Origin of the sequence: Pseudomonas sp. PDM15, assembly GCF_014851565.1 — a bacterium.
Classification (GTDB): Bacteria; Pseudomonadota; Gammaproteobacteria; order Pseudomonadales; family Pseudomonadaceae; genus Aquipseudomonas.
Genome location: NZ_JACVAA010000004.1, coordinates 449132 through 505672, shown reverse-complemented (window position 1 = coordinate 505672; position 56541 = coordinate 449132). Strand labels below are relative to the sequence as shown.

Annotated in this window: 49 protein-coding genes, 3 pseudogenes and 1 riboswitch (2 of these 53 only partly in view); of the genes and pseudogenes, 20 read left to right on the top strand and 32 right to left on the bottom strand. The window is 66.0% G+C overall.

Annotation, left to right across the window (positions count from 1 at the left end; translation table 11 throughout):
- The 4 genes from IB232_RS13765 to IB232_RS13750 form a co-directional block, all read left to right on the top strand.
- On the top strand, positions 1-407 hold the 3' portion of the coding sequence (locus IB232_RS13765) for a GNAT family N-acetyltransferase (protein ID WP_192399355.1). It extends 52 nt beyond the left edge of the window; only the last 407 of its 459 coding nucleotides appear in the window; the start codon falls outside the window, past its left edge; the stop codon is at positions 405-407.
- A 48-nt stretch (positions 408-455) separates the two neighbouring features.
- Positions 456-1403 carry a DMT family transporter gene (locus IB232_RS13760; protein ID WP_192399187.1) on the top strand — a complete coding sequence of 316 codons (948 nt, stop codon included), beginning with the start codon at positions 456-458 and terminating at the stop codon, positions 1401-1403.
- Positions 1404-1487: 84 nt separating this feature from the next.
- Positions 1488-2336 carry a hypothetical protein gene (locus tag IB232_RS13755; RefSeq protein WP_192399186.1) on the top strand — a complete coding sequence of 283 codons (849 nt, stop codon included), beginning with the start codon at positions 1488-1490 and terminating at the stop codon, positions 2334-2336.
- Between the two features lie 90 nt (positions 2337-2426).
- Complete coding sequence (locus tag IB232_RS13750; protein WP_192399185.1) at positions 2427-2897, top strand: transcription elongation factor GreAB; 471 nt, start codon at positions 2427-2429, stop codon at positions 2895-2897.
- A gap of 6 nt (positions 2898-2903) precedes the next feature.
- Here IB232_RS13750 and IB232_RS13745 read toward each other — a convergent pair whose 3' ends face one another.
- The 6 genes and pseudogenes from IB232_RS13745 to IB232_RS23960 all read right to left on the bottom strand — a co-directional run.
- Entirely contained in the window at positions 2904-3662 is a 759-nt protein-coding gene (locus IB232_RS13745) for a substrate-binding periplasmic protein (RefSeq protein ID WP_192399184.1), read from the bottom strand.
- Between the two features lie 15 nt (positions 3663-3677).
- Positions 3678-4730 (bottom strand): cyclic nucleotide-binding domain-containing protein, encoded by a 1053-nt coding sequence (locus IB232_RS13740; RefSeq protein ID WP_192399183.1) that lies wholly within the window; start codon positions 4728-4730, stop codon positions 3678-3680.
- Positions 4731-4916: 186 nt separating this feature from the next.
- On the bottom strand, positions 4917-5348 hold the full coding sequence (locus IB232_RS13735) for a hypothetical protein (RefSeq protein WP_192399182.1): 432 nt from the start codon (positions 5346-5348) through the stop codon (positions 4917-4919).
- 16 nt (positions 5349-5364) lie between these two features.
- Positions 5365-5862, bottom strand: a complete 498-nt coding sequence (locus tag IB232_RS13730; protein WP_192399181.1) for a M48 family metallopeptidase — start codon at positions 5860-5862, stop codon at positions 5365-5367.
- Between the two features lie 54 nt (positions 5863-5916).
- Positions 5917-6762, bottom strand: a complete 846-nt coding sequence (locus tag IB232_RS23965; RefSeq protein ID WP_371920145.1) for a methyl-accepting chemotaxis protein — start codon at positions 6760-6762, stop codon at positions 5917-5919.
- 15 nt (positions 6763-6777) lie between these two features.
- Positions 6778-7911, bottom strand: a pseudogene (locus IB232_RS23960) (cache domain-containing protein); the annotation flags it as partial.
- A 304-nt stretch (positions 7912-8215) separates the two neighbouring features.
- On the opposite strand from IB232_RS23960, the gene IB232_RS13720 reads away from it, so the two are divergent.
- Both IB232_RS13720 and IB232_RS13715 read left to right on the top strand, forming a co-directional pair.
- Positions 8216-9505 (top strand): PAAR domain-containing protein, encoded by a 1290-nt coding sequence (locus tag IB232_RS13720; protein ID WP_192399179.1) that lies wholly within the window; start codon positions 8216-8218, stop codon positions 9503-9505.
- Positions 9506-9518: 13 nt separating this feature from the next.
- Positions 9519-9914: a hypothetical protein gene (locus tag IB232_RS13715; protein ID WP_192399178.1), complete on the top strand. Its 396-nt coding sequence runs from the start codon at positions 9519-9521 to the stop codon at positions 9912-9914.
- A gap of 221 nt (positions 9915-10135) precedes the next feature.
- Here the strand turns inward: IB232_RS13715 and IB232_RS13710 are convergent, their stop codons facing one another.
- The 10 genes from IB232_RS13710 to IB232_RS13665 all read right to left on the bottom strand — a co-directional run bounded on the left by IB232_RS13710 (position 10136) and on the right by IB232_RS13665 (position 19218).
- Positions 10136-10597, bottom strand: a complete 462-nt coding sequence (locus IB232_RS13710) for a hypothetical protein (protein ID WP_192399177.1) — start codon at positions 10595-10597, stop codon at positions 10136-10138.
- A 40-nt stretch (positions 10598-10637) separates the two neighbouring features.
- Positions 10638-11168 carry a hypothetical protein gene (locus IB232_RS13705; RefSeq protein ID WP_192399176.1) on the bottom strand — a complete coding sequence of 177 codons (531 nt, stop codon included), beginning with the start codon at positions 11166-11168 and terminating at the stop codon, positions 10638-10640.
- Positions 11169-11238: 70 nt separating this feature from the next.
- Complete coding sequence (locus IB232_RS13700; protein WP_192399175.1) at positions 11239-11745, bottom strand: hypothetical protein; 507 nt, start codon at positions 11743-11745, stop codon at positions 11239-11241.
- A 60-nt stretch (positions 11746-11805) separates the two neighbouring features.
- On the bottom strand, positions 11806-12870 hold the full coding sequence (gene fba / locus IB232_RS13695) for a class II fructose-bisphosphate aldolase (protein ID WP_192399174.1): 1065 nt from the start codon (positions 12868-12870) through the stop codon (positions 11806-11808).
- Positions 12871-13062: 192 nt separating this feature from the next.
- Complete coding sequence (locus IB232_RS13690) at positions 13063-13374, bottom strand: MliC family protein (RefSeq protein ID WP_192399173.1); 312 nt, start codon at positions 13372-13374, stop codon at positions 13063-13065.
- A 13-nt stretch (positions 13375-13387) separates the two neighbouring features.
- Positions 13388-13579, bottom strand: coding sequence for a hypothetical protein (locus tag IB232_RS13685; RefSeq protein ID WP_192399172.1), 192 nt, complete (start codon positions 13577-13579; stop codon positions 13388-13390).
- A 72-nt stretch (positions 13580-13651) separates the two neighbouring features.
- Positions 13652-14812 (bottom strand): phosphoglycerate kinase, encoded by a 1161-nt coding sequence (locus tag IB232_RS13680; RefSeq protein WP_192399171.1) that lies wholly within the window; start codon positions 14810-14812, stop codon positions 13652-13654.
- A 24-nt stretch (positions 14813-14836) separates the two neighbouring features.
- Positions 14837-15883 (bottom strand): erythrose-4-phosphate dehydrogenase, encoded by a 1047-nt coding sequence (epd, locus tag IB232_RS13675; protein ID WP_192399170.1) that lies wholly within the window; start codon positions 15881-15883, stop codon positions 14837-14839.
- A 44-nt stretch (positions 15884-15927) separates the two neighbouring features.
- Positions 15928-17928, bottom strand: coding sequence for a transketolase (gene tkt, locus IB232_RS13670; RefSeq protein ID WP_192399169.1), 2001 nt, complete (start codon positions 17926-17928; stop codon positions 15928-15930).
- Positions 17929-18069: 141 nt separating this feature from the next.
- Positions 18070-19218, bottom strand: a complete 1149-nt coding sequence (locus tag IB232_RS13665; protein ID WP_192399168.1) for a TDT family transporter — start codon at positions 19216-19218, stop codon at positions 18070-18072.
- Between the two features lie 109 nt (positions 19219-19327).
- Between IB232_RS13665 and IB232_RS13660 the strand changes: the two genes are divergently transcribed.
- From IB232_RS13660 to ligB, 4 genes are all read left to right on the top strand, one after another.
- A complete protein-coding gene (locus tag IB232_RS13660) occupies positions 19328-20218 on the top strand; it encodes a LysR family transcriptional regulator (RefSeq protein ID WP_192399167.1) in 891 nt (296 codons plus the stop codon).
- A gap of 46 nt (positions 20219-20264) precedes the next feature.
- Entirely contained in the window at positions 20265-21260 is a 996-nt protein-coding gene (locus IB232_RS13655; RefSeq protein ID WP_192399166.1) for an ArsR/SmtB family transcription factor, read from the top strand.
- Positions 21261-21273: 13 nt separating this feature from the next.
- The gene (gene metK / locus IB232_RS13650; protein WP_192399165.1) at positions 21274-22464 is read left to right on the top strand and encodes a methionine adenosyltransferase; all 1191 of its coding nucleotides are present in this window, start codon (positions 21274-21276) and stop codon (positions 22462-22464) included.
- A gap of 156 nt (positions 22465-22620) precedes the next feature.
- On the top strand, positions 22621-24282 hold the full coding sequence (gene ligB, locus IB232_RS13645; RefSeq protein ID WP_192399164.1) for an NAD-dependent DNA ligase LigB: 1662 nt from the start codon (positions 22621-22623) through the stop codon (positions 24280-24282).
- Here the strand turns inward: ligB and IB232_RS13640 are convergent.
- From IB232_RS13640 to IB232_RS23950, 4 genes and pseudogenes are all read right to left on the bottom strand, one after another.
- Complete coding sequence (locus IB232_RS13640) at positions 24279-24728, bottom strand: c-type cytochrome (protein WP_192399163.1); 450 nt, start codon at positions 24726-24728, stop codon at positions 24279-24281. The genes ligB and IB232_RS13640 overlap by 4 nt on opposite strands.
- A gap of 62 nt (positions 24729-24790) precedes the next feature.
- Positions 24791-25195: an acyl-CoA thioesterase gene (locus IB232_RS13635; RefSeq protein WP_192399162.1), complete on the bottom strand. Its 405-nt coding sequence runs from the start codon at positions 25193-25195 to the stop codon at positions 24791-24793.
- 241 nt (positions 25196-25436) lie between these two features.
- Positions 25437-26033, bottom strand: a pseudogene (locus IB232_RS23955) (methyl-accepting chemotaxis protein); the annotation flags it as partial.
- Between the two features lie 261 nt (positions 26034-26294).
- Positions 26295-26891 (bottom strand): annotated as a pseudogene (locus IB232_RS23950) (type IV pili methyl-accepting chemotaxis transducer N-terminal domain-containing protein); the annotation flags it as partial.
- A 374-nt stretch (positions 26892-27265) separates the two neighbouring features.
- Positions 27266-27365: riboswitch (S-adenosyl-L-homocysteine riboswitch) on the top strand.
- Positions 27366-27388: 23 nt separating this feature from the next.
- Here IB232_RS23950 and ahcY point away from each other — a divergent pair.
- From ahcY to IB232_RS13600, 5 genes are all read left to right on the top strand, one after another.
- The gene (ahcY, locus tag IB232_RS13620) at positions 27389-28777 is read left to right on the top strand and encodes an adenosylhomocysteinase (RefSeq protein ID WP_225592289.1); all 1389 of its coding nucleotides are present in this window, start codon (positions 27389-27391) and stop codon (positions 28775-28777) included.
- Between the two features lie 60 nt (positions 28778-28837).
- Positions 28838-29683, top strand: a complete 846-nt coding sequence (metF, locus tag IB232_RS13615) for a methylenetetrahydrofolate reductase [NAD(P)H] (protein WP_192399159.1) — start codon at positions 28838-28840, stop codon at positions 29681-29683.
- 108 nt (positions 29684-29791) lie between these two features.
- On the top strand, positions 29792-31168 hold the full coding sequence (ppnN, locus tag IB232_RS13610; RefSeq protein WP_192399158.1) for a nucleotide 5'-monophosphate nucleosidase PpnN: 1377 nt from the start codon (positions 29792-29794) through the stop codon (positions 31166-31168).
- Between the two features lie 59 nt (positions 31169-31227).
- A complete protein-coding gene (locus tag IB232_RS13605) occupies positions 31228-31998 on the top strand; it encodes a substrate-binding periplasmic protein (protein WP_192399157.1) in 771 nt (256 codons plus the stop codon).
- A gap of 199 nt (positions 31999-32197) precedes the next feature.
- Positions 32198-34084, top strand: coding sequence for a DEAD/DEAH box helicase (locus IB232_RS13600; protein ID WP_192399156.1), 1887 nt, complete (start codon positions 32198-32200; stop codon positions 34082-34084).
- Positions 34085-34192: 108 nt separating this feature from the next.
- Here the strand turns inward: IB232_RS13600 and IB232_RS13595 are convergent, their stop codons facing one another.
- The gene (locus IB232_RS13595) at positions 34193-34768 is read right to left on the bottom strand and encodes a YceI family protein (protein ID WP_192399155.1); all 576 of its coding nucleotides are present in this window, start codon (positions 34766-34768) and stop codon (positions 34193-34195) included.
- A gap of 18 nt (positions 34769-34786) precedes the next feature.
- Positions 34787-35341 (bottom strand): cytochrome b, encoded by a 555-nt coding sequence (locus tag IB232_RS13590; RefSeq protein WP_192399154.1) that lies wholly within the window; start codon positions 35339-35341, stop codon positions 34787-34789.
- A gap of 242 nt (positions 35342-35583) precedes the next feature.
- Here IB232_RS13590 and IB232_RS13585 point away from each other — a divergent pair, with 242 nt between their 5' ends.
- The 3 genes from IB232_RS13585 to IB232_RS13575 all read left to right on the top strand — a co-directional run bounded on the left by IB232_RS13585 (position 35584) and on the right by IB232_RS13575 (position 39544).
- The gene (locus tag IB232_RS13585) at positions 35584-36990 is read left to right on the top strand and encodes an adenosylmethionine--8-amino-7-oxononanoate transaminase (protein WP_192399153.1); all 1407 of its coding nucleotides are present in this window, start codon (positions 35584-35586) and stop codon (positions 36988-36990) included.
- A 119-nt stretch (positions 36991-37109) separates the two neighbouring features.
- Positions 37110-37829, top strand: coding sequence for a 16S rRNA (uracil(1498)-N(3))-methyltransferase (locus IB232_RS13580; RefSeq protein WP_192399152.1), 720 nt, complete (start codon positions 37110-37112; stop codon positions 37827-37829).
- A gap of 221 nt (positions 37830-38050) precedes the next feature.
- Entirely contained in the window at positions 38051-39544 is a 1494-nt protein-coding gene (locus IB232_RS13575) for an alanine/glycine:cation symporter family protein (protein WP_192399151.1), read from the top strand.
- Positions 39545-39602: 58 nt separating this feature from the next.
- Here IB232_RS13575 and IB232_RS13570 read toward each other — a convergent pair whose 3' ends face one another.
- From IB232_RS13570 to pilG, 10 genes are all read right to left on the bottom strand, one after another.
- Entirely contained in the window at positions 39603-40211 is a 609-nt protein-coding gene (locus IB232_RS13570) for a LysE family translocator (protein ID WP_192399150.1), read from the bottom strand.
- A gap of 78 nt (positions 40212-40289) precedes the next feature.
- On the bottom strand, positions 40290-41081 hold the full coding sequence (locus tag IB232_RS13565) for an AraC family transcriptional regulator (RefSeq protein WP_192399149.1): 792 nt from the start codon (positions 41079-41081) through the stop codon (positions 40290-40292).
- 144 nt (positions 41082-41225) lie between these two features.
- Positions 41226-41699 (bottom strand): chemotaxis protein CheW, encoded by a 474-nt coding sequence (locus IB232_RS13560; protein WP_192399148.1) that lies wholly within the window; start codon positions 41697-41699, stop codon positions 41226-41228.
- A 29-nt stretch (positions 41700-41728) separates the two neighbouring features.
- The gene (locus IB232_RS13555; protein WP_192399147.1) at positions 41729-42748 is read right to left on the bottom strand and encodes a chemotaxis protein CheB; all 1020 of its coding nucleotides are present in this window, start codon (positions 42746-42748) and stop codon (positions 41729-41731) included.
- Positions 42741-50546 carry an Hpt domain-containing protein gene (locus tag IB232_RS13550; protein WP_192399146.1) on the bottom strand — a complete coding sequence of 2602 codons (7806 nt, stop codon included), beginning with the start codon at positions 50544-50546 and terminating at the stop codon, positions 42741-42743. The genes IB232_RS13555 and IB232_RS13550 overlap by 8 nt, the downstream gene beginning before the upstream one ends.
- A gap of 24 nt (positions 50547-50570) precedes the next feature.
- A complete protein-coding gene (locus tag IB232_RS13545) occupies positions 50571-51434 on the bottom strand; it encodes a CheR family methyltransferase (protein ID WP_192399353.1) in 864 nt (287 codons plus the stop codon).
- Between the two features lie 68 nt (positions 51435-51502).
- The gene (locus IB232_RS13540; protein WP_192399145.1) at positions 51503-53545 is read right to left on the bottom strand and encodes a methyl-accepting chemotaxis protein; all 2043 of its coding nucleotides are present in this window, start codon (positions 53543-53545) and stop codon (positions 51503-51505) included.
- 86 nt (positions 53546-53631) lie between these two features.
- Entirely contained in the window at positions 53632-54168 is a 537-nt protein-coding gene (locus tag IB232_RS13535; protein WP_192399144.1) for a chemotaxis protein CheW, read from the bottom strand.
- A 47-nt stretch (positions 54169-54215) separates the two neighbouring features.
- On the bottom strand, positions 54216-54581 hold the full coding sequence (pilH, locus tag IB232_RS13530; RefSeq protein WP_043216118.1) for a twitching motility response regulator PilH: 366 nt from the start codon (positions 54579-54581) through the stop codon (positions 54216-54218).
- A 45-nt stretch (positions 54582-54626) separates the two neighbouring features.
- Positions 54627-55034, bottom strand: coding sequence for a twitching motility response regulator PilG (gene pilG, locus IB232_RS13525; protein WP_021698994.1), 408 nt, complete (start codon positions 55032-55034; stop codon positions 54627-54629).
- Between the two features lie 225 nt (positions 55035-55259).
- On the opposite strand from pilG, the gene gshB reads away from it, so the two are divergent.
- On the top strand, positions 55260-56219 hold the full coding sequence (gshB, locus tag IB232_RS13520) for a glutathione synthase (RefSeq protein WP_192399143.1): 960 nt from the start codon (positions 55260-55262) through the stop codon (positions 56217-56219).
- An 87-nt stretch (positions 56220-56306) separates the two neighbouring features.
- On the top strand, positions 56307-56541 hold the beginning of the coding sequence (locus IB232_RS13515; protein ID WP_192399142.1) for an energy transducer TonB. It continues 668 nt past the right edge of the window; only the first 235 of its 903 coding nucleotides appear in the window; it begins with the start codon at positions 56307-56309; the stop codon falls past the right edge of the window.

Sequence of the window (56541 nt, the reverse complement as noted above, 5' to 3'; positions counted from 1 at the left end):
TGTACGCCCTGCTCGAGCTGCGCTCCCGCGTATTCGTGGTCGAGCAGAACTGTCCTTACCAGGACGTGGATGGCCAGGACCTGCTCGCCGACACCCACCATCTGCTGGCCTGGCAGGACCAGCGACTGGTGGCCTACCTGCGCCTGCTCGATCCGTCGACCCAGGATGGCGACGTGGTGATCGGCCGCGTGGTGATTGCCCCGGAGGCGCGCGGCAGCGGCCTCGGCCACCAGTTGATGGAGCGCGCGGTCGCGGCCTGCCTCGAACGCTGGCCTGGGCTGCCGATCTACCTCTCGGCCCAGGCCCACCTGCAGGGTTACTACGGTCGCTACGGCTTCGTCGCGGTGACCGAGCCCTACCTGGAAGATGACATCCCGCATATCGGCATGCGCCGCCAGCCCCAGTAGATTCAATTCCGCCGCCCATGACCGGCGGCGCTTTCGAGGTTCGCGTCGATGTGGATGGGTACGCTGTTCGCCCTGATCGCCGGGATGATGTGGGGCCTGGTGTTCGTCGGTCCGCTGCTGCTGCCGGAATACTCGGCCGCCCTGCTCTCGGCCGGGCGCTACCTGGCCTTCGGCCTGATCGCCCTGCCGCTGGCCTGGCTCGACCGCGCGCGCCTGCGCCAGCTGTCGCGCAGCGACTGGCTGGAGGCGCTCAAGCTGTCGGCGGTGGGCAACCTGCTCTACTACCTGTGCCTGGCCAGCGCCATCCAGCGCGCCAGCGGACCGCTGCCGACCATGATCATCGGCACCCTGCCGGTGGTCATCGCCATCGCCGCCAACCTGCGCAATGCCAAGCGCGACGGCCGCTTGCCCTGGGCCAAGCTGCTGCCCTCGCTGGCGCTTATCGCGGCCGGCATCGCCTGCGTCAACCATGCCGAACTGCACGCCCTGCAGGCCGCCGGGGAGACGGACTGGGGGCGCTATGCCAGCGGCGCGCTGCTGGCGGTGATCGCCGTGGCCTGCTGGACCTGGTACCCGCTGCGCAACGCCGACTGGCTGCGCGACCACCCCGGGCGCAGCCCGCGCACCTGGGCCACCGCCCAGGGCCTGGTGACGCTGCCCATGGCGCTGCTCGGCTACGCCCTGCTGTGGCTGGGCATGACGCTTGGCGGCAGCCCGTTCGCCATGCCGCTGGGCCCGCGTCCGGAGTTCTTCATCGCCCTGATGGTGACCATAGCCCTGCTCTCGTCCTGGGTCGGCACCCTGTGCTGGAACGAAGCCAGCCAGCGCCTGCCCACCTCGGTGGCCGGCCAACTGATCGTGTTCGAGACCCTGGCGGCGCTGACCTACGCCTTCATCCTGCGCGGCGAGTGGCCGGCGCCGCTGACCCTGGCCGGCATCGTCCTGCTGATCGTCGGTGTACTCTGGGCGGTACGGGTCAAGCCGCAGCACGACTGAGTCCCGCCAAATCTCCACATTGCCTCCGCACGCGCTCCACGCGGCGACTGCAAACTGCTCCCGACTGAACGAGGGAGAAGGGTCATGCTGTTTCTGCTGGGTTTCCTGCTGCTGGTGCTGTTCTGCCTGACGGTGCTGGTGCGCGCACTGCTGCTGCTCCCCCTGCGCGGCCTGCGCCAGGGCTGGGAGCCGGCGCTGCGCCGCTATGGCCTGAGCCTGCTGCTGTGCGCCGGCGTGGTGCTGTGGGAGCTGGGCGCCCTGTACGGCTTCAGCTGGCAGCAGCTGGGCAAGGCGGACCGCCGACAGATGATCGACGCCGCCGTGGCCTACGCCTACCCCGAGGCCTATGGCAGCCTGGCCGAACTGCGTCGCGACTACGCGTATTTTCGCCCCGAGGTGAGCTACTGGGACAACTGGGAATACGAGGGCAGCAGCGATGTGCTGGACAAGCTGCTGGGCGACACCCATTACCAGATTCGCCTGCCCGATCTGGTGGTGGTCGCCGATGTGCATGGTCAGCCGCTGCGCTACTTCGCACTGGATCAAGAGCAGCAGCCGGTGGCACCCGATCGCCCCGAGCTGGGCCTGGTCGGCGATGTGCAGGACGAACGTGAGGCCAAGTCCGTGGGCGATCAGCTGCGGCTGCGCTGGTCACAGCCAAAGCGCGGCGAGGCCGAGGTGCACGGCGACTGCTTCAGCGCCTACAGCAGCCAGGCACGCAACCTGACACTGGAGCTCGACGCGCTCGGTGCGGTACCAGTGCAGCTCGCGCAGCCGCCAGGCTTCTACCGGGTGCAGGCCCAACTGGTGCCACAGGACGGCTACCGCCTCAGCGATGCGCAGCATCAGCGCATCACCCGCGCCGAATTCATGCGCCTGCGCCAGCAGTGCCGGGAAAGCGCCGCCGAGACAGCCAGGGCGCAATTGAACTGACCAGCCATGCAGCCCGTGGCGGCGGCCGGCACCTGCAAGCCGCCGGCGAGGCTGTTACCCTGCACCTCCCGCCATAATCGACTCCGCTCCATGGACAAGCTTCTCCTGCAGCAACAGGTCTGCCAGCGCCTCGAGGCCGACCTGGCGATGCTACTCGCCGCCGCCGACCTAGCCCGCCAGGCCGCTACCCACGAGGAGAGCAAGGCGGAGAACAAGTACGACACCCGCGGCCTGGAGGCCTCGTATCTGGCCGCCGGGCAGTCGCGCCGCGCCGAGGACATCCGCCGCGCGCTGGCCGCCTGGCGCGCCCTGCAGATGCGCGCCTACGACGATGCCAGCGGCATCCAGCTCGGCGCGCTGATCTGCCTGGTCGATGCCGCCGAACGCCAGCAGTGGCTGCTGCTGGGCCCCGACGGGGCCGGGCTCAAGCTGGAGCATCTGGGCGTGGAAATCATGCTGATCACCGCCCAGGCGCCACTCGGCCAGCAGCTACTCGGCCGCGGCCCCGGCGACGAAGTGCAGGCCGGTGCGGCAGCCTGGCAGATAGTCAGCGTCGAGTGACTGCCTTCAGGGCACGCTGACCCCGAGCGGCTCCGCCAGCCGCGCCAACTGGCCGGATTGCACCAGCCGCGCGAAGGCGTGATCGAAGCGCCGACGCAATTCGGCGTGGGTGCTGTCCTGGGGAAAGGCGAAGTAGCCGCGCTGCACGTCGATCAGCGGCCCCACCTCGCCGACCCGCTCCTGCAGCCTCAGTTCGAGCAGATGGGGCTGGGTGTTGCGCTGGTTGCTGGCGAGCAGGTCGATGCGCCCGGCCTCGAGCATGCGCAGGCCGTTGTGTACCGACTCCACCGTGATCGGCTGCAGGCTGGCGCGCACCGCCTCGAACTGGCTGCCGTAGATCCAGCCCCGCACCACCGCGACCCGCTCGCCGCGCAGGCTGGTGTAGTCGCCGTTCCAGGCTGCCGCCTGACTGCGCCGGGCATAGAAGACGATACGGTCCTGATAGAAGGGTTCGGCAGCGAAGGCGAAGCGCGCCTCGCGCTCGGCCGTGCGGTAGGGCCCGACCAGGATGTCCGCCTGTCCCAGCTCGACCATGCGCTGGGCGCGCACCCAGGGATACAGCTCGAAACGCAGCTCCTCGCCCAGCTCGGCGGCCAGTTGGCGCAGCACCGCCGGAGCCAGGCCGGTGAAGTCACCGGCGGCGTTCTGCTCGTAGACCTGCGGAAAGCTGGTGCCCACCACCAGCCACTCGCGCGCCTGCGCCAGCGAGCCGAACAGGCTGGCACAGAGGCCGAGCAGACACGCGCACAACGCTGTCCGACACATGGGCGACTACGGCACTCAGGCCGCCTCGGTGGAGGAGTCGCCCAGCAGGTAGGCGTCGAAGCCCAGCTGGTTGAGCAGGTGCACGGCAAGCTCGCTGCGGATGCCGCCCTCAGGCGTGACCACGTAGCAGGTCGCCCGGTCCAGGCTGTCGGCATGGGTGCGCAGGTTGGCCACCGGCAGGTTGAAGCTCTCCGGCAGGTGCGCCAGGCGGTACTCGGCGGCCAGGCGCACATCGAGCAGCAGATGCTTGCGGCTGCCCTGGTGGGTCATGCGCTGCAGATCCTGGCTGTTGATGCGCGGGATCAGGCTCGGCCGCACCAGTTCGACGAACAGGTCGCGATGTAGGCGGGCCAGCTCGCCGTCCTCCAGCATGATCACGCTGGCCGAGCGTACGGCGCCGCTGACCAGGGCCTCCTCGCCGAAGAAGTCGCCACTCTCCAGCACCTGGGTCGGCTGTTCGCGGTAGGCCTGCGGCAGGCTGATGCGCGCGCGCCCGTGCTTGATCACGTAGAAGTGCTCGCCGGGCTCGCCATAGGTGACCACGCTGTCGCCGGCCCGCGCCTGCAGGTATTCGAAGCGCGCCAGCAGGGCGTGCAGGTGCGAGGGCGGCAGGCGACCGAACAGCGGCGTACTGAGCAGGCGCGCCAACCAGTCGTCCTCGTCGTGCTCCTCGACCATGCCATCGCCGCCGAGGCTGTTGACCTGGTAGGCGGCGTCCTGGCTCCAGCCGAGCAGGCGCTCCAGCAACTGGTGCTCGACCGCGAACAGGCGCACGTCGGTGATCGCCTTGATGCTGTTCGGATTGAGCTGGCCGGGGTTGAGCGGCAGATGCGCCTGTGGCGAGCCGCCCTCGATGGTCTGCCGACCGGGCCCGGCGTCCACCGCCACCTTGCCTTCCAGCAGGTAGTACTGGGCGAGGGCGCGCTCGCCTTTCTGCAACAACTGGGTGCCGGCCGGGCGCTGCAGGTACTTGAGGCTGGCGTGCAGCTGCTGGCGGTAGGCCGGGGTGAGGAAGTCCATCGGACTGAAGCTACTGAGCTGTTCAGGGGTGAGCGGGGCACTGCTCATGGCGGGCTCTCCTGCAAGTGATACAACCACTATGGCACCGGCTGCCAGTGGCTCCCAGTCCTTTGGTCGCGCCGAAAAAAGCACTTCTCAATCAGAGGGTTGTGCACAGAGGCCGGGGATGACTCTGTGGATAAGCCGGTGATGACTGCGGCCGGACCACGGCTGGCGCGGGCTGGCCGGCAGTGCCTATTTCTTGCCCAGGCGCCAGTGAAAGTAAAGGCCGGCAAGCCAGGACAGCAGATTGCTGCCAGCTACGAACAGAATGAAGCCCCACTCAAAGCCCTCCTTGGTACTTGCCCGCTCGAAGCCAAACGTCGTCAGCAATAGCGAGCCCAGCAGGTGCAGAGAAATCCAGGCATAGAACAGACGCCGCCAGCGAGCCGCCACCAGTAAATAGCTGATCAAGGGCGCGAGGATGATCAGCATCGCTACCAGCGTGACCACCGACAGATCGAGGCCATGTCGCGCTGCAATGGCAAGTCCCATGGCGATGAACAGCAGCCCATAGATAAGGCTGCACCACTTGTACCAGCCGTATCCCCGCGGTCTCCCAGGCATTGCCGAGGCATCGCTGTGCAGGCTACTGCCCGGCGTGGCATAGGGATTGATCTCGTCCATGAGTATTTCCTTCCAGTCAGTCCGCCAGCTCGCGCCAGGTCAGATATAGGCGCAGATCGAATTCCAGCTGGTGATAGTCGGGCAGCATGTACTGGCACAGCTTGTAGAAGGCCTTGTTGTGCTCGGCCTCCTTCAGGTGCGCCAGCTCGTGCACCACGATCATGTTGAGGAACTCCGGCGCTGCTTCGCGGAACAGCGCGGCTACGCGGATTTCCTTTTTCGCCTTGAGCTTGCCGCCCTGCACCCGCGAGATGGCCGTGTGCAGGCCGAGGGCGCGGTGGGTCAGGTCGAGGCGGTTGTCGTACAGCACCTTGTCGATGCTCGGGGCGCTGCGCAGGTATTCCTGCTTCAGCTCCAGGGTGTAGCCGTACAGCGCCTTGTCGCTCTGCACCTGGTGGCGGTTGGGGTAGCGCTTGGCCAGGTAGTCGCCCAGGCGATCCTCGGCGACCATCTGCATCACCTGCTGCTGCAGGTGCGGCGGGTAGCCCTGGAGATATTTGAAGGGGGTGCTCATTGCGCCAGTGTAACCGCCGACGGCCGCCTTCCGGCAGCCGTCGGCGGCGAACGGTCAACGCACCTTGAAGCGATTGACCAGCTCGACCAGGCGGCGGTTGGAGGCCAGCAGCGCGTCGGTGCTGCGGTCCGCCTGCTGCCCACCGGCGACCAGATCGTCGACCATGTGGCGGATGGCGACCATGTTCTGGTTGATCTCCTCGGTCACCGCGCTCTGTTCCTCGGCGGCAGTGGCGATCTGCGCGCTGAGGTCGTGGATGCGGCTGACGGACGAGGCCATGTCGTCGAGGCCGACGTTGACCCGCGAGGTACGATCCGCCGTGGCCTGGCAGCTGGCCTTGGTCTGCTCCATGGCCTGTACAGCGGAGCTCACGCCCTGCTGCAGCTTGGCCAGCATCTCGTTGATCTCCGAGGTGCTTTGCTGGGTACGGCCGGCCAGGGCGCGAACCTCGTCAGCCACCACGGCGAAGCCACGGCCCTGCTCACCGGCACGCGCCGCCTCGATGGCCGCGTTGAGCGCCAGCAGGTTGGTCTGCCCGGCGATCTCGCCGATCACCCCGAGCACGTCGTTGATGCGCTGGGCGTCCTGCTGCATGGCCAGTACCCGCGCGGTGGCGCTCTCCACCTCGCCGACCAGGGCCAGTACGCTGGCCGAAGCCTCGGCCACCACCTGTTTGGATTGCTCGGCGTTGTCGTTGGCGTTGCGGGTGAAGGCCGCCGTCTCGGTAGCGCTCTGCGCCACGGTATCGGCGGTGGAGCTCATCTCGGTGATGGCGGTCACCGCCTGGTCGGTCTCGTTGGCGTGACGGGTCAGCACCTCATTGGTGTGCCGCGACTGCTGCTGCAGCTGGGCCAGCTCCTCGGCGATCAGCGCCGAGGCCTGGGTGACGTCGGCGATCATGTTCTGCAGGTAGGCGACGAAGCGGTTGACCGACTCGCCCACCGCGTCCATCTCGTCCTCGCCCTTCAGGGCGATGCGCCGGGTCAGATCGGCATCGCCGGCCGACAGCGAGTCGATGTTGCCGCGCAGCACATGCAGGCGCTGCATCAGCTGGCGGATGGCGAACAGCATGGTAGCCAGCAGCAGGATCACCAGCGGCACCTGGATGTAGGCCAGGATGCTCAGCACCTCGGAGCTGTTCTCGGTCAGCAGATGGGTCGGCAGCGCCGCCGCCAGCAGCCAGGGCGTGCCTTCAATCGGCTGCAGGTAGAAGGTCCAGGCCTCGCCGTCGTTATCGAACTCATGCTTGTACAGGCTCTCGCGGCCGATCTTGCCCAGGCCCTCCTGAATCTCACTGACGAACGCCGACTGGCGGGCCAGCTCGGAGACATTCTTCAGCACGATTTCGCCGCCGATGCGCGTCTGGTTGCTGAGGATCTTGCCGTCCGGCTCGACGATCATCACCTCGCCCTGGATCTCCTTCTCCTTCTCCGCCACCAGATTGTTGAAGAAGCCCAGCGTCACGTCGATGGTGGACACGCCGAACGGCGCGCCGTCCTTCATGATGGCCATGGCGCAATTGGTGCGCGGCTGGGCACTGGCATCGTCCTTGTAGGCCGCGGCCCAGGCGCACTGCCCGCGCGGCGCCTGCATGCCGGCGCGGTGCCAGGGCTGCTCGTAGTACTTCAGCGACTCGGCGGAGTTCCAGTAGGTGTTCACCGTCATCTTGCCGCTGGCGTCGCGGTGGAAGAAGGTGCTGTGCTTGTCCTGTTCGGAACGCTTCTGCGGCAGCGGCCAGATACCACCGCCGAAGACCTTGGGATCGCCATACTGGTCGACCAGGCCGGGCACCACGACATCAATGGTGTCGCTGTCGAGCAGCGGAATGGTCTGGGTGATGCTGCGCGACTGTGCCTCGACCTTGGCCAGCTCGAAGAGGATGGTCTCGGAGATGGTGCCGACCCGCCCCAGTACAAGCTGCTCCTCGGAGGCCTTGAGCTTGGGCGTGACGAAGTGGCGGATACCCTCTTCGGTGAGCAGAAATACCACCGCGATGAAGGCAATGAAAATGAGGGTGTAACGGGCCTGGATTGTTTTTATTGAGCCCATGGTTGCTCCTGCTCTCTGACTGCCGGTGCTCCCGCGCTGCACTGCGCCGCGGGAAAGGCCCGGGATGAGCCTGTTGTCAGCATATCCCGGTTATCGGTAGCGCGGCGCAAGGCTTGATTGCAAAACTTCGACAGCACTTGCGCAGCCGACGAACGTGATGCACGACCGTGCCAGTGCGCAACATGTTGCGCAGCCACCAACAAAGCAGTGAGCGAGCGCATAAAACCGGGCGCCGATGCTGGCAGCGGACGGCGCCCTGGGGCACTGTCTGCACTTTTCGCGCACGCCGATAAGGAGATTGGCCATGGGCAAACCCGCCGCCCGCGTATCCGACACCGATGCCTGCCCGATTCCGGGCCACGGCCCCAACCCGGTCAGCGCCGGATCACCCAACGTCCTGATCAACAACCTGCCCAGCGCCCGGGTTGGCGATCCGACCGCCTGCGGCGACGCCATCGCGGTCGGCATTCCCACCATTCTGGTCAACGGCAAACCGATCGCCCATCTGGGCAGCTCCACCGCCCACGGCGGCGTGATCGTCACCGGCTCGGGCAATGTGCTGCTCGGCAACTCCGGTGGCGGCGCGGCAATGAGCCCGGTGAGCCCACTGCAGCTAACGGGCTCCGCCGCCGTGACAGCAACTGCGATGACCACTCCTGCAAAAGCAGCAGCACCTTCCAACGCAGTGCCACCACCATCAGGTGCAGCAACTCAGAGTCCTTTGGACGCAGCCTCAAAGATTCTGAGCGACTTTCAGAAGGCCTCCAATACAGACAGAGTTTTCAATGACGTCGCCCACCCCATGGGCACGCCCGCCGATCCATTCGAGAAAGAGAAAGTTCTGGAGCAACTCAGAGTACGGGTGGCACGTGCACATGGACAAAATCTGGCGAGCACGATGCGAGTTTCCTCTTTCCCACAGCAAGACGAAGCATCACTCTGCGGTCCCGCCGCGTTCTTCTACGCATTACTTATGGATAGGCCTGACTTGTACAGCCAGGCAATCATTGAGTTGTGGGAGAAAGGCGAAACAAACATCGGGCAGCTGCACATCAAACCCAGCCACGACTGTCGCAACCCCAAGAACTTCAGCAGGCATGCCGGCGGAGATCGGATCATCGCTATCGACTGGATATCTCTTGCCAGCTTATGTGATAGCGAAAACACATTTCTCGACTACGACTCTCCCGACGATCAAGCAGCAGGCATCACCTTACCCGGCACACTTGAGTCTTGGTTTGTGCGCGCCGGAGCCAGCCTTGTGTTCGACAACATACAGCTGGGTAGTATCGGACAAACTCAACTTCTGGATCTTTTTAGCTTCCTGGATCAACAGCACCATGTCGTTTCGCTGGTCAGTGCCTCTATGGTCGAAGGCGGCATGGGAATAGGGAAGAACCATTGGATTGTCTGGGAGGGTCCTCCGAAAACTTCTGCAGGTGAAGTCACAGCAACGACCAATCTAGAAGAAGAAATTACTGGATCAAATCTTTTCTCCTGGGGCTCGCTCAGCCATCAGATCACTCGCGGCTTCACATTGAAAAAGCTGCTTGGCGATATGTTCGGCGGCAAAGTGTTCAGCAGAATTCCCTGATGGAGACGCAAAGATGAAATTCAGGATTTTTTCTATTGCAGCACTATCGCTAACACTGGGGGGCTGTGAGGCATGGATGACTGGCAATGTGCTTGCTAGCTGCGCCATGAGGGCCACACCAGAGATACTGCCAAGAGCACTACCCCTCGGCAAAGTAGGTGCGCCTTACAGTGCCCGCATCGACGTGATCAATACCAGCGCCCCGGTGGGAAAGCTGCTCACCAGCCCTGAGAGTGCATTGCCTGCGGGAGTTCAGCTAGTCCACATTGAGCGTGAAAAGCACGGACTGATTCAGGGAGTCCCAGCAGAAGCAGGAACTTATGAGGTCCTGATTTATGCGAGCACCTACGGCACCCAATGCGCTGGACAATATGTGGAGAGGCGGTATCAGCTTGAGGTGGCTCCGTAACCCCCAACCTCCCTATTTTGTATGGACCTTCGCTTCCTCGCCTTCATCATAATGCTCGACGACGCACTCCATGTGCTTTGGCGTTAGCTCTTGTAGAACAAGACGGTGCCTGGCAGGCGCTCTGGCCGGCGACTTGGATAGCCGGACCTGATCGGCCAGTACAGCGCCGACGCCGGCCCCGAGCAGTTGCTGGCGCCCGGCGAGCTGGACTGCCTGAGCGACTAGGGCGCCAGCGGCACCTTCGCCACTTCGCCACAGGCGCGCACGGCGCTTTCCAGCAGCAGCGAGCAGGGCCGATCGGCCAGGTAGCTTCGGTATACCCGTAGCAACTCCTCGGCGTCGTAGCGGCAGCTTGAACTCCTGCACTCGACTGCGAACTCGAAGCGGCTGTCGACAGGCTCCGCCAGGCGAATGGCAAGCGCCGGCCAATCGCTGGCTGGCGCTTCGTCCGGGGTGAACAACAAGCGCCCCTGACGCTGCACCAAGGCACCGCCGGCGGCGGCATAGTCGAAGACGAACAGCAGGGTCCGCGAGACCTTGGTGGTGCAATCGGCGCGCTCGATGCAGCGCTGTGGATCGTCCTGCACGGCGGCGACCGGCGTGCGCGTCGGCTCGCTTGGTGCCTGGCTGGCGCAGCCGGCCAGTAGCAGGACGGAGAACACTCCTAAGGAACGCAACAGCATCAACAAGCACCCTGAGACAGAAGGAGGGGGGAGCGTCGCGCTACTTGGCGTCTCCACCTATTGCGTGGAACTGACAGTCGGGCCGCGACTCGACCCGTTGTCGCGCAGACGGCGGCGACAAGAGTATTCCGGCCGCACGCGCCTCGCAGTCGCATAGTAGCGATGCACCGTTGAGGCTGACCACGAAGGCATGTGGAGCCCCCTGGTGGGGATTGAGTACCAACTCCACCTGATTCTCCAGCAGAGGTTCTGCGCAGCTATACAGGCTTTCAGGTAGGCCAACCAGCAGGCGCCCATCCAGATGATAGGGCTGCAGCAGAAAGAGTGGTTCGCGCCAGCCCACTACCCCGACCTTGCAGGTCAGTCGGTAGACCGCCAGATCCGAGTGAAAGGCAAGATGAAAACGCTGCGTGAGCGCCTGCCGCTCGGCAGAGAGCAGACTGCGCACAGGATCGCCCAGCCGGGCCTGCAGACCACGGCTTTCCCTGCCCAGCAGATAATGACCACGCTGGTTAGCCCAGCCAACCAGCACTGCAGCCAAAGCACCCCACAGCAGCATGAAGGTGATCATGGCGTGGTCCCCAGGCGCGGGTAGGTCAACCCCAAAAAGCCACGGCGTAACTCGACTGCAAGCTCATCGCTCATCCATAGCCTCGTGCCGGTGACATCGATCCAGTGGCTGTAGTGGCCCAGCTGAATCTCCTGCTCACACCGCTGTTTGGGTATGTCCAGAGTCCGGCCGCGAGGCGGCGTATGGCAATCACGATCCACCACAGGCACAAGCAGCGTTTGGCCACCGCGAAGTCCAGCAGAACGACGGCAAAGGCCAGATAGAAGGCGGCCAGAGTCAGCGCCCAGACTTCCCGGTAGCGCAGCAGAAGCCAGAAGCTCACGACAAGACTTCCCATGATCACGAGCATTTGCGGCCAGTAACTCAGGCTGGGGAACTCCAGGCAAAGCTTCAGCAAGGTGAGGATCAGCGGGATCACGCCGGCGATCTGGAAGAGCGTCGCCGTGAAGCCAAACAGGGCACGGCGCGTCATCCAGGTCAGTGCGGCCGTTTCCGGCGGCCCACCCATGGTCTGCGCGATAAACAGCACGCGCGTACGTTCGCGCCTGCGGCGTCGAATCCATTCGATCAGCTGCATCAAATCCTGCCCCTATAAGAGAAAGCCCCGCAGAGCGGGGCTTTCGGTGCAGCGGGTGGCTTAGTTGACCTTGGCGGTCAGCTCGCCGCTGGCGTAACGCTGGTACATGCCTTCCAGGGAGATCGGCTTGATCTTGGAGGCATTGCCGGCGGTGCCGAAGGCTTCGTAGCGGGCGATGCAGATGTCTCGCATGGCGACGATGGTCTTGGCGAAGAACTTGCGCGGGTCGAACTCGCTCGGGTGCTCGGCCATCATGCGACGGATCGCACCGGTGGAGGCCAGGCGCAGGTCGGTGTCGATGTTGACCTTGCGCACGCCGTGCTTTATGCCTTCGACGATTTCCTCGACCGGCACGCCGTAGGTTTCCTTGATGTCGCCGCCGAACTCGTTGATCACCTTCAGCCACTCTTGCGGTACCGAGGAGGACCCGTGCATCACCAGGTGGGTGTTGGGGATGCGCTTGTGGATTTCCTTGATGCGCTCGATGGAGAGCACGTCGCCGGTTGGCGGCTTGGTGAACTTGTAGGCGCCGTGGCTGGTACCGATGGCGATGGCCAGGGCGTCGACCTGGGTGCGCTTGACGAAGTCGGCGGCTTCTTCCGGGTCGGTCAGCAGTTGGCTGTGGTCCAGCACGCCTTCGGCACCGACGCCGTCTTCTTCACCGGCCATGCCGGTTTCCAGGCTGCCCAGGCAGCCCAGCTCGCCCTCTACGGACACGCCGCAGGCGTGGGCGAAGGCTACGGTCTGTTGGGTGACGCGGACGTTGTAGTCGTAGTCGGCCGGGGTCTTGCCGTCTTCTTTCAGCGAGCCGTCCATCATCACCGAGCTGAAGCCCAGCTGGATGGAGCGCTGGCACACGTCCGGGCTGGTGCCGTGGTCCTGGTGCATGCACACCGGGATGTGTGGGAATTCTTCGATGGCAGCCAGGATCAGGTGGCGCAGGAAGGGTGCGCCGGCGTATTTGCGGGCACCGGCGGAAGCCTGGACGATCACCGGGGAGTCGGTCTTGTCGGCCGCTTCCATGATCGCGCGCATCTGCTCGAGGTTGTTGACGTTGAAGGCCGGCACGCCGTAGCCGAATTCGGCGGCGTGGTCGAGCATCTGGCGCATGCTGATAAGTGCCATCTGTGAAGCTCCCAAATCAGGGTCGTTAAGTGTGCAAGCCTGCCGCAGGGGCAGGCGTTGTTCAAGTTTCAGGGGATCGGGGGTCAACCCTCTCCGCCCCACGCGCCAACGGCACCTGGGATTCGAATCCGACGAGGCCCTAACGCCCGCCGCACTGCTCGCCCGGACGGGTCCGAGCCACTTCTACCGCAATTACTGTGCCTTGCAGCCGCGACCGATCAGGTCGTTGTCCGCCACCCGGTACACCAGGCCTTCCTCACCCTTGCTATGGAAGGCCAGGATGCCGTCGCTATAGAGCGCGCCGGAACCCGAGGGTTCGCGCTGCAGGCGGTGAACGATGTCACTGCCGCCGAGACGCAGATCGACCGCCTCATCGCCCACCGGCCGCCACAGCACTTCGGCCTGGCTGTCGCAGACCCAGCGGGCCCAGCTATCGCTGGGCGTCGGATGGCCGGCACAGCCGGCCAGCAATACGACGGGCAACGCCAGGATCACCGCCTTCATCGCTCACTCCATGTCAGGGGCAGTCCTGCTGGGCGCTACCGTCCACGGTGGGGTCACCGCTGCTCTGCACCTCGACCCGCTGATCGTCCTGGGTGGACGGCAGTATGATTTCCGGCGGGCTGAGCACCTCGCAGGTGCTCGGCGCCTTGCCGCTGCAACCGGCGAGGCCGGCCACACAGAGTAACAGGATGCTGAAGGTGCGCATGACCGTGTTCCTTTCTCCGGGGTTCCTGTGCAAGGGACCGCGGAGAAAGGCCTTTGGTTTAGCGCAAACGCCTTACTTGGCGCGTTGCTCCAGCACTTCCACGGCCGGCAGGACCTTGCCCTCGACGAACTCGAGGAATGCGCCACCGCCGGTGGAGATATAGCTGATCTGCTCGTTCACGCCGTACTTGTCGATGGCCGCCAGGGTGTCGCCACCACCGGCGATGGAGAACGCCGGGCTCTCGGCGATGGCCTGGGCCAGCACCTTGGTGCCATTACCGAACTGGTCGAACTCGAATACACCGACCGGGCCGTTCCACAGGATGGTCTTGGACGACTTCAGCAGTTCGGCGAACTGCGCGGCGGTCTGCGGGCCGATGTCGAGGATCATGTCATCGTCGGCGACGTCGGCGATGGCCTTGACGGTCGCTTCGGCGTCTTCGGCGAAGGCCTTGGCCACCACCACGTCGACCGGCAGCGGCACGCTGACCTTGGCCGCGATGGCCTTGGCGGTGTCGACCAGGTCGGCCTCGTACAGGGACTTGCCGACCTTGTAGCCCGCAGCGGCGAGGAAGGTGTTGGCGATACCGCCGCCGACGATCAACTGGTCGCAGATCTGGCTCAGGCTGTTCAGTACGTCGAGCTTGGTGGAAACCTTGGAGCCGGCGACGATGGCGGCCATCGGGCGGGCCGGGTTACCGAGGGCCTTGCCCAGGGCGTCCAGCTCGGCGGCCAGCAGCGGGCCGGCAGCGGCGACCTTGGCGAACTTGGCCACGCCGTGGGTCGAGCCCTCGGCGCGGTGGGCGGTACCGAAGGCGTCCATCACGAACACGTCGCACAGGGCGGCGTATTGCTGGGCCAGCTCGTCGGCGTTCTTCTTCTCGCCCTTGTTGAAGCGCACGTTCTCGAACAGCACGATCTCGCCGGCTTTCACCTCGACGCCGCCCAGATAGTCCTTGACCAGCGGCACTTCGCGGCCCAGAGCCTTGCTCAGGTAGGCGGCAACCGGTGCCAGGCTGTTCTCCTCGGAAAACTCGCCCTCGGTCGGGCGCCCCAGGTGCGAGCAGACCATCACCGCCGCGCCCTTCTCCAGGGCCAGCTTGATGGTCGGCAGGGAGGCGAGGATGCGCGCGTCGCTCTTCACCACGCCGTCCTTCACCGGCACGTTGAGGTCTTCGCGGATCAGCACGCGCTTACCGGCGAGGTCGAGGTCGGTCATCTTCAGAACGGTCATGGTCAGTCCTTCACAGGGGGCTGGTTAGTTGGAAGTCGTGGAGACGGCGAGGAAGTGTTCCGCGACGTCGAGCATGCGGTTGGCGAAGCCCCATTCGTTGTCGAACCAGGCCAGCAGGTTGACCAGGCGCGGGCCGGACACGCGCGTCTGGCTGCCGTCGACGATGGCCGAATGGGCGTCGTGGTTGAAATCGCAGCTGGCGTGGGGCAGCTCGGTGTAGGCCAGCAGCCCCTTGAGCGGGCCGCTTTCGGCGGCCTGGCGCAGCACGCGATTGATCTCATCGGCGGAGGTATCGCGGGCGGTCTGCAGGGTGATGTCCAGGCACGAAACGTTGACCGTCGGCACGCGGATGGCCTTGGCCTGGATGCGCCCGGCCAGCTCCGGCAGCAGGCGCTCGATACCGCGGGCCAGGCCGGTGGAAACAGGGATCACCGACTGGAAGGCCGAGCGTGTGCGGCGCAGGTCTTCGTGGTGATAGGCGTCGATTACCGGCTGGTCGTTCATCGCGGAGTGGATGGTGGTGATGGAGACGTACTCCAGACCCACCGCCTCGTTGAGAAGTTTCAACAGTGGCACGCCGCAGTTGGTGGTGCAGGAGGCATTTGAGACCAGGGTCTCGCGGCCGCTCAGCTGCTGCTGGTTGACCCCGTAGACGATGGTGGCGTCGATGTCCGCCTCGCTGGCCATCGGCTGGGAGAACAGCACCCGCGGCGCGCCAGCCGCCAGAAAGCGCTCGGCATCGGCGCGGCTGTGGTAGACGCCGGAACACTCCAGCACCAGGTCGATGTCCAGGGCAGCCCAGTCGATGGCCTCCGGCGTGGCCTGGCGCAGCACCTTCACGCAGTCGCCATTGATGTGCAGGCAGTCGCCGTCGACCCGCACCTCGCCGGGGAAGCGGCCATGGGTGGAGTCGAAGCGGGTCAGGTATTCGATGCTGGCCTGGTCGGCCAGGTCGTTCAGCGCAACGATCTCGAAACCGGCCGCCGCGCCGCGCTCATGCAAGGCGCGCAGCACGCAACGACCGATGCGGCCGTATCCGTTGAGGGCGACTTTATAGGGGCGTCTGGCCATGGCGGTTCTCGGCGCGGCCCCCTCGTGCGAGGGGGCCGGGCACATCAGGCGTCGAGCAGCTCTTCGGCGGTTTCCAGGATGTTGGCGACGGTGAAGCCGAACTCCTCGAACAGCGCCGGCGCCGGGGCGGACTCACCGAAGGTGGTCATGCCGATGATGCGACCTTCCAGGCCCACGTACTTGTACCAGTAGTCCGCGTGCGAGGCCTCAATGGCGATGCGCGCGCCGACCTGCAGCGGCAGCACGGCCTGCTTGTAGGCGGCGTCCTGCTGGTCGAACACGGAGGTCGACGGCATGGACACCACGCGCACCTTGCGGCCCTGCTCGGTCAGCTTGTCGAAGGCCTGTACGGCCAGACCGACTTCCGAGCCGGTGGCGATCAGGATCAGTTCCGGCTCGCCGGCACAGTCCTTCAGCACGTAGGCGCCACGGGCGATGTCGGCGACCTGCTGGCCGTCGCGCGCCTGGTGCGGCAGGTTCTGGCGGCTGAAGATCAGCGCGGACGGGCCGTCGTTGCGCTCGATGGCGTACTTCCAGGCCACGGCGGACTCCACGGCGTCGGCCGGGCGCCAGGTGTCGAGGTTCGGCGTGCCACGCAGGCTGGCCAGCTGCTCGATCGGCTGGTGGGTCGGGCCGTCTTCGCCCAGACCGATAGAGTCGTGGGTGAACACATAGAGCACACGCTGCTTCATCAGCGCGGACATGCGCACGGCGTTGCGTGCGTATTCCATGAAGATCAGGAAGGTCGCGCCGTACGGGATGAAGCCGCCGTGCAGGGCGATGCCGTTCATGATGGCGCTCATGCCGAACTCGCGCACACCGTAGAACAGGTAGTTGCCAGCGGCGTCAGTGGACTCCACGCCCTTGCAGCCTTTCCACAGGGTCAGGTTGGAACCGGCCAGGTCGGCGGAGCCGCCGAGGAACTCCGGCAGCAGCGGGCCGAAGGCGTTCAGCGCGTTCTGGCTGGCTTTGCGGCTGGCAATGGTCTCGCCCTTGGCGGCGACTTCCTGGACGTAGGCGGCGGACTTCTCGGCGAAGTCGGCCGGCAGCTCGCCAGCCAGGCGGCGCTTGAGCTCGGCAGCCAGTTCCGGGTGAGCGGCGGCGTAGGCGGCGAATTTGTCGTTCCAGGCTGCTTCGCGGGCGGCACCGGCTTCCTTGGCGTCCCACTCGGCGTAGATTTCCGAAGGAATCTCGAACGGACCGTGGTTCCAGTTCAGCGCAGCGCGGGTGGCGGCGATCTCGTCGTTGCCCAGCGGGGCGCCGTGGCACTCTTCCTTGCCGCCCTTGTTCGGCGAACCGAAGCCGATCACGGTCTTGCAGCAGATCAGGGTCGGGCGGTCGCTGGACTTGCGCGCGGTCTCGATGGCGGTCTTGATCTCGTCGGCGTCATGGCCGTCGACGTTGCGGATCACTTGCCAGCCATAGGCCTCGAAGCGCGCCGGGGTGTCGTCGGTGAACCAGCCGTGCACTTCGCCGTCGATGGAGATGCCGTTGTCGTCGTAGAAGGCGATCAGCTTGCCCAGGCCCAGGGTGCCGGCCAGCGAACAGACTTCATGGCTGATGCCTTCCATCATGCAGCCGTCGCCGAGGAAGGCGTAGGTGAAGTGGTCGACCACCTCATGGCCCGGACGGTTGAACTGGGCGCCCAGCACTTTCTCGGCGATGGCGAAGCCGACGGCGTTGGCGATGCCCTGGCCCAGCGGGCCGGTGGTGGTCTCGACGCCCGGGGTGTAGCCGTACTCCGGGTGGCCCGGGGTGCGGCTGTGCAGCTGGCGGAACTGCTTGAGGTCGTCGATGCCCAGGTCGTAGCCGGTCAGGTGCAGCAGCGAGTAGATCAGCATCGAGCCGTGGCCGTTGGACAGCACGAAGCGGTCGCGGTCGGCCCAGTTCGGGTTGCTCGGGTTGTGCTGCAGGAAATCGCGCCACAGGACTTCGGCGATGTCCGCCATGCCCATGGGGGCACCGGGGTGGCCGCTGTTGGCTTTCTGCACAGCATCCATGCTGAGGGCACGAATGGCATTGGCACGCTCACGACGGCTGGGCATCGCTGAATCTCCTGCGGGGGCTACTTCTAGAAGAAGGGGGCGGTAAAAAGGCGCGTATTTTCGCCCAGCCGGGTGCTCAGGGGCAATGACAGATGGTCGAACGCCCGCGCAGATCGGCGAAAAGCGTGCCGAAACGCCGCCTCAGTCCGCCGTGAATACCCCATGGGCCGGTGCATTCGGCCCGCTCAGGCAGGGCGCTTCGAACAGCTCGCCATGCCATACGCCGCGCAAAGTGCGCTGCAGCACCAGCAGCCAGACCGCCGCCAGCTGCACCGTCAGGATCAGGCCGACCAGGGCGAAGAAGCGCAGCTCGGTCAGGCGTTCCAGCTCGAAGGTGGCCAGGGTGAACACCCCCAGCGGGAAGGTGAAGCCCCACCAGCCCAGGTTGAAGGGCATGTTGTCGCGGATGTAGTGGCGGGTGAAGAAGATCGCCGTGACCAGCCACCACAGCCCCGCGCCCCACAATGCCAGGCCACCGACCAGGCTCAGGCCGCTGGCCACCTCGGCGGCGCCGGCCATGGCGGTGCCGGCGAAGGCGGCCGGTGCATCCTGACCCATGGTCAGCAGCCCCAGACAACCGGTGGCCAGCGGGCCGAGCGGCAGCCAGCTGGTGGCGGCGAAGTCGGTGTCCGGCAGCTTGTGCAGGGCCAGGCGCAGCAGCACCAGGGTGATCAGCGAGAAGGCCAGGGACAGCGACATGCCCCACAGCACGAAACCGATCGACAGCATCAGCCGCGCGGCCGCCGGGTCGAGGTAGGGCGCCAGGCCGCCGGCGGCACCAGCCGCTACCTCGGGGGCGACGATGGGCAGCAGCCACACGGCGGTCATCTTCTCCAGCGCGTGGCTCTGCCGGGTGAACATCAGGTAGGGCACCAGCAGCGCGCTGCCCAGCGCCATGGCCGCATCCAGCCACCAGAGCACATGGGCCAGCGCATAGACGCCCTCGCCCCAACGCGCAGGACCGAACTGCACCAGCCCGCCGATCAGCATGGCCAGGCCCATGGGGATCGCGCCCAGGAACATGGACTGCACCGGGTGCAGCAGCATCGGCCAGACCGTATCGCGGTGCAGCAGCACGCGGGCCAGGAACAGCAGGCTGAACAGGGCGAACAACAAAACGCCGAACAACCACAGCGCCTCGGCCAGGGCCATCTGCCCCGGTAGGGTCCACGGCAGGTGAGCGACCACCAGGGCCAGCACGCCAGTGCCCATGGTCATGGCGAACCAGTTGGGGGTGAAGTGACGAACGAAGGCCCAGGGCTCGGGCAGACGGGTAAAGGGGCGCGGCATGGGGATTCCAAAGGCAGACAAGCGAGGCGCCAAGGCTAGGCAAGCGCTTGCCATATGAAAAATACATATTCAGCATGATCTGCATGCCTTCTATTTATGTACGAGCACCATGAATCTGCATCACCTCAAGGTCTTTCTCGCCGTCGCCGAGGCCGGCAGCATCAGCGCCGGCGCCCAGCGCCTGCATATCAGCCAGCCAGCGGTGACCCGCGAGATCCGCGACCTGGAAGCCAGCCTCGGCCTGGCCCTGTTCGATCGCCACCCGCGCGGAGTGAGGCCGACCGAAGGCGGCCAGCGCCTGCTGCAGTTCGCCGAACGCATCTTCGCCCTGGAACAGGCCGCCGAGCGCGACCTGCGCGACTACGCCAACCTCAGCCACGGCGAGTTGTACCTGGGCGCCAGCGCCACTCTCGGCGCCTATCTGCTGCCGCCACTGCTCAACCGTTTCCGCCGCGTGCATCCGCAGGTGTTCGTCGACCTGCGGGTGAGCAACACCCACGAAGTCACCCAGCAGCTGGATGACGGCAGCATCGCCCTGGGCTTTGTCGAAGGCCCTTTCGCCCAGGAGGACTATGCCTGTCACCGCCTGGCCCGTGACCAGTTGCTGCCCGTGGTCGGCCCTGCCCACCCACTGGCCGGGCGCCGCGGCCTGCATGGGCGCGACCTGCAGGAGCATGACCTGTACTTGCGCGAGCCCGGCTCCGGCGCCCGCGCCAGCATCGAGCAGGCCTATGCACAGCACGGCCTGCAGGCCGAAGCACGCATGGCCATCGGCGGCACCGAGGCACTCAAACGCCTGATCGCCGGCGGCCATGGCATCGCCTGGCTGTCGCAGCTGGTGGTCGAGGACGAGTTGGCCGATGGTCGCCTGGTGCGCCTGGACGTGCGCGACCTGCAGATCGAGCGTGAGCTGCACATGCTGTGGCGCAAGGACAGCCAGCTGAGCCCTGCCCCGGCGGCCTTCCTCGCCATGGTGACAGGCAATATCAAAACTTTTTGATATTGCTGTTGCTGGATGAAAAGTGAGCGACTAGACTGCCGCCTCTATGAACATGCGCGTGCCTCAGCTCCTTTTCGAGCCAGCCGATGAGCTCGCCGCCCTGTGCAAGGCCGGCGGCGATCCGCTGCGCCTGAACGTGCTGCGCGCGCTGGCCAACGACTCATTCGGCGTACTGGAGCTGGCGCAGATCTTCGCCATCGGCCAATCGGGCATGAGCCACCACCTCAAGGTGCTGGCCCAGGCCGGCCTGGTGGCCACCCGACGCGAAGGCAATGCGGTGTTCTACCGCCGCGCCCTGCCCCAGGGTGAGCTGCTCGGCGGCGCTCTGCATGCCGCGCTGCTGCAGGAGGTCGAAGAGCTGCAGCTGCCGGCCGACGTGCAGCAGCGCATCGCTGCCGTACACGCCCAGCGCGCCGCCGCCAGTCGCGACTTCTTCGCCAAGACGGCGGACAAGTTCCAGGCCCAGCAGGACCTGATCGCCGGCCTGCCGCAGTACCGCGACAGCGTGCTGGCCCTGCTCGATGCGCTGAATTTCGCGCCGGGCAGCACGGCACTGGAAGTCGGTCCCGGCGACGGCGGCTTCCTCCCCGAGCTGGCGCGCCGCTTCGGCAAGGTAGTGGCCCTGGACAACAGCACGGCGATGCTGGAGCTGGCCCGCCAGCGCTGCGACAAAGAACAACTGGGCAACGTCGAGCTACAGCTCGCCGATGCCCTGAACGACGAGATAGGCGCCGCCGACTGCGTGGTGGTGAACATGGTCCTGCACCATTTCGCCGCCCCGGCCGAGGCGCTGAAACAGCTGGCCCGCCTGGTGAAGAACGGCGGCAGCCTGCTGGTGACCGAGTTGTGCAGCCATGACCAGAGTTGGGCCAGGACGGCCTGCGGCGATCTCTGGCTCGGCTTCGAACAGGAAGATCTGGCCCGCTGGGCCGATGCCGCGGGGCTCACGCCCGGCGAGAGCCTCTATGTGGGCCTCAAGAACGGCTTTCAGATTCAGGTACGGCACTTCGCCAAGCCGGATGCGAAGCAAAACCAGGAATGAATAGGATTTTGAAATGAGCGAATACTCCCTGTTTACCTCCGAGTCCGTGTCCGAAGGCCATCCGGACAAGATCGCCGACCAGATTTCCGATGCCGTCCTCGACGCCATCATCGCCCAGGACAAACACGCCCGCGTGGCCGTGGAAACCCTGGTCAAGACCGGCGTTGCCATCGTCGCCGGCGAAGTCACCACCAGCGCCTGGGTCGACCTCGAGCAGATCGTCCGCGACGTCATCTGCGACATCGGCTACACCAGCTCCGATGTCGGCTTCGACGGCGCCACCTGCGGCGTGATGAACATCATTGGCAAGCAGTCCCCGGACATCAACCAGGGTGTCGACCGCGCCAAGCCGGAAGACCAGGGTGCCGGCGACCAGGGCCTGATGTTCGGCTACGCCAGCAACGAAACCGACGTGCTGATGCCGGCCCCGATCCGCTTCTCCCACGCCCTGGTCGAGCGCCAGGCCGAAGCGCGCAAGTCCGGCCTGCTGACCTGGCTGCGACCGGACGCCAAGTCCCAGGTCACCTGCCAGTACGAGAACGGCAAAGTGGTCGGCATCGACGCCGTGGTGCTGTCCACCCAGCACAACCCGGAAGTGTCGCTGGCCGACCTGCGTGAAGGCGTGATGGAGCTGATCATCAAGCACGCCCTGCCGGCCGAACTGCTGCACAAGGACACCCAGTTCCACATCAACCCGACCGGCAACTTCGTGATCGGCGGCCCGGTGGGCGACTGCGGCCTGACCGGCCGCAAGATCATCGTCGACAGCTATGGCGGCATGGCCCGTCACGGCGGCGGCGCCTTCTCCGGCAAAGACCCATCCAAGGTCGACCGTTCGGCTGCCTACGCCGGCCGTTACGTGGCCAAGAACATCGTCGCCGCCGGCCTGGCCGACCGCTGCGAGATCCAGGTGTCCTACGCCATCGGCGTGGCCCAGCCGACCTCCATCTCGATCAACACCTTCGGCACCCACAAGATCGCCGAAGACAAGATCATCAAGCTGGTACGCGAAGTGTTCGACCTGCGTCCGTACGCCATCACCAAGATGCTCGACCTGCTGCACCCGATGTACCAGGAGACTGCCGCCTACGGTCACTTCGGCCGTACCCCGCAGCAGAAGACCGTCGGCGACGACACCTTCAGCACCTTCACCTGGGAGAAGACCGACAAGGTCGCCGACCTGCGCGCCGCTGCCGGCCTGTAAGGTTTCCCAGCCATGCAAAAAGCCCCGCCTAGTGCGGGGCTTTTTGTTGGCGCTCGGAAACTCAAGGAAACCGAAGCCGCTGCCGGCAACGCGCAGGCGCTTGCAGCGGACAGCAGCTAGTCTCCTCCCGATTCCCCGAGAGCAAGGATGCTCGCCATGCGCCATTGGATCGCACCACCACTGCTGCTGTTCGCCTGCACGGCACAAGCCACACCCTGCCCCGACTGGCCCGCCACCCAGGCAGCCGAAGAAATCATTGCCCTCGAGCGGCGCCTCGCCGAATGGGACCGGGCCTACCACGTCGATGGCCAGGCGCAGATCGACGACGAACTCTATGACCAGAGCCGCGCCCGCCTCGACCAGTGGCACGCCTGCTTTCCCCAGCATGCCGCCGAGCCCGCCGAAGCACTGCGAGGTGCCGGCGGCCCGGTTGCGCACCCGGTCGCCCAGACCGGCCTGGCCAAGCTGCGCGACGAAGCGGCCGTACGTTCTTGGATGGCCGGGCGCGACGATCTGTGGATTCAGCCCAAGGTCGACGGCGTGGCCGTCACCCTGCTCTACCACCATGGCCGATTGCAGCAGGCGATCAGCCGTGGTGACGGCCGCAGCGGCCAGGACTGGACCGCCCGCGCGCGCCTGATCGAGGCCATTCCTCGGCAGTTGCCACGACAAGACGAACTGATCCTGCAGGGCGAGCTGTACTGGCGCACCCCCGCTCATGTGCAGCAGCGCGATGGCGGCAACGGCCTGCGCGGCAAGGCCGCCGGCGCCATGGCGCGCGGCACGCTGGATGCCGTGCGGGCGGCGCAGATCGGCCTGTTCGTGTGGGACTGGCCCAATGGCCCGGCCGGCATGAACGAACGCCTGCAGGGGCTGCGCGAGATGGGCTTCGGCGACAGCATCAAGCTGACCCAGCCCGTACACTCCGCGGCAGAGGCCAGTCAGTGGCGCGAGCGCTGGTACCGCGCCGAACTGCCCTTCGCCAGCGACGGCGTGGTACTGCGCCAGGGCCGGCGGCCGAGCGGCGAGCGCTGGATCGCCGAGCCACCGAGCGGGGCCGCCGCCTGGAAATACCCGCCGCGCCAGGCGCTGGCGCAAGTGCGTGCCGTGCAGTTTCAGATCGGCCGCACCGGGCGCATCACCCCGCTGCTGCAGCTGCAACCGGTCGAGCTGGATGGCCGCCGGGTGAGCCGCGTCGGCCTCGGCTCGCTGCAACGCTGGCAGGACTTGGATATCCGCCCCGGCGATCAGGTGGCGGTCGCCCTGGCCGGCCTGACCATTCCGCGACTGGACGGCGTGGTCTGGCGCAGCCAGCAGCGCGGCACGCTGGCCGTTCCCGATCCCGCCGCCCACCATCCCTTTAGCTGCTGGCGCCCCACACCTGGTTGCGAGAGCCAGTTCGCCGCGCGCCAGCAATGGTTGAGCGGCGAGCAGGGCCTGGCGCTGCCCGGCGTTGGCGCCGGCACCTGGGAAAAACTACGTCTGCAGGGGCTGCTGGACTGGCTGGAACTGCAGGAGAGCGAACTGGCCAAGCGCCCCGGCTTTGGCCAGCGCAGCGCCGCAAACCTGCATGGCAGCTTCGCCAGTGCCCGGCAACGCTCGTTCCCACAGTGGCTGCGCGCCCTGGGCCTGCCACCCAGCGGCTCGGCGCCGCTGCAGGGTGACTGGGCGACATTGGCCGCCCGCGATGCTGAGGACTGGGACGCCTACGGCGGCATCGGCCCGAGCCGCGCCGCGCAGCTGGAAGCCTTCTTCCGTCACCCGGAAGTACTGCGTCTGCGCGAGCAGCTGCAGCGCGCCGGAGTGGCCGGTTTCTAGTAGATGCGGAACTCTTCGTGGCAGGCCTTGCAGGCGGCCTCGACCTTGGCCACCGGCGCGCCCAGCGCCTCGGCGCGCAACGGTTTGACCTGAGCCTGGCTGCGCAGCTCGGCGGTGGCCACTTCCAGCTCGCGGGCCAGCTGCTGGAAACGCTCCTGGCGTTGCCAGACCTCGTCACGCGCATGGCTGTCGTCACCGGCCTCCTGCACCTGGGGGAAATGCTGCCAGGGCTGGCGCGACAGCTCGTCGAGCCTGACCGAGCCTTCGGCGAAACGCTGCTCGTTGAACGGCAGGCGCCCGCGCAGCATGCCGCCCAGGTCCTCGCTGGTGCGCAGCATGTCCTTGAACAGCGCCTGGCGCTTGCCCAGTGGCGAATCGGGATCGACCCGGTCGCAGGCAGCGAGCAGGGTACAGGCCAGCAGGGCGAGGAGAATTTTCGACTTCATCGTTACGACTGGATGGGAACGGAGGGCGACAGTATTGCCACTCTCCGTCCGGCGGCCAAGGGTTAGGATGCCGCAGCCTGCTCCGGGAAGCGGTCGCGGATGTAGCTGATCTGCGACTTGCCATGGGGCGCCGGCAGCCCTTCCGCATCCACATTGACGAACACCAGCTTGTCGATGGTCAGGATGCTCTTGCGGGTGATCTTGTTGCGCACCTCGCAACGCAGGGTCAGCGACGTGCGGCCGAACTCGGTGGCGGTGATGCCCAGTTCGATGATGTCGCCCTGGCGCGCCGAGCTGACGAAATTGATCTCGGAGATCAGCTTGGTCACCACCTTCTGGCTGTCGAGCTGGATGATGGCGTAGATCGCCGCCTCCTCGTCGATCCATTTCAGCAGGCTGCCGCCGAACAAGGTGCCGTTGGGGTTGAGGTCTTCGGGTTTCACCCATTTGCGCGTGTGGAATTTCATCGCCACTTCTCCTGTCTGGTCGGTCAGTTTCGAGCGACAGGATGAACCGCAGCGGCGCCGCTGTCCCGGCAAGGTTTTCAATCGGCCCGATAGCCCCTCAGAACCTGCTTACGGTCTTCTGGATTAGAGCCAGAGGGTGGCAAAAACGGCAGAGGAAGCGGAGTTTACGAGTGGTAAATGAGCATTCCGATGCCGTTTTTAACGCCGTATGGCCGCGAGCCAGGAGATCGTAAGCTGGTTCTCATGTGCGGAAGCGATCCAGGTGCTCGTTGAGCCGGCGCACCTCGGCCTGGATCTCCGCACTCGCCTCCACCACCCGGTCGGCATCGCCGTGACTGCGTTCGGCCAGGCCGGAGATATGCACGATGCGCTGGTCGATCTCCGCCGCCACCTGGCTCTGCTGCTCGGCGGCGGTAGCGATCTGCGCGTTCATCGCATTGATGCTGTCCACCGCGCCGACGATATGCCCGAGCACCGCCGTGGCCTCGCCGATGTGCTGCAGGTTCTGCCGCGCCATGCCCTCGCTCTGCTGCATCGCCAGCACCGCCTGGCGCGCACCGTCCTGCAGGCGCTGGATCATCGCCTGGATCTCGCCGGTGCTCTGCTGGGTGCGACTGGCCAGGGTGCGGACCTCGTCGGCGACCACCGCGAAGCCGCGCCCGGCCTCGCCGGCCCGCGCCGCCTCGATGGCCGCGTTGAGCGCCAGCAGGTTGGTCTGCTGGGCGATGCCGGTGATCACCTCCAGCACCTGACCGACACCGGCGGTCTCCGCCTCCAGCTGCTCGATCTGGCGCCCGCTGTGCTGCAGCTGGCCGGTCAGCGCCTCGATCAGTTCGGCACTGCGCCGCACGGCCTGCTGGCCGGAGCGGGCGTGACCGTCGGCGCCACGAGCCGAGTCGGCAGCGCCCACCGCGTGGCGCGCGACCTCGGCCACGGTGGCGCTCATCTCGTTCATCGCCGTGGCCACCTGGTCCAGATCCTCGTGCTGCTGGCGCACGTCCTCGCCCGCCGCACCGGCGGCGCTGGCCGCCTGATCGACATGCCGGCGGGTGCGCTCGCCGCTGTCCTTGACCTGCGCCAGCAGCGCGCGCACCTGCTCCTGCATGCGGTTGTAACCGGCGAAGATGCGACCGATCTCGTTGTCCGCCTGGCCGCCCTGCAGGGCGCCGGTGAAGTCGCCGGCGCCGACCCGGGTCAGCGCGTCCTCCACCGCGCGCAGGTCGCGCATCAGCGGGCTGAGGCCGAACTGCCGGCCGAGCACCACCAGGGCCAGGATTCCCAGCACGCAGGCGAAGGCCAGCCACATCTGCCGGCGCTGCGAGCTCTCGGCATGCGCGGCCATCAGCCCCACCGCCTGGTTCATCTCCTTGAGCAGGGTCAGCGAGGCCGATTCCAGCGCGCCCAGATCGGCGTCACCACCACCGGCGGCCTGCTCCAGGCGTGGGCGGAAGGCGCTCCACAGCTGGCCGACCTTGGCCATCTGCGCCTGGATCGCCGGAGCCTGGATCACGCTGATATTGCGCGCGGGGTTGCCGGCCAGCAGGTCACGGTGGGCCTGGTCGAACTGGGCGATGGTGGCATCCAGCGCCGTGCGCTGGCTGGCGCCCTGGCGCAGCAGCAGCGCCTCCTTGGTCATCTTCTGGCTGAGCATGCGCTGGGCGCCGGCCACGTTGATGGTCTCCGGCGACACCGACATGCTCAGGTATAGCGCCACCGAGGCGGTGACCGCGAGCACGAACATCAGCGCATAGGAGAACAGGAACTGCTGGCTGAGGGTGCGCATGCCCAGCATGCGCAGCAGGTTGTCGAAGAAACGGGTGGGCGACATGGCGATGACTCCGGGCAGAGCGGCAACCAAACCGGCTACCAATACCCGGGCCAAGCAAATTCATGGCCAGCGCCCGAGAGAGCCCTGTCCGGACGGTCAGGAGCACCATTTCGCACCAGAACCGTGCAGACACGGCCGCAAGCGCCCCATCGGATGACGACGGAAGACCTTGGGCAACGCGGTCAGGCTGGCTATAATCGCCGGGCTTCACGCGATCGGCTCAGTCCGCTCGTGCCCGCCACCTGTCCGAGGGGCGCTGCAGCAGACGAAAGACCCGTGTGGCTTTCACCTGTCAGGCTCGGATGGGGCGTTAACCATACGCATCAACGGCGCCCATTCGCAGACAACGAATGGAGTGCTATTGCATGGCTTTCAACGATTTCAAAGTCGCCGACATTTCACTGGCCGATTGGGGCCGCAAAGAGCTGATCATCGCCGAGTCGGAAATGCCGGCGCTGATGGGCCTGCGCCGCAAGTACGCCGGTGAGCAGCCGCTCAAGGGCGCCAAGATCATCGGCTGCATCCACATGACCATCCAGACCGGCGTGCTGATCGAGACCCTGATCGCGCTGGGTGCAGAGGTTCGCTGGTCGTCCTGCAACATCTTCTCGACCCAGGACCAGGCCGCTGCCGCCATCGCCGCAGCCGGTATCCCGGTATTCGCCTGGAAGGGCGAGACCGAGGAAGAGTACGAGTGGTGCATCGAGCAGACCATCCTCAAGGATGGCCAGCCGTGGGACGCCAACATGATCCTCGACGACGGCGGCGACCTGACCCAGATCATCCACGAGCGCTACCCGGCGATGCTGGACAAGATCCACGGCATCACCGAAGAGACCACCACCGGCGTGCATCGCCTGCTCGACATGCTCAAGGCCGGCACCCTGAAAGTCCCGGCGATCAACGTCAACGACTCGGTGACCAAGAGCAAGAACGACAACAAGTACGGCTGCCGTCACAGCCTGAACGACGCCATCAAGCGCGGCGTCGATCACCTGCTGTCCGGCAAGCAGGCCCTGGTCATCGGCTACGGCGACGTGGGCAAGGGCTCCGCCCAGTCCCTGCGCCAGGAAGGCATGATCGTCAAGGTTTCCGAGATCGACCCGATCTGCGCCATGCAGGCCTGCATGGACGGCTTCGAAGTCGCCTCGCCGTACCTCAACGGCGTCAACGATGGCACCGAGGCCAGCATCGACAAGGCTCTGCTGGGCAAGATCGACCTGATCGTCACCACCACCGGTAACGTCAACGTCTGCGACGCCAACATGCTCAAGGCCCTGAAGAAGCGCGCCGTGGTGTGCAACATCGGTCACTTCGACAACGAGATCGACACCGCCTTCATGCGCAAGAACTGGGCGTGGGAAGAGGTTAAACCACAGGTGCACAAGATCCACCGCACCGGCGCAGGCGCTTTCGACCCGCGCAACGAGGACTACCTGATCCTGCTGGCCGAAGGCCGCCTGGTGAATCTGGGCAACGCCACCGGCCACCCGAGCCGAATCATGGACGGCTCCTTCGCCAACCAGGTACTGGCGCAGATCCACCTGTACGGCGCCAAGTTCGCCAACCTGTCGGCCGCCGACAAGGCCGCCCGCCTGACCGTGGAAGTGCTGCCGAAGAAGCTGGACGAGGAAGTGGCCCTGGAGATGGTGCGCGGCTTCGGCGGCGTGGTCACCCAGCTGACCGCGAAGCAGGCCGAGTACATCGGCGTGACCGTCGAAGGCCCGTTCAAGCCGGACGCCTACCGCTACTGATGCACCGGGAAGGCGGGGCGGCAACGCCCCGCCTTCTTCGTGTCTGCAAGGACCAGATATATGTCGCAAGAACGTCGCTACAGTTTCGAGTTCTTTCCCACCAAGACCGACGCCGGCCACGAGAAGCTGATGGGCGTGGCCCGCCAGCTGGCCGGCTACAACCCGGACTTCTTCTCCTGCACCTACGGTGCCGGTGGCTCCACCCGCGATCGCACCCTCAACACCGTGCTGCAGCTGGATGGCGATGTCGGCGTGCCGACCGCGCCGCACCTGTCCTGCGTCGGTGACAGCAAGGACGAGCTGCGCAGCCTGCTCAGCCAGTACAAGAATTCCGGGATCAAGCGCATCGTCGCCCTGCGCGGCGATCTGCCATCGGGCATGGGCATGGCCAGCGGCGAGCTGCGCTACGCCAACGAGCTGGTGGAGTTCATCCGCGCCGAGACCGGTGATCACTTCCATATCGAAGTGGCCGCCTATCCGGAAGTGCACCCGCAGGCGCGCAGCTACGAGGACGACCTGCAGAACTTCGTGCGCAAGTGCCAGGCCGGTGCGAATAGCGCCATCACCCAGTATTTCTTCAGCGCCGACTGCTACTTCTACTTCGTAGAGCGCGTACGCAAGCTGGGCGTTGACCTGCCGATCGTGCCGGGCATCATGCCGATCACCAACTACAGCAAGCTGGCGCGCTTCTCCGACGCCTGCGGCGCCGAGATCCCACGCTGGATCCGCAAGCAGCTGGAAGCCTACGGCGACGATCTGGAGAGCATCCAGGCCTTCGGCGAGCAGGTGGTCAGCGAGATGTGCGAGCGCCTGCTGCAAGGTGGCGCGCCGGGCCTGCACTTCTATACCCTGAACCAGGCCGACGCCAGCCTGGCCATCTGGAACAACCTCAAGCTGCCCCGCTGAGGCGAGCGCGCCGCCGCAGCAACTTCGCGGCGGCGGCGCGATCTCATACCAGACACCCCCTGCGCGCCGCCATTCCGACGCGGGCGCGCGTCCGACACGGAAGCCTCGATGACTCTGGTACGCAACAAGATCAACGCCTCGGTTAGCCCCAAGGGCAGCCTCGAAACCCTCTCCCAGCGCGAAGTGCAGCAACTGCGCGAAACCGGCTCCGGCACCATCTACGCCCTGTTCCGCCAGTGTGCCCTGGCGATCCTCAACACCGGCTCGCACAGCGACAACGCCAAGACCATTCTCGAGGCCTACCCGGACTTCGAGGTGATCATCCACCAGCAGGATCGCGGCATCCGCCTGGAGCTGCGCAATGCTCCGGCCGACGCCTTCGTCGACGGCGAGATGATCGCCAGCACTCGCGAAATGCTGTTCAGCGCCCTGCGCGACATCGTCTACACCCAGAGCGAGCTGGAAAACCAGCGCATCGACTTCGAGAGCTCCCAGGGCATCACCGACTACGTCTTCCACCTGCTGCGCAACGCCCGCACCCTGCGCGCCGGCGTCGAGCCGCGGATGGCAGTGTGCTGGGGCGGTCACTCGATCAGCACCGAGGAATACAAGTACACCAAGCGCGTCGGCCACGAACTCGGTCTGCGCCGCCTGGACGTCTGCACCGGCTGCGGCCCGGGCGTGATGAAGGGGCCGATGAAGGGCGCCACCATCGCCCACGCCAAGCAGCGCATCGTCGGCGCCCGCTACCTGGGCCTGACCGAGCCCGGCATCATCGCCGCCGAGGCGCCCAACCCCATCGTCAACGAGCTGGTGATCCTGCCGGACATCGAGAAACGCCTGGAGGCCTTCGTCCGCGTCGGCCACGGCATCATCATTTTCCCCGGCGGGGTCGGCACGGCCGAGGAATTCCTCTACCTGCTGGGCATCCTCACCCACCCGGAGAACGCCGAGCTGCCCTTCCCGGTGATCCTCACCGGGCCGAAGAGCGCGTCGACCTACCTCAAGCAGCTGCACGAGTTCATCGGCGAGACCCTCGGCGAAGTGGCCCAGCAGCGCTACCAGATGATCATCAACGACCCGGCCGAAGTGGCCCGGCAGATGGCCGCCGGCATCCACGCCGTTGAGCAGTTCCGCCGCGAGCGCAACGATGCCTTCCACTTCAACTGGCTGCTGAAGATCGACGAAGGCTTCCAGCGCCCGTTCGAGCCGACCCACGCCAGCATGGCCGCGCTCAACCTGACCCGCGAGCAGCCGCTGCACGAGCTGGCCGCCAACCTGCGCCGCGCCTTCTCCGGCATCGTTGCCGGCAACGTCAAGGCCCACGGCATCCGCATGATCGAGGCGCACGGCCCGTACGAGATCAAGGGCGACCCGACCATCATGCGTCCGCTCGACCGCCTGCTGCAGGCCTTCGTCGAGCAGCACCGCATGAAGCTGCCGGGCGGCAGCGCCTATGTGCCCTGCTACCGGGTGGTCAGTTAGTCCCGTATTCGACCAATTGATCACTGTTGCGGCAGAGGCAATCCCGCTACTCTGGCGCAATGCCATTATTCCAGCGCCAGCTTTACGCCGCCGCATTATTGCTCTGCCTCGCCGTCACGGCGCGGGCGGAGCCGCTGCGCATCGTCACCGAGGCCTGGGCTCCCTACGTCTACGAGGTGAACGGTCAGCCGACCGGGCTCGATTACGAGATCAGCGCCGAAGTACTGCGCCGCCTGGGCGTGGAGGTCGAGTGGCAGTTCCTGCCGTGGAAGCGCTGCCTACTGGCGTTCGAGCAGGGCCAGGCCGACGGCATCCTCGACATCTTCCGCATCGCCGAGCGCGAGCCGCAGATGCTGTTCGTCGACGAGCCCTTGTCGGACGTCGAGTTCGTGCTGTTCTACGCGCGCCAGCGGCCCTACCCCTATCGCTCACTGGACGACCTGCGCGACCTGCTGATCGGCACCTCGCCCGGCTACTGGTACAACGACCAGGCCTTCCGCGACTCGCGCCTGTTCAGCCGCGAGGAGGCACCGAGCCACGAGGCCAACCTGGGCAAGCTGGTGCGCCAGCGCGTGGACCTGGTGGTCAACGACCGCCGCGCCGGCATGTATCTGGCCGCGCGCATGGGGCTTGGCGCGCAGCTCGGCTACAACCGCAAGGCCGTCGGTGAGGACCGCCTGTACCTGGCCCTGCGCCGCACGCCGGAACTGGCGGCCCTGGCCGAGCGCTTCGCCAGCGAACTGCGTCGCTTCAAGCGCGAGCCGGTCTATGCCCGTCTGCAGGCGCGCTATGCCGAGCCGGCTGATGCGCCGGTCGCCGCCAGGGATTGATCCAGGCCACGAAAATCAGGCGACGGGCAGCTAGCGGCGTAGCCATGTTGCTCTGTTATACTCCGGGCTCCCGCCAGGCTTGCGCCCGGATGCTCGGCAACCCATCGCCCAGCAGTACCGGACGGGATCGTTCAGCAAGAGCGATTCAAGCCAGGCAACTTCCCCAATGGGCCTTCGCCCCAATATGACAGGATGACTCATGTCCTTTGTTTCCCTCGGTCTCTCCGAGGCTTTAGCCAATGCGGTAGAAGCTGCCGGCTACACCCAACCCACTCCTGTGCAGCAGCGGGCCATTCCCGCCGTGTTGCAAGGCCGCGATCTGATGGTCGCCGCCCAGACGGGTACCGGTAAAACCGCGGGCTTCGCCCTGCCGATTCTGGAGCGCCTGTTCCCCAATGGCCATCCAGACCGCGAACACCGCCACGGTCCGAAACAACCCCGGGTCTTGGTACTGACGCCGACGCGCGAACTGGCCGCCCAGGTGCATGAAAGCTTCAAGGTGTATGCCCGCGACCTGAAATTCGTCAGCGCCTGCATCTTCGGCGGCGTCGGCATGAACCCGCAGGTGCAGGCCCTGGCCAAGGGCGTCGACGTCCTGGTCGCCTGCCCCGGTCGCCTGCTCGACCTGGTCAACCAGAAGGCCATCGACCTCTCCCACGTGGAGATCCTGGTGCTCGACGAAGCCGACCGCATGCTCGACATGGGCTTCATCCACGATGTGAAGAAGGTGCTGGCCAAGCTGCCGGCCCAGCGCCAGAACCTGCTGTTCTCGGCGACCTTCTCCAAGGACATCACCGACCTCGCCGGCAAGCTGCTGCACAACCCCGAACGCATCGAGGTCACGCCGCCGAACACCACGGTCGAGCGCATCGAGCAGCGCGTATTCCGCCTGCCGGCCAGCCACAAGCGCGCCCTGCTCGCCCACCTGGTGACCATCGGTGCCTGGGAACAGGTGCTGGTGTTCACCCGCACCAAGCACGGCGCCAACCGCCTGGCCGAATACCTGGACAAGCACGGTCTGCCGGCCGCCGCGATCCACGGCAACAAGAGCCAGAACGCCCGCACCAAGGCCCTGGCCGACTTCAAGGCCAACCAGGTACGCATCCTGGTCGCTACCGACATCGCCGCCCGCGGCCTGGACATCGACCAGTTGCCCCACGTGGTCAACTTCGAGCTACCCAATGTCGAGGAAGACTATGTGCACCGCATCGGCCGTACCGGCCGTGCCGGCCGCAGCGGCGAGGCCATCTCGCTGGTGGCGCCGGACGAGGAGAAGCTGCTCAAGGCCATCGAGCGCCTGACCAAGCAGCGCATCCCCGATGGCGACATGCAGGGCTTCGACCCGGCCACCGTCGAGGCGGAGAAGCCGGAAGTGCGAGGCCCGCGCCCCGAGCGCCAGCCGCGCGCCGACAAGCCGCGTCATGAAGCCAAGCACGAGCCCAAGGCCGCTGGCGAAGCCGGCGAAGGCCAGGGCAAGAAGCGCAAGCGTCGCCGCGGCAAGGGCAAGGGCGACGGCGAGCAGCAGCCAGGCCAGCAACAGGGCCAGCAGGCGCGTCAGCCACGTCAGCCGCAGGCGCAAGCGTCAGCTCCGGCGGCGCAACCCAATCGCGATCCGGAAGAGTTCCTCGACGACGAGTTCGACAACTTCGGCAACCGCGCCGACTACGTCCCGACCCAGCCGAAGCCGCAGGGACGCAATCCGCGTCGTGGCGGCGGCCAGGGTGGCGGTCAGGGCCAAGGTCAGCGCAGCCAGGGTGGCGGCCAGCAGGGCCAGCGCCAGGGCGGTGGCGCTCAGGGCGGCCAGCGTCAGGGCAAGCCTGCCGGGCAGCGCCAGGGTGGCGGCCAGGGCCAGAACCGTGGTCAGCGCCAGGGCGGTCAGCGCAGCCAGGGCGGCGGTCGTCGCGACGAGCCGCGCTACGAGCGCCAGGAGCCGGCCGTGCAGGACAGCCGCGCGACCAAGCAGCCGCTGATCATCCGCAAGGGTGAGCGCCTGCCGACCATGGAGCAGCTGGAAAGCCTGCAGGACAGCCGTCCGCGCAGCGAAAAGCCAGCGCTGCTGACGCGCAAGAGCGACGCGGCGGAGTAATCCTCGCGCCATGAAAAAGCCGGCCCTGGGGCCGGCTTTTTTGTGCCACCAGAAAGGTGGCGAGGATCGTGCGCGGTAGCCGCCTGGCCACCGCACAGCCAATCCTAGTTACTGGCGAACACCCTCGACGGACAGGATCAGCTCCACCTCCTGGGAAGCCGGGCCGAGGTCCTTCTGGATGTCGAAGTCCTTCAGCTTCACCTTGGTGCTGCCCTCGAAACCAGCGCGATAGCCGCCCCATGGGTCGCTGCCTTCGCCGATGAACTTGGCGGCGATCACCACCGGCTTGGTCACGCCGTTCAGGGTCAGGTTGCCGGTAATGTCGGCAGTGCCTTCGCCGGTGCTCTTGACCGAGGTGGACTCGAAGGTCGCGGTCGGGTTCTTGTCGACGTTGAGGAAGTCGCCGCTGCGCAGGTGCTTGTCACGCTCGGCGTGGTTGGAATCGACGCTGGCGGTGTTGATCTTGACGCTGACCTTGCTGGCTTCCGGCGCCTTGGCGTCGAAGCTGAAACTGCCGTCGAAGTCCTTGAAGGTGCCGTACAGCCAGCTGTAGCCCAGGTGGCTGATCTTGAAGTTGATGAAGGCGTGCTGGCCTTCCTTATCGATGGCGTAGTCGGCGGCCATGGCCTGGCCAGCGAATAGAGCAGCGCCCAGGGTCAGGGCGGCGAGGGATTGCTTGAGCATTAACAGTCTCCTTGTGGGTTACTTGCCGGTGCGACCGAACATGCGCACCAGGGTGGCGTCACGGTCAATGAAATGGTGCTTTAGGGCCGCCAGGGCATGCAGGCCGGCGAAGATCACCAGGGCCCAGGCGAGGTATTCGTGGACCACGCCGGCGATGTCGGCCTGGTCGGGAATGCTGGTCAGTGTGGCCGGCACTTCGAACAGGCCGAACACCGGGATGCCACGGCCATCGGCGGTGGAAATCAGGTAGCCGCTGAGCATCAGCACGAACAGCGCCAGGTAGAGGAAGGCGTGGCCGGCCTTGGAGGCCAGGCGGGTAACAGCGCCATGGTTGGCCGGGGCCGGCGGTGGTGGGCTGAGGAAGCGCCAGGCGACACGGGCGAGCATGACCACGAACAGGGTGATGCCGACGCTCTTGTGCAGATCGGGCGCCGTGCGGTACCAGCCGCTGTAGTAGTCCAGGCCGACCATCCACAGGCCGACGCCGAACAGACCGAACACCGCCAGGGCCACCAGCCAGTGCAGCGCGATGCTGACCAGGCCATAGGTGGAATTGGAGTTGCGCCACTGCATGAGATGTTTCCGTACCAGGGGATGAAGGACAGCCTAGCGGCAAACGCATCGAATAAAAGCGGAAATTTTCGCTTCGAAATATCGAGTAAACAGATAGTTGCGCACCGCCGAATTAGTCCGCGAGCACCTCGCCGGGTTCATCGCGGCGGCTCTGAGCGGCGCCTCTCCGAGGACGAACGGCGAGCGGCGTATCGCCGAGGGCCTTCTGGTAGTCTCACCCGCATTCGTTTCGGAGAAGCCCCATGACCCAGAACAGCCAGTGGATGCAGCGCGACCTCGCCGTGCTGTGGCACCCCTGCACCCAGATGAAGGACCACGAACGCCTGCCGCTGATTCCGATCAGGCGCGGCGACGGTGTGTGGCTGGAGGACTTCGACGGCAAGCGCTACCTCGATGCCGTCAGCTCTTGGTGGGTCAACGTGTTCGGCCACGGCAATTCACGCATCAACCAGCGCATCAAGGATCAGCTGGAGAACCTGGAACACGTGATGTTGGCCGGCTTCACCCACGCGCCGGTGGTCGAGCTGTCCGAGCGCCTGGTGCAGATCACACCGGCCGGGTTGAACAAGGTGTTCTACGCCGACAACGGCTCCTCGGGCATCGAGGTGGCGCTGAAGATGAGCCACCACTACTGGATCAACACCGGCAAGCCCGAGAAAAAGCGCTTCGTTACCCTGACCAACAGCTACCACGGCGAGACGGTGGCGGCCATGTCGGTCGGCGACGTGGCGCTATTCACCGACACCTACAAGGCCCTGCTGCTAGATACCATCAAGGTGCCGAGCCCGGACTGCTACCTGCGCCCCGAGGGCATGGGCTGGGAAGAACATTCGCGTAACCTGTTCGCGGCGATGGAGCAGACGCTGGAGCAGCACGCCCACGAAGTCGCCGCAGTGATCGTCGAGCCGCTGATCCAAGGCGCCGGCGGCATGCGCATGTACCACCCGATCTACCTCAAGCTGCTGCGCGAGGCCTGCGACCGCCATAGCGTGCACCTGATCCACGACGAGATCGCCGTCGGCTTCGGCCGCACCGGGACAATGTTCGCCTGCGAGCAGGCCAGCATCACCCCGGACTTCCTGGTGCTGTCCAAGGCGCTGACCGGCGGCTACCTGCCGATGGCCGCGGTGCTCACCACGGACCAGGTGTACGGAGCCTTCTACGACGACTACGCCACCCTGCGCGCCTTCCTCCACTCGCACACCTACACCGGCAACCCGCTGGCCTGCGCCGCCGCCCTGGCGACTCTGGACATCTTCCGCGACGACAATGTCATCGAGAACAACAAGGCCCTGGCCTCACGCATGGCCGGTGCCACCGCGCACCTGGTCGACCATCCGCATGTGGCCGAGGTGCGCCAGACCGGCATGGCCCTAGCCATCGAAATGGTGCGGGACAAGGTCGGCAAGGTCGCCTATCCCTGGCAGCAGCGCCGCGGCCTGGCGGTCTACCAGCACGCCCTGGAGCGCGGCGCCCTGCTGCGCCCGCTGGGCAGCGTGGTGTACTTCCTGCCGCCCTACGTGATCACCCCGGAGCAGATCGACTTCCTCGCCGAGGTGGCCAGCGAAGGCATCGATATCGCCACCCGCCAGTCGACCAGCGTCAGCGTGGCCAGCGACCTGTACCCCAACCATCGCGATCCGGGCTGAACCTCGACAGCAGGGTGGATGACGCGCAGCTCACCTCCCGATAGCCTCTGGTGGGTGGACGGGTAGAGCGTCGTCCACCCTACGGCTAGAATGCGCGCCTCGCCCCCAGGTCCTTGCCCATGCGCCTATCCCGCTTCTTTGTCGACGCCCCGCTCTCTCTCGGCCAGCACGAGCTGCCCGAGGCCCAGGCGCACTACATCGGCCGCGTGCTGCGCCATGCGGTGGGCGATGCCGTGCAGCTGTTCGACGGTAGCGGCCAGGAGTACCTCGGCGAGCTGATCGAGGTGGGCAAGAAGGCTGTGCGGGTCGAGCTACGCGAGCAGTTTGCCGGCCAGACCGAGTCGAGCCTTCGGGTGCACCTGGGCCAGGGCCTGTCGCGTGGCGAACGCATGGACTGGGCGATCCAGAAGGCCACCGAATTGGGCGCCAGCGAGATCACTCCGATCGTCTCCGAGCGCTGCGAAGTGCGCCTCAAGGACGAGCGCGCCGACAAGCGCCTGGCCCACTGGCGCCAGGTGGCGATCAGCGCCTGCGAGCAGTGCGGCCGCTCGGTGCTGCCGGTCATCCACTCGCCGATGCTGCTGGCCGACTGGCTCAAGCACAGCGACGCCGAACTCAAGCTGGTCCTGCATCCGGTGGCCGAGCCGCTGACCAGCCACGCCCGCCCGGCGACCCTGGCCTTTCTGATCGGCCCGGAAGGTGGCCTCAGCGACGCCGAAGTGGAACAGTCCAAAACCGCCGGCTTCCACGCTGCCCGCCTCGGCCCGCGTGTGCTGCGCACCGAGACCGCACCGGTCGTAGCTCTGGCAGTGGCCCAGCAGCTGTGGGGCGACTTCTGACGCCGGCTCTGGTCGCCGGATGCAACGGATGTGACCTGAGCTGATGGCAAGCTCGTCCGCCTCTGGCATGCTCTGCGCGCCGAAGCGGTAGCGGGTCTATTCCGCTGCCGTTCCGACCGAGGCCGGAGCGCATGGCGCCGGCCTCCCTCCAATAACAATTCGCCCGGACACACGCTCCCCACAAGGGTGTGTCGCCGAACCCGCGGCACAAGGAGTGCTACATGAACGAACTGGTCTCTACCCTCAACGGGCTCATCTGGAGCCCCGCCCTGATCTTCCTCTGCCTCGGCGTAGGCCTGTACTTCTCGCTGTGCGGACGCTTCCTGCAGGTCCGCCACTTCAAGGAAATGATCCGCCTGATGTTCAACGGGCGCACCGACGAACACGGCATCACCTCGTTCCAGGCCCTGACCATGACCCTCGCCGGCCGCGTCGGCACCGGCAATATCGCCGGCGTCGCCACCGCTATCACCTTTGGCGGCCCGGGCGCGGTGTTCTGGATGTGGATGGTGGCCTTCCTCGGCGCCAGCTCGGCCTTCGTCGAGTCCACCCTCGGCCAGGTCTACAAGGAGAAACTGGACGGCCAATACCGTGGCGGCCCGGCCTTCTACATCGAGAAGGGCCTGGGCATCAAATGGTTCGCCTGGCTCTTCGCCATCGTCACCATCTTCGCCTGCGGCCTGCTGTTGCCGGGCGTACAGGCCAACTCCATCGCCTCCAGCGTGCAGACCGCCCTCGGCGTGCATCCGAATACCACTGCCGCCGTGCTGGCGATCATGCTCGGCCTGATCATCTTCGGCGGGGTCAAGCGCATCGCGCGCTTCGCCGAGTTCGTCGTGCCCTTCATGGCCCTGGGCTACATCCTGGTGGCCTGCGTTATCGTGATGCTGAACATCGACAAGCTGCCGGGCGTGATGACGCTGATCTTCAAGAGCGCCTTCGGCCTGGATGCAGGCTTCGGCGCCATCCTCGGACTGGCCATCATGTGGGGGGTCAAGCGCGGCGTGTATTCCAACGAGGCCGGCCAGGGTACCGGTCCGCATGCCTCCTCCGCTGCCGCCGTCAGCCATCCGGTGAAGCAGGGGCTGGTGCAGGGCTTCTCGGTGTATGTCGACACCCTGTTCGTGTGCTCCGCCACCGCCTTCATGCTGCTGATCACCGGCCAGTACAACGTCCAGGCGCCGGATGGCAGCGCTCTGTTCACCGGCATCGCCGGTGTGGCCGCCGGTCCTGGCTATGTGCAGACGGCGATGGAAAACATCATGCCCGGCTTCGGCAACATCTTCGTCGCCGTGGCGCTGTTCTTCTTCGCCTTCACCACCATCGTGGCCTACTACTACATCGCCGAAACCAACATCGCCTACATCAACCGCAAGGTGCACCGTCCGGTGCTGACCCTGCTGCTGAAGGTCGGCATCATCGCCGCCACCGTCTATGGCACGGTGAAGACCGCCGACCTGGCCTGGGGCCTGGGCGACCTCGGCGTAGGCCTGATGGCCTGGCTCAACATCGCCGCCATCCTGCTAATGCACAGGACCGCGTTCAAATGCCTGAAGGACTACGAGGCGCAGCAGAAGGAGGGCAAGGAGCCGGTGTTCCACCCGGAGAAACTGGGCATCAAGAACGCCGACTACTGGGGCGCACAGACCTCCGAGGACAACCTCGCTGCCGAGCACGCCGCCGAACCCCAGGGTCGCGCGGAAATCCAGCGCTGAGTCGCCGCCTGTGAGCACAGCCCCGGTACCGCAAGGTCCGGGGCTTTTTGCTGGGCGCTCACAACCCGCGCAGGGTCAGCCCGGCCAGCGCCAGCAACAACAGGCCGCAACCGGCATAGCTGATGCGGTGCCAGAACACCGAAGTGTTGCGCCGCAACCAGTCCACCAGCGCCGCGCAGATAAAGCACCAGAGCAGCGAGGCGAGCATGAAGCCGGCGAAGAACACCGCCATCTCCGTGCGGCTCGGCGTGCCCTCGACGATGCCCGCCAGCGCACTGCCCAGGGCACCCCAGAACACGATGTTCTTCGGATTGGACAGCGACAGCAGCGCACCGGCGCCGAAGGCATTGCGCCCCTGCGCCGCCCCCTCCTCCTGCACCGGCGGCCGCCAGGCATCGCGCAGGCCCTGGATGCCGAGCCAGACCAGGTAGGCCGCGCAGGCGATGGTCAGCGGCACGCGCACGCTATCCTGGGCCAGCAGCAGGACCAGGCTGGTCAGGCCGATCAGCGCCCACACAGCGTCGCCGATCAGCGACCCCAGCTGCACCAGCAGCGCCGGACGGAAGCCACCGGTCAGGCCGCGGCGCAGGGTCTCGCTGAACACGGCGCCGGGGGACGCGCAGAAGGCCAGGCCGAACAGCATGGCGGCGAGGAAGATGGCCAGCATGGAAAGCGCTCCGAAGCGATGACGGCGCGGATTATCGGCGAAGCGCGACCCGCTGACTTGAACCGGATTGCTGCGCGCTCAGCGTCGGACCAGCGCCTGGTAGCGACCGGGACTGACGCCGTAGGCGGCGCGGAAGTGGCGGTTGAGATGACTCTGGTCGGCGAAGCCCAGGGCATGAGCCACCTCGCCGGCCGGCACGCCGAGGCGCAACAGCCCCTGGGCGCGGCGGGTGCGCAGTTGCATGGCCCACTGCCGCGGACTGAGCCCGGTACGGCGCTTGAAGGCACGCAGCAGGTGGAACTTGGACAGGTCTACCGCCGCCGCCATCTGCTCCAGGCTCGGCGTCTGCTCCAGGCTTGCGGCCAGCAGTTCCTGCAGGCGCCCGACCGCCTCGCTGCCGACATCCCGGCTCGCCGCCAGACGCACGCCGGCGCCGCTGGCGATCCGCCCGAGCAGCAGAGTCACGCCCTCCTCGCCGAACTCGCGCAGCTGCGGATCGTCGCTCAGGCAGGTTTCTATCGCGCGGGCCAGCTCGCCGGCCAGAGCCGGTGCGTACTGCAGCGGGCGCTCGAACTGCAGCTCGCTGCGCCCCAGGCTCTCGGCCAGCCGCGCCGCGGGCAGGTACAGGCTGACATAGCGCCAGGGCTGCCCTTCGCGGGCACCGCCGCCCTGGATCTCGCCGGGGTTGTAGGTAGTGATGGCGCCGACACCGGCGTCGAAGGTTCGGCCATCCAGCCAGATGCGCTCTTCGCCCACCAGGTTGGCACCGATGACGAATTCGTCGTGGCTGTGTTTCTCGAAGTGCTGGCCCGGCACGCAGCTGCTGGCTACCTCGAGGTCGCCGAGGCGCGCCAGGCGGACCGAGCTCATCTCAAAAATCGCCCGAGCAATCGCCGAGCGCAGTCGAGACTAGGCGGAAAGGGCTGAGAAAGCGCAGTTTACGAGTGGTAAATGAGCATTTCGAAGCCATTTCCAACGCAGTATCGGCAAGCGCAGGCATTGGGCGGGTGATTTTCAGATCAGGCCGGCGTCCGCCAGCTTTTGCTCCAGACCGATCAGGTCTGGGATCTTGACCACGGCTTCGCCGAGCTGCACCGCATCCAGCTCCAGCGGAGCCAGAGTGGCGCCACCGGCGCGCTGCAGGTTGCCATCGACCTTCATCGAGCGCGGGATACCCTGCACCAGCAGAGCGATGAACTTGACCTTGTCGCGACCGCCCATGGCATTGAGCACCGCCACCCGCACGCCCGGGCCGATCTGCGGCTGGCCGTCGGAGGCCGCCTCGAACGACAGCAGCGGCAACTGCAGGTCGCGCCAGGCCACCTGACCGAGGAACCAGGACGGCAGCCCCGGCGTGACATGCGGCGGACGGTAGGGAATCAGCTCGGCCACCGCCACGTTGGGCAGCAGCAGGGTGCGGTCGGCCAGCGGCACCAGCAGGCCGGTGAGACTGCTGATGCTGTTCTGGCTAGCGATGGCTTGGCTCATGGCGGCTCCTTGAATGACTGCTGGCGCCGTTACTGGCACTGTTCGGCCAGGTGATTGACCAGGGCGGAGGCCAGCTCGCGTGGATCGCCGCTGTAGCTGCTGTAGCCGCCTTCTCGCAGGCTGTCGGGCATGCTCGGGCTGGCGCAGCTGTCGGCTTTCTGGGTCCAGATCACGCCACCCTGGCGACGCACGTAGGCCGCGGCGGCGCTGCCGTCGCTGCCCATGCCGCTGAAGGCGATCACGCCACAATGGGCGCCGAACTGCTGGGCCAGGTTGAGCATCATCTGGTCGATGGACGGACTGTAGGGCTCCGGCCAGCCGCGATCGGCCACCTGCATGGCGCCATCCTCGGCGAAGCCCAGCTCGTTGCTGATCGGCGCCACCACCACTTCGCCGCAACGCACGGCATCGCCGTTGCGCGCCGGGTTGACGTGCCACTGGCTGTGACGGCCGACGGCCTGGGGCAGCGCCGTCTCGAAGGCGGCATCGATGTGCTGGGCATAGACGAAGCCGATCGGCAGGCCACCGGGCAGCGCGTCGAGGAACTCCTTCACCGCCGCCGGACCACCGAGCGAGGCGGCCAGCAGCCAGACCTGCTTGGCCGGCTCACCGGCTACCAGCGGCGTCTCGGCCAGCGAGGCCGGCAGCTCCAGGCGGCTGGGGCGCTGCGCCTCGGCCAGCAGGGCTTCCAGGCTCGGGCCTACGGCCTGGGCCGGATCGCCGACCAGGCGCTTGAGTTTGCCGAACAGGCGGCGCTCCCAGCGCGGGTAGTTTTCCGAGTGGCGTTCCGGGGCGTGGCCCTCGCCGAACAGCACCGGAGCGCTGGCCTTCTCCAGGAGATTGTCGACCAGGGGCGAGTCTTCCGACTGGGCCAGGTCGACCAGCCACAGGTCGGTCTCGCAGTCGGCCAGGGCGGCCTCGTCGAGACGCGCCGGGTCGCTGTTGAGCACCACCTGGTAGCCGCTGCCGGACAGAGCCTGCTGCAGCACGTGGCGCTGCAGCGAGGTGTCGGCGATGACCGCGATACGAGCAGCAGTTCTGTCAGCCATTGGCCTTGTCCTTGACCAGTTTCAGGATGTTTTCCAGCAGATCCGACTCCTGGTACGGCTTGCCCAGGTATTCGTTGACGCCGATGGCCATGGCCCGATCGCGGTGCTTCTCGCCGGTCCGCGAGGTGATCATGATGATCGGCAGGTCCTTGAGGCGCTCGTCGTGGCGCACCAGGGTGGCCACTTCGAAACCGTCCATGCGCGGCATCTCGATGTCGAGCAGCATGATGTCCGGCTTGTGCTCCTGCAGCTGGGCGATGGCGTCGACCCCGTCCTTGGCGGTCAGCACGTTCATGCCGTTGCGTTCCAGCAGGCGGCTGGTGACCTTGCGCACAGTGACCGAGTCGTCCACCACCATGACCAGGGTCGGCCGGGTGGTATCGGTATCGCTGGCCGTCGTGTCCTGATTGACCAAGCGCGGCATCTGCACCTGGCCCAGCAGGTGCGCGTGGCGCACACGAATGGTCGCCAGCAGGTCGAGAATCACCACCACGCGACCGTCACCGAGGATGGTCGCACCGGAGATGCCGTGCACGCCGGCGAACTGCGGGCCGAGGCTCTTCACCACGATCTCGCGGGAGCCGGCCAGGGCGTCCACCTGCACGGCCACCGCGTGTTCGCTGGAACGCACCAGGATCACCGGCAGCGGCAGGCTCTGGCCCACCAGTTTGGGTTGCTGGCCGTTGTTCAGCAGGTCGCCCAGGTACTTCAGCTCGTAGGCCTGGCCGGCGTACTCGAAGCGCGGGGCGTCCGGACCGTAGTAGGCCTCCAGCTCATACGGCGAGACCCGCACGATACCTTCGATGGTGTTCAGCGGGATGGCGTAGAAGTCTTCGCCGGAGACCACCATCAGCGCGCGGTTGACCGACACGGTGAATGGCAGGCGGATCAGGAAGCGCGTGCCCTCGCCGACGGTCGACTCGATGCTCATGGAGCCGCCGAGCTGTTTGACCTCGGAGTGCACCACGTCCATACCCACGCCACGCCCGGAGATCTGGGTGACCTTCTCGGCGGTGGAGAAGCCGGCCTCAAGGATGAACTGCAACACCTCGTGATCGGTGAGATCACTGTCCGCATCCATCAGGCCGCGTTCGATGGCCTTGCGCTTGACAGCATCGAGGCGGATGCCGCCACCGTCGTCGGCCAGGGTCAGGAGGATGTCGCCACCTTCGCGACCGAGGGTCAGACGGATATTGCCGACTTCCGACTTGCCGGCGGCGCGGCGCTTGTCGCCCGGCTCGATGCCGTGGTCGACGGCGTTGCGCAGCATGTGTTCCAGCGGCGCGACGATGCGTTCCAGCACGGTACGGTCCATCTCGCCTTCGGCGTTGCCGACATGGAACTCGACCTGCTTGCCCAGCTCGCCGGCCACCTGGCGGACGATCCGGCGCAGACGCGGCACCAGGCGGTCGAATGGCACCATGCGGGTGCGCATCAGGCCTTCCTGCAGCTCGGTATTGACCCGTGCCTGCTGCAGCAGCAGGGTCTCGGCATCGCGGTTACGCGTGGCCAGGGTTTCCTTCAGGTCGAGCAAGTCGGAGGCCGACTCGAACAGCGCACGCGACAGCTGCTGCAGCTGCGAGTGACGGTCCATTTCCAGCGGGTCGAAGTCTTCGTAGCCGGCACGCTCGGCCTCGGCCTGGTAACGGCTGAGGATCTGCGCCTGGGTCTCGATGTCGAGACGGCGCAGCTGATCGCGCACCCGCTCGATGGTCGCTTCCATCTCGCCGAGGGTGAAGCCGAAGTCGCTGACCTGCTGCTCGACGCGACCACGGAAGATCGAGGTCTCACCGGCCAGGTTGACCAGACCTTCGAGCAGATCCGCCGGCACCTTGACCAGCTCCTGCGGCGCACGCTGAGCGGCGGCGCGGGCGGCGGCCTCGGCGGCGCGCTCGACGAAGGGCAGTACCTTGACCTGTTGCGACTGCTGCGGCTGGGCGCTGGCGGCGACGATCGGCGTGCTCAGCGCCACGGGCGCCGGAGTCGATTCGAGCGGTTGCGGCTCGGCCACCGGAGCGGCCTGGGTCTCGGCCACCTGGCTGTCGTCCAGGCGCTTGCGCAGCTGATCGAGTTCCTTCTGCAGCCCCTCGTAACCGGACTGCACGTCGAGGAACAGGCTGTCCGGCCAGGGCGCGCCCTGCTGTTGGGCCTCGGTCAGGTGCTGTTCGAAGTCGTGACTGAGGTCGCCCAGGCGCTTCTGCCCGGCCAGGCGGGCACCGCCCTTGAGGGTGTGCAGAATGCGCAGCAGCTCGTCGATGGGGCTGCCATTGCTGCGATCAGCTTCCCAGCGCCCGATGTCGGCCTCCATGGCCTCCAGCAGTTCATCCGCCTCCTCGAGGAAGATGTCGAGAATGTCGTCGGCTTCAGCGCCAAGCTCTTCTTCCACCACCGGCTGCAGGTGCACGCTGGTGGGCATGCTCAGCTGCGCGTCGGGGTCGGCGCGGAAGCGCTTGATGGTCTCGATCAGGGCCAGGCCATCGGGAATCGCACGGTTGTCGCGCACCGCTTCGAGCATCTCGGAGAGACGATCGTGGCAGGCCTGCAGCACGCCGAACAGATCGCCGTTGGCCTTCAGGCGGCCATCGCCGACGCCTTCGTAGAGGAACTCCAGTTCATGGGCCAGATCGCCGATCTCGCGAATCTCGGCCATGCGTGCACCACCCTTTAGGGTGTGCAGGTCGCGCTGCAGGGCTTCCACTTCGAGGGTGTTGTCGACATCGGCCATCCAGCGCTGCAGGGCGGCCCCGGCGCTGTCCATGATGTCGAAACCTTCCTCGAGGAAGATCTCCACCAGCTCCGGATCGCGGTCGACCGCAGGTGCTGGCGCAGCGGCAATCGGTGCGGCGGATTGAATAACAGGCTCGGGCTCGGGCTCGGGCTCGGGCTCGGCAATCTCGGCCTGCGGCAGGTCCGGCGCAAGCGGCTCCAGGTCTTCGGCGCCCAGGGCCGGCAGGGACTCGTCCAGGTGCCATTCGTCCGAGCTCAGCGCAGGCAGCTCTTCCGGCAGCGGTTCGCCGGGCTGCTCGGCGGCAGGCTCCATATGCAGCTCCGGCAGCTCGTCCAGCTGCGGCGCGACGAAGTCCACCTCGGCCAGCTCGCCCAGGTCGATCTCCGGCGACTCGCTCGGCTCTTCCGCAGCAGCAGCTTCGGGCAGCGGCTGCAGATCGGCGGACGGCAGATCGTCCAGTGCCTCGGCACCGAGGGCCGGCAGTGATTCGTCCAGATGCCATTCGTCCGAGCTCAGCGCGGGCAGCTCTTCCGGCAACTCTTCGGCCGGCGCCGCGGCAGACTCGATGTGCAGCTCCGGCAGCTCGTCCAGCTGCGGCGCAACGAAGTCCACTTCGGCCAGCTCGCCCAGGTCGATCTCAGCCGAGGGCGCAGCGTCCTCCTCCAGTTGGATCGAGGGCAGCTCGTCGACTGTGGACTCCACCGCGCCGATCGCGGCTTGGCTTTCGCTACTGGCCGAATGACTCGGCGCGGCTATCGGGCCGCCCTGGCGAAAGGAGCGTATCGCATCGATCAACGCCGAGGAGTCCAGCAACGGCTGGCCGCGCTGCAGCTGTTCGAGCACCACAGCCAGGCGGTCATGGCTCTGCTGCAGCAGGCCGGCCAGGGCCGGGGAATAGCTGAAGCGGCGATCCACCAGGCCTTCGTAGAGGGATTCCAGCTCGTGGGCGAGGTCGCCGATGGCGCGAATCTCGGCCATGCGCGCACCGCCCTTGAGGGTGTGCAGGTCGCGCTGCAGGGACGACAGGGCCAGGTTGCTATCGGGGTCGCTCAGCCAGCGGTCGAGGGCCTGGCCGGCGCTGTCGAGGATGTCGACGGCCTCCTCCAGGAATATCTCCACCATCTCGGCGTCGAGGTTTTCCGGCATGCTCGCCAGCGGAGCTACCGACTCGAACGCCGGCTGCGGCTCGGGAGCGGCGAAGCTTTCCGGCTCGGCCAGTGGTTCGGGCTCCGGCTCGGATTGCGGCGCGGGCTCCGGCTCAACGGCGGGCAGCTCGTCCAGCTCGACCACTTCCAGGCCAGCCGCGGCATCGGTATGCAACAGCGCCAGGGTGGCCGGATCGAGCGCCTGATCCAGCAGATTGCGCAGGGCCGCCACGCGCTCGGGCTGCGGGCTGACCTGCAGGGCTGCGGCGACCTGGTCCATCTGGCCGATCAGCGCCTCGTGGGCGGCCTCGGCCTCGGCGAAGAAGTGCTCGCTGACCGCCAGGCGACCATCCAGCACGGCCTGGTAAAGCGCCAGCAGGGCCTGGCACAGCTCGTCGATCTGCGGCAGCTCGGCCATCTCGGCGCCACGGCCGAGGGTGGTCAGCTCTTCCAGCAGGGCGGACAGCTCCTGCTGCTCGCTGGGGTGTTCGCGCCACTTGCGCAGCAGGTCCTCGGCGTCGAGCAGGATATCCATGCCCTCGGCGAGGAAGATCGAGATCAGCTGCGGATCGCGGTAATCCTGCTCTTCCAGGCGCGCGCTCTCGGCGCTTTCCAGGCGGGAGTTGTGCAGCTTCTGCACCCGCTCGAGGAACTCGGCGGCCCCCGGAATCGGCGCCAGCGGCTGGCTCTCCAGTTGCTCCAGGCCGGCGCGGAACAGGTGCTCGGCGTCGCGCAGCAGCTCCGCCTCGCCCAGGTCCATGTCGATCAGGTTGGTCTTGAATTCCTTGACCAGCTTTTCCAGGGGCGTGGCTATCTCGGCGATCGGCAGGATACCGGCCATGTGCGCGCTGCCCTTGAGGGTGTGCAGCGCGCGCTGCAGGGCATCGGTCACCGGCTGCGGCAATTCCTGGGCGCAGTCGGCGAGGAAACCGACCAGGGTGTCCAGGTGGGTCTCGGCCTCGTTGCGGAAGATCTCCAGGAGCAGCGGGTCGAGGGCCTCGTCATCGCTGGCGGCCAGCGCGGGAGCGACTGCCTGCGGCAGCTCCTCCTGGGCGAAATCGACCTCGATCTTTTCTACCTGCAGCTCGGCGGCCGGCTCAGCCTCCGGCTCGCTCTGTAACTCGGCGACATTCGGCGCACTGGCGAAGCTCGGCACCTGACCACGGGCCAGGGCATGGGCGGTGGCGGCCAGACGGTCGACGTCGTCGCGCTGGCGCTGGGCCTTGGCGGCGAACTCGTCGACCAGGGCCGGCATCAGTTCCACTACATCGACTATGACCTGCTGTACCGGCTGATCAGGCTGGATGCTGCGATCCAGCACGCGGTTGAGCATGTTCTCGATGGACCAGCCCAGCTCGCCGATGATCAGGGCGCGGACCATGCGGCCGCTGCCCTTGAGGGTATGGAAGGCGCGCCGCACTTCGGTCAGCGCGTCCTTGTTGTCGGTGTCCGCACGCCATTGCGGGAGGTATTCGTTGATGGTTTCAAGAACCTCGCCGACCTCCTCGATGAAGACCTCCAGCAGCTCCTCATCCACCGGCTCCTCGTCGGCAGGCGGCGGCAGCAGGCTCAGCGGCACGTCCTGGGCCGGCGGGTTGATCGCCTGCACCGGAGCGGCCATCACTTCAGCCATGGTCATCGGCTTGTCGGCCGCCGGCTGAACCGGCTCGGGCTCGACCGGGGCGCTCGGCAGTTCGACTTCCGGCAGCTCGAGATCGGCGATTTCCAGCTCGTCCCAGTTGGCCGGGGCACTGTCTAGGTTGAGCTCTTCGGCTTCCAGCGACAGTTCGCTCAGGTTCTCGCCCAGCGCCGGCAGCTCCTCGCTGCTCGACAGATCGCCAGCTTCGACGCTGAAGGAGCTATCGAGGCTGAGCTCTTCAAGCTCGCCGGACAGCGGCTGCAGATCGTCCAGAGTACCCAGCTCGAGCGGGGCTTCCAGGCTCAGATCGATACCGCCGGACGCTTCCGGCGTGATCTCGCCCAAGCTCCAGTTATCGTCGGAGACCAGCAGCTCGCCGGCCTCTTCGACCGGCAGCTCGGCAAACTCGATGCTCAGTTCTTCGCTCGACTCTTCCAGCGACAGCGCGGGCAGCTCTTCGCGCTCCAGCGGCTGTTCTTCCAGCAGCGGTTCCTCGAAGGCGACCTCTTCGGCGGCCAGCACTTCGATGTCCTGCAGCGGGTCGGCCAGCGGCGCCGGTGCCTCCTCGCGCGGTTCGATGCGATCGAGGATCGAGGGCTTTTCCTTGAGCGGGTAGCCCAGGCTCTCCAGGCTTTCCTCGGCGACATCGAGAATCAGGTCGCCCTGGCTGGCGTGGTCTTCGGCCAGGCGCTCCAGGTAGTACTCGACGCTGGTGATGGCGTCAGCCAGGGTGTCCAGGTTCTGCCAGTTGGGCACGGCCTTGCGGACCAGCAGCTGTTCCTGGATATAGCGGGTGCAGGCCTGCAGCAGCGAAGCGGCGCGGGTCAGCGGAATCATGGCCAGGCCGCCACGGACCTGGGTCAGCAGCTCGGGCACGCGGGCCAGGTGCTCGTGGTTCCACTGCGAGGCGATGAACTCAATGATCGCATCCTTGGCCTGTTCCAGGCCGGTACGCGCTTCCTTGATCACCAACTGGTGAATCTGCGCCACGTCGGTGGTCGGCAGGTGGCTCTGTTCGTTCTGTTGATCGTCGCCAGGGCCGACCATGCCGGCCAGGGTGGCCTCGACATAGAGCAGCGCGCCGGCCACGTCCATCAGCACCGCATCGCTCGGCTCGCGCTGGCCGACGGAGAGGCTGTGTACCACGTCGAGCTGATCGACGATGACCTTGCGCGGCTGGCCGAAGCCGAGCACCGCCAGGGTATCGGCGATCTGCTTGAGCGGCGCCAGCAGGCCGTCCAGTTCGGCGACCTGTTTGCGATCGCTGCGCACGAACAGGTCGAGGCTGTCCTTGACCCGCACCAGCTCCTCACACAGCGCGGCAACCACGGAACGCATGGCGTCGCGGTCCGGGCCGGCCAGGCGGGCGCGCTCTTCGTCGACCACGCCGCTGTCGGGCAGGGCCTCGTCGAGGCGGTACTGGTCCTTCAGCGCACGCAGGCGCGGCGACTGCGCCGAGGCCTTGGCCACGTAGAACAGCAGGTTCTTGGTCAGCTCGTCCGGGGCGGTATGGTTGATGCCGTCGGCGCCCTGATCGACCAGGCGCTTGAGCTCCTTGTCGACTTGGCGCAGCAGGGTGCGCACCGAGGCGCTATTGGTCACGCTGCCGTTGGCCAGGCCTTCGACCATGCCCGAGGCGATCTGCCACAGCGGGCCGAGCGGCGCCTCCTTGCACAGGGTTTCCAGGCGTGCGAAGACGCGGGCCATGTAGCCCAAGTTGGTGGCCAGGTCCTGGTTGCGGATCACGCCGACCAGAGCCATCTGCAGCATCTGCCGCAGCTTGCGCAGCAGCACGGGCAGCTCGGCCGTACGCAGTTTTTCCAGGGAGTCGAGCGACAGCGCCGGCAGGCGGCCGGACAGGTCCGGGGAGAACAGGCTGGTTTCCGACAGCAGATTCTCGCCGCGGGCGGCACGCAGGTCGTTGAGCAGCGGCAGCACGACCATCGGCAGGTCGCGACGCGCGCTCTGGATGCGATCCAGGTAGGCCGGCAGCTGCAGGATGGCCTGCATCAGCACTTCCAGAGCTTCGTTCTGGTTACCAACGCGCCCATCCAGCAGGGCCTGGGTCAGCTGCTCCATTTCCTCGGCGAGCAGAGCAGCCCCGTAGAACTCGACCATCTGCAGGGTGCCGTGAACCTGGTGCACATAGGTCTGGCAGAAGCGCATGCGCGTGGCGTCCTGCGGGTTCTCGACGAACGCCTCCAGGGCCTGACGCGCCTGCTTCAGGGTTTCCGCGATCTCGCCTTTGACCCACTCCAGGGCGACATAGTCGTGCCGATCACCCATACCGACTCCACTCATATTCTTGTCTTAGCCCTTGCGGGTGAACGCCAGAACGCGCTCGTCAGCCACCGGTTCTAAATCCGGATGCTGCCAACCGACCACTTCCCCCACTCCCACCACCAGCATGCCCCCCGGCGCCAGGCGTTCGGCCAGACGGTTAAGGATTTCGCGGCGGCGCCAGCGGCGGAAATAGATCAGCAGGTTCTGACAAAAGATTACGTCCATGCCGGACTGCGGCGCCTTGGCCAGCTCCAGCACATTCAACCGGGCCACGCAGACGCGCGCGGCCAGGTCCGGCACCACTTGGTAACGGCCATCGTCCTGGGCGAGGAAGTAGCGCTCGCACAGGTCGCTGTCCATCTGTTCCAGCTTGCGCGCGACATATGTCGCGTCGCGCGCCTTGTTCAACACATTCAGGCTGATATCGGTGCCGGTCACGCCGAACTGCCGATCACTGCCCACATCGCGCAATACCTCGGCGGCCGCGATGGCCATCGAGTAGGGCTCCTCGCCACTGGAGCAGCCAACGCTCCACAGGGCCAGGGGCTGCTGCTGTTCATCCGTGGCCAGGCGGCCGCGCAGGTAACTTTCCAGGACGTCAAAGGACGGGCGGTGGCGGAAGAAGCGGGTCTCCTGCACGGTCAGGCGGTCCAGCAGGGTCGACCATTCCACCGCGCCACGCGGGCCATCGGTGACCTGGCGGAAGTAGCTGGCGTAGTCGCCGACGCCCAGTTCACGCATGCGCGCGGTCAGGTTGGTCTGCAGGAATGCCCGGCGTTGTTCGTTGATCACCACGCCAGTGCGCTCTTCGAGCAGCGCCTGCCAGTCGCGGAACTCCGCCTGTGACATGTCGGCCAGGGGTTTCAAGGCCCAGACGCCGCTTGGCTGCATGCCGTGCCCCTCGCTCATGGCCGAATGCCCCGGGCGGCAGCCCTCTCAGGCTGCCGCACCTCCCTTGATCAGGCCTGGCCGTCCGGCAGGGTGAAGCCGGATACCGAACGACGCATCTCACTGGCCATCTTGGCCAGGTTACCAATGCTCTTGGCGGTAGCGGTGGTACCTGCGGAGGTCTGCGAGGTGATCTCCTGAATCACGTTCATGGTGTTCGAGATGTGGCCAGCGGACGAAGCCTGCTGACGTGCGGCGTTGGAGATGTTCTGGATCAAGGCCGCGAGGGTCTTGGATACCTTCTCGATCTCTTCCAGGGCCACACCGGCGTCCTGCGCCAGGCGGGCTCCGCGTACCACTTCGGAAGTGGTCTGCTCCATGGAGATAACCGCTTCGTTGGTGTCGGTCTGAATCGTCTTAACCAGCGCCTCGATCTGCTTGGTTGCCGCGGAGGAACGTTCTGCGAGGCGTTGTACCTCGTCCGCTACCACGGCGAAGCCGCGGCCCGCGTCACCGGCCATGGACGCCTGGATCGCGGCGTTCAGTGCGAGGATGTTGGTCTGGTCGGCAATGTCGTTAATCAGGCTAACGATGTCACCGATCTCCTGGGACGATTCACCGAGGCGCTTGATCCGCTTCGAAGTGTCCTGGATCTGCTCACGGATGTTATCCATGCCGGTGATGGTGTTGTGTACGACTTCGTTACCCTTGTTGGCGATGGCTACGGAACGCTCCGCTACCGCGGAGGATTCCGCGGCGTTCGCCGATACCTGGTCAATCGACACGGCCATTTCGTTGATCGCCGCGGAAGCACCGGCGATTTCCTGGGCCTGGTGCTCGGAAGCTTCGGCCAGGTGCATCGCGGTAGCCTGGGTTTCCTGGGCGGCGGCGGCCACCTGTACGGCGGTCGAGTTGATCGTCGCTACCAGGTCGCGCAGCTGGTCGATGGAGTAGTTGATGGAGTCCGCGATCGCACCGGTGAAGTCCTCGGTTACGGTCGCGGCCACTGTCAGGTCACCGTCGGCGAGGTCGGCGATTTCGTCGAGCAGTCGCAGAATCGCCGACTGGTTACGTTCGTTCTTCTCGGCGGTGGACGCCAGTCGACGGTTGGTCTCGCGCACCATTACCAGGCCGATCAGGATGATCGAGGCCAGGGCCAGGGCGCCCAGCACGTAACCGGCGATGGTGTTGAAATAACGGCCGTCGGCCAGGTTCTCGAACTCGGTGGCCAGGCCGGAGGTCTTGTCCAGCAGGGTCTGCGAGCCGGTGAAGATGGTGTTGGCGGACTCACGGACCTGGAACAGCTCCGGGGAGGTCTCGAGGATCTCGTCCACCGAGCCGGATACGAACTGGAACAGCTCGGAAATCTCGGCCAGACGCTCCAGGGCGTCAGGATCGGTAACGGCGGAGATCTCCATGGCACTATTGCCTTCGATCATCGCCTTGAGCACGCGACCGAACAGGCTGGCGTCGCGGCCGAACATGTCGGCGGCCTGGACGGAGTCGTCGTCACCGGCCAGCACCTTGTTCACCGAGCCGAGGATACGTTCGGCGAGCAGCGACTGACGCTGGGCAACCGAGACCTGGGCAGCGGGTGCACCGCTCTGCAGCAGGATGTCGACCACCTCTTCGTACTCGACCTGCAGCTGCGGGATGGTTTCGGCGAGGGTGGCGGCTACCTGGTGCAGAGACAGTACGGTCTGTTCGCTCTGCAGGATGGCGTCCGCGTTCTGCCGCAGCACGTCCCAGTCCTTCTGCACCTCGTCCATCTGCGCTTTCACCGACTCCGGAGCCGCCGGCAGGCCGCTGGCCTCGTTACCGGAGGTCAGGAAGCCCCAGCGCTCTTCGAAGTCGCGACGCGCTTCCTTCAGCAGCGGGAAGGCTTCTGCCTTGCCGGTCGCCGCTTCGGTGGCGTTCTTCGCAATACGCTGGGACAGCACGCGCAGTTCGCCCGCGTGGCTGATGTATTCCTTGTCGTAGTTGGACTGGGTGTTGAGGTAGGCGAAGTTGGCGAACAGCAACACGATGGAAATGATCAGGACTATGAAGAGTCCGGCGATCAGCGTGTTACTGCGCACACCTGCCAAGAGATTGCCTGCATTGAGTTTCTTCATTATTTGGCCCCCGCCTGGACCGACCGCACTTCAGTTCCCATGTAACGCCAAAGGGCCGGCAACTGCCGACCCAACCGAAAATCTTTTTATACCGCCACGTCGAGAAAACCCTGGTGCTGCGCCAACGCATGCGGGCTGAACACCAGCCAGGGTCGCTCGCGCTGGAAGACCCCGTGAATGAACGGCGAAATGGCCGCTTCCAGAGGGGGCAACTGCTCGGAGAAGGTATCCACCGGGAAGTGCTGCATACCGAACACTTCGTCGACCGTCAGGCCGGCGAACACTTCGTTGTGATCCACCACCAGCACCCGCCGCTGCTTGCGCAGGGGCGACAGCTCGCTGCCGAAGAAGCCGCACAGGTCCATCACCGGCAACAGCCGGCCACGTACGTTGGCCACGCCCTTGACCCAGTTCTTCACGCCCGGCAGCAGCGTGTGCCGCGGCTCGTGCAGAACCTCACCGACCTCGCCCATCGGCGCGACGAAATAACGCTCGCCCATGCGGAAGCCGATACCGCTCCAGGTCTGTACCGTCTGCTGCTGCGACGGCAAACCGGCCGCCAGCGCACGACAGCGCTGGTCGAGGTCAACGAGAAGCTGGAAGGGGGATTGCGCGTCCGACATGCCGGCCTTGGCCTTTTCTTCTTATGTGGCTACGGACTGGCGCGGCGTCAGCCGGCCAGTACCGCGTTGAGGGTCTTCATCAGCGTGTCTTCGTCGACCGGCTTGGTCAGGTAGTCACGCGCGCCCTGGCGCTTGCCCCAGACCTTGTCGGTTTCCTGATCCTTGGTGGTGACGATGATCACCGGGATGTGGCTGGTTTCGGCGTCCTTGGTCAGCTGACGGGTCGCCTGGAAGCCATTGAGACCGGGCATGACGATATCCATCAGCACGGCATCGGGCTTTTCCTGGCGCGCCAGGGCAACGCCGTCGGCACCATTCTCCGCCTTGAGTACCTGATGACCATGCTTCTCGAGCATGGCGGTCAGTTTGTACATCTCGGTCGGCGAGTCATCAACAATCAGAATACGAGCCATGAAGTTCCCCATACGGAATAGGCATCGCCGGCTTGTGGCCAGCTATCAGGAGGCTTGCTCCACCGGGACGAATTCGGGCACATGCGCCTTGATGGCGCCGAGCAGCTCTTCCTTGCTGAAGGGCTTGGTCAGGTACTGGTCGGAACCGACGATGCGACCCTTGGCCTTATCGAACAGGCCGTCCTTGGAGGACAGCATGATCACCGGGGTGGATTTGAAAGCACTGTTGTTTTTGATCAGGGCGCAGGTCTGATAACCATCGAGGCGCGGCATCATGATATCGACGAAGATAATGCTCGGATGCGTATCGGCGATCTTGGCCAACGCATCGAAACCATCCACCGCAGTGATGACCTCACAACCCACCTTCTTCAGCAGAGTCTCGGCGGTGCGACGAATCGTTTTCGAATCGTCGATCACCATGACCTTCAAACCCTCGGAATGCTGTTCCATGTCTGCCCTACCATCGCCTCGGTGAGTCATTTGTTTTATCTATACAGCACAGTGTGGCTGAGGCCGTAACACTAGACGGGCTGCGACCCGATCGTCCGGACTTTTTAGCACACTCTCCTGATGCAATCTATAAGCCCCTAATACTCGGGGTTTTTCTTGACCGGTGGCGCCCTGCGGCGCCACCCTTGCGCATCCCTTCTGCCAACCTGAAGCAGGTTTCACCCCATGAGCATTCGCCTGGGGATCGTCATGGATCCCATCGCCCAGATCAACTTCAAGAAGGATAGCTCGCTGGCCATGCTTCTGGCCGCGCAGGCTCGCGGCTGGTCTCTCTTCTATATGGAGCAGCGCGATCTCTACAGCAACGCCGGTCAGGCCCGCGCTCGCATGCAGCCGCTGCAGGTGTTCAACGACCCGCAGCGCTGGTTCGAGCTGGATGAGGAGAAAGACGCTCCTCTGGCCGACTTGGACGTGATTCTGATGCGCAAGGATCCGCCCTTCGATAACGAGTTCGTCTACTCCACTTACTTACTGGAGCAGGCCGAGCGCGATGGCGTACTGGTGGTCAACCGCCCGCAGAGCCTGCGCGACTGTAACGAGAAACTGTTCGCCACCCAGTTCCCTCACTGCATGCCACCGACCCTGGTCAGCCGCAGGGCGGACATTCTGCGCGAGTTCGCCGAAACGCAGCGTGACATCATTCTCAAACCCCTGGATGGCATGGGCGGTTCTTCGATCTTCCGTCACCGCGTTGGCGACCCCAACCTCTCGGTGATCCTCGAGACCCTGACTGCCCACGGCACCCAGCAGTGCATGGCGCAGGGCTACCTGCCGGGCATCAAGGACGGCGACAAGCGCATCCTGATGATCGACGGCGAGCCGATCCCCTACTGTCTGGCACGCATCCCGGCCCAGGGCGAGACCCGCGGCAACCTGGCCGCCGGCGGCCGTGGCGAGGCGCGTCCGCTGACCGAGCGCGACCGCTGGATTGCCGCCGAAGTCGGCCCGGTACTGCGCGAGAAGGGCCTGCTGTTCGTTGGCCTGGACGTGATCGGCGAGCACCTGACCGAGATCAACGTGACCAGCCCGACCTGCATCCGCGAAATCGACAAGGCCTTCGACACCCGCATCGGCGAGCGCCTTATGGACGCCATCGAGGGCAAGCTTGCAGCGCGCAAAGCTTGATCCAGGTGGCAGCTTGGCGCTTGCGGCTTGCAGGCGCCCAGCCCTAGCCGGCAGACTGCGCGGCAATTCGTAACCCGCACCCGCCAGATGAACGCAGCCTTGAAACCGCCGCCCGAACTGACCAGCTCCGGCATCCGCCCCGCGGATCGCCTGGGCTTCACCCTGTTCGTCGCCACCCTGCTGCACCTGGCGCTGATCCTCGGCGTCAGCTTCACCCTGGCCAAGCCCGGCGAGCTGAGCAAGACCCTGGAAATCACCCTGTCGACCTTCAACAGCGACAAGCAGCCGGACAAGGCCGACTACCTGGCCCAGCACAACCAGC

Coding starts and splice junctions, on each gene's coding strand:
- IB232_RS13760 (WP_192399187.1), top strand. CDS start 456: ATGTGGATGGGTACGCTGTTCGCCCTGATCGCCGGGATGATGTGGGGC.
- IB232_RS13755 (WP_192399186.1), top strand. CDS start 1,488: ATGCTGTTTCTGCTGGGTTTCCTGCTGCTGGTGCTGTTCTGCCTGACG.
- IB232_RS13750 (WP_192399185.1), top strand. CDS start 2,427: ATGGACAAGCTTCTCCTGCAGCAACAGGTCTGCCAGCGCCTCGAGGCC.
- IB232_RS13745 (WP_192399184.1), bottom strand. CDS start 3,662: ATGTGTCGGACAGCGTTGTGCGCGTGTCTGCTCGGCCTCTGTGCCAGC.
- IB232_RS13740 (WP_192399183.1), bottom strand. CDS start 4,730: ATGAGCAGTGCCCCGCTCACCCCTGAACAGCTCAGTAGCTTCAGTCCG.
- IB232_RS13735 (WP_192399182.1), bottom strand. CDS start 5,348: ATGGACGAGATCAATCCCTATGCCACGCCGGGCAGTAGCCTGCACAGC.
- IB232_RS13730 (WP_192399181.1), bottom strand. CDS start 5,862: ATGAGCACCCCCTTCAAATATCTCCAGGGCTACCCGCCGCACCTGCAG.
- IB232_RS23965 (WP_371920145.1), bottom strand. CDS start 6,762: ATGATCGCCGACGTCACCCAGGCCTCGGCGCTGATCGCCGAGGAGCTG.
- IB232_RS13720 (WP_192399179.1), top strand. CDS start 8,216: ATGGGCAAACCCGCCGCCCGCGTATCCGACACCGATGCCTGCCCGATT.
- IB232_RS13715 (WP_192399178.1), top strand. CDS start 9,519: ATGAAATTCAGGATTTTTTCTATTGCAGCACTATCGCTAACACTGGGG.
- IB232_RS13710 (WP_192399177.1), bottom strand. CDS start 10,597: ATGCTGTTGCGTTCCTTAGGAGTGTTCTCCGTCCTGCTACTGGCCGGC.
- IB232_RS13705 (WP_192399176.1), bottom strand. CDS start 11,168: ATGATCACCTTCATGCTGCTGTGGGGTGCTTTGGCTGCAGTGCTGGTT.
- IB232_RS13700 (WP_192399175.1), bottom strand. CDS start 11,745: ATGCAGCTGATCGAATGGATTCGACGCCGCAGGCGCGAACGTACGCGC.
- fba (WP_192399174.1), bottom strand. CDS start 12,870: ATGGCACTTATCAGCATGCGCCAGATGCTCGACCACGCCGCCGAATTC.
- IB232_RS13690 (WP_192399173.1), bottom strand. CDS start 13,374: ATGAAGGCGGTGATCCTGGCGTTGCCCGTCGTATTGCTGGCCGGCTGT.
- IB232_RS13685 (WP_192399172.1), bottom strand. CDS start 13,579: ATGCGCACCTTCAGCATCCTGTTACTCTGTGTGGCCGGCCTCGCCGGT.
- IB232_RS13680 (WP_192399171.1), bottom strand. CDS start 14,812: ATGACCGTTCTGAAGATGACCGACCTCGACCTCGCCGGTAAGCGCGTG.
- epd (WP_192399170.1), bottom strand. CDS start 15,883: ATGGCCAGACGCCCCTATAAAGTCGCCCTCAACGGATACGGCCGCATC.
- tkt (WP_192399169.1), bottom strand. CDS start 17,928: ATGCCCAGCCGTCGTGAGCGTGCCAATGCCATTCGTGCCCTCAGCATG.
- IB232_RS13665 (WP_192399168.1), bottom strand. CDS start 19,218: ATGCCGCGCCCCTTTACCCGTCTGCCCGAGCCCTGGGCCTTCGTTCGT.
- IB232_RS13660 (WP_192399167.1), top strand. CDS start 19,328: ATGAATCTGCATCACCTCAAGGTCTTTCTCGCCGTCGCCGAGGCCGGC.
- IB232_RS13655 (WP_192399166.1), top strand. CDS start 20,265: ATGAACATGCGCGTGCCTCAGCTCCTTTTCGAGCCAGCCGATGAGCTC.
- metK (WP_192399165.1), top strand. CDS start 21,274: ATGAGCGAATACTCCCTGTTTACCTCCGAGTCCGTGTCCGAAGGCCAT.
- ligB (WP_192399164.1), top strand. CDS start 22,621: ATGCGCCATTGGATCGCACCACCACTGCTGCTGTTCGCCTGCACGGCA.
- IB232_RS13640 (WP_192399163.1), bottom strand. CDS start 24,728: ATGAAGTCGAAAATTCTCCTCGCCCTGCTGGCCTGTACCCTGCTCGCT.
- IB232_RS13635 (WP_192399162.1), bottom strand. CDS start 25,195: ATGAAATTCCACACGCGCAAATGGGTGAAACCCGAAGACCTCAACCCC.
- ahcY (WP_225592289.1), top strand. CDS start 27,389: ATGGCTTTCAACGATTTCAAAGTCGCCGACATTTCACTGGCCGATTGG.
- metF (WP_192399159.1), top strand. CDS start 28,838: ATGTCGCAAGAACGTCGCTACAGTTTCGAGTTCTTTCCCACCAAGACC.
- ppnN (WP_192399158.1), top strand. CDS start 29,792: ATGACTCTGGTACGCAACAAGATCAACGCCTCGGTTAGCCCCAAGGGC.
- IB232_RS13605 (WP_192399157.1), top strand. CDS start 31,228: ATGCCATTATTCCAGCGCCAGCTTTACGCCGCCGCATTATTGCTCTGC.
- IB232_RS13600 (WP_192399156.1), top strand. CDS start 32,198: ATGTCCTTTGTTTCCCTCGGTCTCTCCGAGGCTTTAGCCAATGCGGTA.
- IB232_RS13595 (WP_192399155.1), bottom strand. CDS start 34,768: ATGCTCAAGCAATCCCTCGCCGCCCTGACCCTGGGCGCTGCTCTATTC.
- IB232_RS13590 (WP_192399154.1), bottom strand. CDS start 35,341: ATGCAGTGGCGCAACTCCAATTCCACCTATGGCCTGGTCAGCATCGCG.
- IB232_RS13585 (WP_192399153.1), top strand. CDS start 35,584: ATGACCCAGAACAGCCAGTGGATGCAGCGCGACCTCGCCGTGCTGTGG.
- IB232_RS13580 (WP_192399152.1), top strand. CDS start 37,110: ATGCGCCTATCCCGCTTCTTTGTCGACGCCCCGCTCTCTCTCGGCCAG.
- IB232_RS13575 (WP_192399151.1), top strand. CDS start 38,051: ATGAACGAACTGGTCTCTACCCTCAACGGGCTCATCTGGAGCCCCGCC.
- IB232_RS13570 (WP_192399150.1), bottom strand. CDS start 40,211: ATGCTGGCCATCTTCCTCGCCGCCATGCTGTTCGGCCTGGCCTTCTGC.
- IB232_RS13565 (WP_192399149.1), bottom strand. CDS start 41,081: ATGAGCTCGGTCCGCCTGGCGCGCCTCGGCGACCTCGAGGTAGCCAGC.
- IB232_RS13560 (WP_192399148.1), bottom strand. CDS start 41,699: ATGAGCCAAGCCATCGCTAGCCAGAACAGCATCAGCAGTCTCACCGGC.
- IB232_RS13555 (WP_192399147.1), bottom strand. CDS start 42,748: ATGGCTGACAGAACTGCTGCTCGTATCGCGGTCATCGCCGACACCTCG.
- IB232_RS13550 (WP_192399146.1), bottom strand. CDS start 50,546: ATGGGTGATCGGCACGACTATGTCGCCCTGGAGTGGGTCAAAGGCGAG.
- IB232_RS13545 (WP_192399353.1), bottom strand. CDS start 51,434: ATGCAGCCAAGCGGCGTCTGGGCCTTGAAACCCCTGGCCGACATGTCA.
- IB232_RS13540 (WP_192399145.1), bottom strand. CDS start 53,545: ATGAAGAAACTCAATGCAGGCAATCTCTTGGCAGGTGTGCGCAGTAAC.
- IB232_RS13535 (WP_192399144.1), bottom strand. CDS start 54,168: ATGTCGGACGCGCAATCCCCCTTCCAGCTTCTCGTTGACCTCGACCAG.
- pilH (WP_043216118.1), bottom strand. CDS start 54,581: ATGGCTCGTATTCTGATTGTTGATGACTCGCCGACCGAGATGTACAAA.
- pilG (WP_021698994.1), bottom strand. CDS start 55,034: ATGGAACAGCATTCCGAGGGTTTGAAGGTCATGGTGATCGACGATTCG.
- gshB (WP_192399143.1), top strand. CDS start 55,260: ATGAGCATTCGCCTGGGGATCGTCATGGATCCCATCGCCCAGATCAAC.